This is a genomic window from Paraburkholderia sp. GAS82 (genome assembly GCF_050436285.1).
In the GTDB taxonomy this organism is placed as follows: domain Bacteria; phylum Pseudomonadota; class Gammaproteobacteria; order Burkholderiales; family Burkholderiaceae; genus Paraburkholderia; species Paraburkholderia phenazinium_B.
This window is the reverse complement of sequence record NZ_JBNDLX010000001.1, coordinates 1319393-1377063: the sequence shown is the minus strand read 5'-3', so window position 1 is coordinate 1377063 and position 57671 is coordinate 1319393. Positions and strand designations below refer to the sequence as shown.

The 57671-nt window shown below is 62.1% G+C and carries 50 protein-coding genes and 2 tRNA genes (2 of these 52 running past the window's edge); 32 read left to right on the top strand and 20 right to left on the bottom strand.

What is annotated here, in order from left to right:
• The 6 genes from clpX to P3T17_RS06020 form a co-directional block, all read left to right on the top strand.
• Positions 1-1131, top strand: partial view of an ATP-dependent Clp protease ATP-binding subunit ClpX gene (gene clpX / locus P3T17_RS06045; protein WP_074264768.1) — the 3' portion only. The gene continues 141 nt to the left of window position 1, outside the view; 1131 of the gene's 1272 nt are visible here — the last part of the coding sequence; its start codon lies beyond the left edge, outside the window; the stop codon is at positions 1129-1131.
• Positions 1132-1316: 185 nt separating this feature from the next.
• The gene (lon, locus tag P3T17_RS06040; protein WP_074264767.1) at positions 1317-3737 is read left to right on the top strand and encodes an endopeptidase La; all 2421 of its coding nucleotides are present in this window, start codon (positions 1317-1319) and stop codon (positions 3735-3737) included.
• A 341-nt stretch (positions 3738-4078) separates the two neighbouring features.
• The gene (locus P3T17_RS06035; RefSeq protein ID WP_007585907.1) at positions 4079-4351 is read left to right on the top strand and encodes an HU family DNA-binding protein; all 273 of its coding nucleotides are present in this window, start codon (positions 4079-4081) and stop codon (positions 4349-4351) included.
• A gap of 101 nt (positions 4352-4452) precedes the next feature.
• Positions 4453-4528: transfer RNA gene (locus tag P3T17_RS06030), tRNA-Val, on the top strand.
• A 36-nt stretch (positions 4529-4564) separates the two neighbouring features.
• Positions 4565-4641 (top strand) — tRNA-Asp (locus P3T17_RS06025).
• An 86-nt stretch (positions 4642-4727) separates the two neighbouring features.
• Positions 4728-6659 (top strand): SurA N-terminal domain-containing protein, encoded by a 1932-nt coding sequence (locus P3T17_RS06020; protein ID WP_429405303.1) that lies wholly within the window; start codon positions 4728-4730, stop codon positions 6657-6659.
• A gap of 131 nt (positions 6660-6790) precedes the next feature.
• Here P3T17_RS06020 and P3T17_RS06015 read toward each other — a convergent pair whose 3' ends face one another.
• The gene (locus P3T17_RS06015) at positions 6791-7132 is read right to left on the bottom strand and encodes a hypothetical protein (RefSeq protein ID WP_074264765.1); all 342 of its coding nucleotides are present in this window, start codon (positions 7130-7132) and stop codon (positions 6791-6793) included.
• A 118-nt stretch (positions 7133-7250) separates the two neighbouring features.
• Positions 7251-7958, bottom strand: a complete 708-nt coding sequence (locus P3T17_RS06010) for an arylesterase (protein ID WP_429405301.1) — start codon at positions 7956-7958, stop codon at positions 7251-7253.
• Here P3T17_RS06010 and P3T17_RS06005 point away from each other — a divergent pair.
• Positions 7957-8643 (top strand): ABC transporter ATP-binding protein, encoded by a 687-nt coding sequence (locus P3T17_RS06005; RefSeq protein WP_074264763.1) that lies wholly within the window; start codon positions 7957-7959, stop codon positions 8641-8643. The two genes, P3T17_RS06010 and P3T17_RS06005, sit on opposite strands and share 2 nt — an antisense overlap.
• 34 nt (positions 8644-8677) lie before the next feature.
• Here P3T17_RS06005 and pgi read toward each other — a convergent pair whose 3' ends face one another.
• From pgi to P3T17_RS05990, 3 genes are all read right to left on the bottom strand, one after another.
• Complete coding sequence (gene pgi, locus P3T17_RS06000; protein ID WP_429405300.1) at positions 8678-10300, bottom strand: glucose-6-phosphate isomerase; 1623 nt, start codon at positions 10298-10300, stop codon at positions 8678-8680.
• Positions 10301-10558: 258 nt separating this feature from the next.
• Positions 10559-12154 carry an NAD(P)H-hydrate dehydratase gene (locus P3T17_RS05995; protein WP_429405298.1) on the bottom strand — a complete coding sequence of 532 codons (1596 nt, stop codon included), beginning with the start codon at positions 12152-12154 and terminating at the stop codon, positions 10559-10561.
• Positions 12155-12295: 141 nt separating this feature from the next.
• Positions 12296-13597, bottom strand: a complete 1302-nt coding sequence (locus P3T17_RS05990) for an FAD-dependent oxidoreductase (protein ID WP_429405297.1) — start codon at positions 13595-13597, stop codon at positions 12296-12298.
• 314 nt (positions 13598-13911) lie between these two features.
• Between P3T17_RS05990 and purL the strand changes: the two genes are divergently transcribed.
• A complete protein-coding gene (gene purL, locus P3T17_RS05985) occupies positions 13912-17982 on the top strand; it encodes a phosphoribosylformylglycinamidine synthase (protein ID WP_429405295.1) in 4071 nt (1356 codons plus the stop codon).
• A gap of 291 nt (positions 17983-18273) precedes the next feature.
• Here the strand turns inward: purL and P3T17_RS05980 are convergent, their stop codons facing one another.
• The 5 genes from P3T17_RS05980 to P3T17_RS05960 all read right to left on the bottom strand — a co-directional run bounded on the left by P3T17_RS05980 (position 18274) and on the right by P3T17_RS05960 (position 22207).
• On the bottom strand, positions 18274-19053 hold the full coding sequence (locus tag P3T17_RS05980) for a peptidylprolyl isomerase (protein ID WP_074264758.1): 780 nt from the start codon (positions 19051-19053) through the stop codon (positions 18274-18276).
• A 10-nt stretch (positions 19054-19063) separates the two neighbouring features.
• Entirely contained in the window at positions 19064-19378 is a 315-nt protein-coding gene (locus tag P3T17_RS05975) for a BolA family protein (protein WP_429405292.1), read from the bottom strand.
• A gap of 1 nt (position 19379) precedes the next feature.
• Entirely contained in the window at positions 19380-19913 is a 534-nt protein-coding gene (locus P3T17_RS05970; RefSeq protein ID WP_074264756.1) for a septation protein A, read from the bottom strand.
• Positions 19914-20101: 188 nt separating this feature from the next.
• Positions 20102-20521: a peptide-methionine (R)-S-oxide reductase MsrB gene (gene msrB / locus P3T17_RS05965; RefSeq protein ID WP_074264755.1), complete on the bottom strand. Its 420-nt coding sequence runs from the start codon at positions 20519-20521 to the stop codon at positions 20102-20104.
• 129 nt (positions 20522-20650) lie between these two features.
• Complete coding sequence (locus P3T17_RS05960) at positions 20651-22207, bottom strand: protein adenylyltransferase SelO (RefSeq protein WP_429405290.1); 1557 nt, start codon at positions 22205-22207, stop codon at positions 20651-20653.
• A 155-nt stretch (positions 22208-22362) separates the two neighbouring features.
• Between P3T17_RS05960 and P3T17_RS05955 the strand changes: the two genes are divergently transcribed.
• The 4 genes from P3T17_RS05955 to P3T17_RS05940 all read left to right on the top strand — a co-directional run bounded on the left by P3T17_RS05955 (position 22363) and on the right by P3T17_RS05940 (position 28270).
• Positions 22363-24009, top strand: a complete 1647-nt coding sequence (locus tag P3T17_RS05955) for a 3-(methylthio)propionyl-CoA ligase (RefSeq protein ID WP_074264753.1) — start codon at positions 22363-22365, stop codon at positions 24007-24009.
• A gap of 152 nt (positions 24010-24161) precedes the next feature.
• Entirely contained in the window at positions 24162-26246 is a 2085-nt protein-coding gene (locus P3T17_RS05950) for a 3-hydroxyacyl-CoA dehydrogenase NAD-binding domain-containing protein (RefSeq protein WP_429405288.1), read from the top strand.
• 92 nt (positions 26247-26338) lie between these two features.
• On the top strand, positions 26339-26968 hold the full coding sequence (gene pncA / locus P3T17_RS05945; RefSeq protein ID WP_429288507.1) for a bifunctional nicotinamidase/pyrazinamidase: 630 nt from the start codon (positions 26339-26341) through the stop codon (positions 26966-26968).
• 123 nt (positions 26969-27091) lie between these two features.
• Positions 27092-28270 (top strand): acetyl-CoA C-acyltransferase, encoded by a 1179-nt coding sequence (locus P3T17_RS05940; protein ID WP_429405286.1) that lies wholly within the window; start codon positions 27092-27094, stop codon positions 28268-28270.
• Positions 28271-28368: 98 nt separating this feature from the next.
• Here P3T17_RS05940 and P3T17_RS05935 read toward each other — a convergent pair whose 3' ends face one another.
• The gene (locus tag P3T17_RS05935) at positions 28369-28887 is read right to left on the bottom strand and encodes an LEA type 2 family protein (protein WP_074264750.1); all 519 of its coding nucleotides are present in this window, start codon (positions 28885-28887) and stop codon (positions 28369-28371) included.
• A gap of 261 nt (positions 28888-29148) precedes the next feature.
• On the opposite strand from P3T17_RS05935, the gene P3T17_RS05930 reads away from it, so the two are divergent.
• Positions 29149-29739, top strand: a complete 591-nt coding sequence (locus tag P3T17_RS05930; protein WP_074264749.1) for a BPSL1445 family SYLF domain-containing lipoprotein — start codon at positions 29149-29151, stop codon at positions 29737-29739.
• Positions 29740-29796: 57 nt separating this feature from the next.
• Here the strand turns inward: P3T17_RS05930 and P3T17_RS05925 are convergent, their stop codons facing one another.
• A complete protein-coding gene (locus P3T17_RS05925; protein ID WP_429405283.1) occupies positions 29797-30783 on the bottom strand; it encodes a zinc-dependent alcohol dehydrogenase family protein in 987 nt (328 codons plus the stop codon).
• A 100-nt stretch (positions 30784-30883) separates the two neighbouring features.
• On the opposite strand from P3T17_RS05925, the gene P3T17_RS05920 reads away from it, so the two are divergent.
• The 5 genes from P3T17_RS05920 to P3T17_RS05900 all read left to right on the top strand — a co-directional run bounded on the left by P3T17_RS05920 (position 30884) and on the right by P3T17_RS05900 (position 35416).
• On the top strand, positions 30884-31762 hold the full coding sequence (locus P3T17_RS05920; protein WP_429405281.1) for a LysR family transcriptional regulator: 879 nt from the start codon (positions 30884-30886) through the stop codon (positions 31760-31762).
• A 198-nt stretch (positions 31763-31960) separates the two neighbouring features.
• Entirely contained in the window at positions 31961-32302 is a 342-nt protein-coding gene (locus P3T17_RS05915; RefSeq protein ID WP_074264746.1) for a PadR family transcriptional regulator, read from the top strand.
• On the top strand, positions 32299-33462 hold the full coding sequence (locus P3T17_RS05910) for a DUF1700 domain-containing protein (RefSeq protein ID WP_429405279.1): 1164 nt from the start codon (positions 32299-32301) through the stop codon (positions 33460-33462). Before P3T17_RS05915 ends, P3T17_RS05910 begins: the two co-directional genes overlap by 4 nt.
• A 95-nt stretch (positions 33463-33557) precedes the next feature.
• Positions 33558-34355 (top strand): BPSS1780 family membrane protein, encoded by a 798-nt coding sequence (locus P3T17_RS05905; protein ID WP_429405277.1) that lies wholly within the window; start codon positions 33558-33560, stop codon positions 34353-34355.
• Positions 34356-34435: 80 nt separating this feature from the next.
• Positions 34436-35416, top strand: a complete 981-nt coding sequence (locus tag P3T17_RS05900; protein ID WP_429405275.1) for an NAD-dependent epimerase/dehydratase family protein — start codon at positions 34436-34438, stop codon at positions 35414-35416.
• 31 nt (positions 35417-35447) lie between these two features.
• Here P3T17_RS05900 and P3T17_RS05895 read toward each other — a convergent pair whose 3' ends face one another.
• The gene (locus P3T17_RS05895; protein WP_429405273.1) at positions 35448-35915 is read right to left on the bottom strand and encodes a GNAT family N-acetyltransferase; all 468 of its coding nucleotides are present in this window, start codon (positions 35913-35915) and stop codon (positions 35448-35450) included.
• Positions 35916-36542: 627 nt separating this feature from the next.
• Entirely contained in the window at positions 36543-37457 is a 915-nt protein-coding gene (locus tag P3T17_RS05890; protein ID WP_429405271.1) for a TrmB family transcriptional regulator, read from the bottom strand.
• A 90-nt stretch (positions 37458-37547) separates the two neighbouring features.
• On the opposite strand from P3T17_RS05890, the gene P3T17_RS05885 reads away from it, so the two are divergent.
• The 13 genes from P3T17_RS05885 to P3T17_RS05825 all read left to right on the top strand — a co-directional run bounded on the left by P3T17_RS05885 (position 37548) and on the right by P3T17_RS05825 (position 50144).
• Complete coding sequence (locus P3T17_RS05885; protein ID WP_074264740.1) at positions 37548-37940, top strand: RidA family protein; 393 nt, start codon at positions 37548-37550, stop codon at positions 37938-37940.
• Between the two features lie 6 nt (positions 37941-37946).
• Positions 37947-39170, top strand: coding sequence for an MFS transporter (locus P3T17_RS05880; RefSeq protein WP_429405269.1), 1224 nt, complete (start codon positions 37947-37949; stop codon positions 39168-39170).
• 483 nt (positions 39171-39653) lie between these two features.
• A complete protein-coding gene (locus P3T17_RS05875; RefSeq protein ID WP_429405268.1) occupies positions 39654-40370 on the top strand; it encodes an autoinducer binding domain-containing protein in 717 nt (238 codons plus the stop codon).
• 122 nt (positions 40371-40492) lie between these two features.
• Positions 40493-41737 carry a cation:proton antiporter gene (locus P3T17_RS05870; protein ID WP_429405266.1) on the top strand — a complete coding sequence of 415 codons (1245 nt, stop codon included), beginning with the start codon at positions 40493-40495 and terminating at the stop codon, positions 41735-41737.
• 45 nt (positions 41738-41782) lie between these two features.
• Complete coding sequence (locus P3T17_RS05865) at positions 41783-42049, top strand: acyl carrier protein (protein WP_074264738.1); 267 nt, start codon at positions 41783-41785, stop codon at positions 42047-42049.
• 40 nt (positions 42050-42089) lie between these two features.
• A complete protein-coding gene (locus P3T17_RS05860; RefSeq protein WP_429405264.1) occupies positions 42090-43496 on the top strand; it encodes a class I adenylate-forming enzyme family protein in 1407 nt (468 codons plus the stop codon).
• A gap of 11 nt (positions 43497-43507) precedes the next feature.
• Positions 43508-44269: a hypothetical protein gene (locus P3T17_RS05855; RefSeq protein WP_429405263.1), complete on the top strand. Its 762-nt coding sequence runs from the start codon at positions 43508-43510 to the stop codon at positions 44267-44269.
• Positions 44266-45378 carry a beta-ketoacyl synthase N-terminal-like domain-containing protein gene (locus P3T17_RS05850; protein WP_429405261.1) on the top strand — a complete coding sequence of 371 codons (1113 nt, stop codon included), beginning with the start codon at positions 44266-44268 and terminating at the stop codon, positions 45376-45378. Before P3T17_RS05855 ends, P3T17_RS05850 begins: the two co-directional genes overlap by 4 nt.
• Positions 45375-45911: a hypothetical protein gene (locus P3T17_RS05845; protein WP_429405260.1), complete on the top strand. Its 537-nt coding sequence runs from the start codon at positions 45375-45377 to the stop codon at positions 45909-45911. Before P3T17_RS05850 ends, P3T17_RS05845 begins: the two co-directional genes overlap by 4 nt.
• Before the next feature lie 65 nt (positions 45912-45976).
• Positions 45977-47674: an NAD(P)/FAD-dependent oxidoreductase gene (locus tag P3T17_RS05840; RefSeq protein ID WP_429405258.1), complete on the top strand. Its 1698-nt coding sequence runs from the start codon at positions 45977-45979 to the stop codon at positions 47672-47674.
• Entirely contained in the window at positions 47671-48969 is a 1299-nt protein-coding gene (gene gabT, locus P3T17_RS05835; RefSeq protein ID WP_429405256.1) for a 4-aminobutyrate--2-oxoglutarate transaminase, read from the top strand. The genes P3T17_RS05840 and gabT overlap by 4 nt, the downstream gene beginning before the upstream one ends.
• A complete protein-coding gene (locus P3T17_RS05830) occupies positions 48962-49744 on the top strand; it encodes a nitroreductase family protein (RefSeq protein WP_429405254.1) in 783 nt (260 codons plus the stop codon). Before gabT ends, P3T17_RS05830 begins: the two co-directional genes overlap by 8 nt.
• A 94-nt stretch (positions 49745-49838) precedes the next feature.
• Entirely contained in the window at positions 49839-50144 is a 306-nt protein-coding gene (locus P3T17_RS05825; RefSeq protein WP_429288433.1) for a hypothetical protein, read from the top strand.
• Between the two features lie 352 nt (positions 50145-50496).
• Here the strand turns inward: P3T17_RS05825 and P3T17_RS05820 are convergent, their stop codons facing one another.
• The 3 genes from P3T17_RS05820 to P3T17_RS05810 all read right to left on the bottom strand — a co-directional run bounded on the left by P3T17_RS05820 (position 50497) and on the right by P3T17_RS05810 (position 53242).
• Positions 50497-51138, bottom strand: coding sequence for an MgtC/SapB family protein (locus P3T17_RS05820; RefSeq protein WP_254368905.1), 642 nt, complete (start codon positions 51136-51138; stop codon positions 50497-50499).
• A gap of 102 nt (positions 51139-51240) precedes the next feature.
• The gene (locus P3T17_RS05815; RefSeq protein ID WP_429405535.1) at positions 51241-51660 is read right to left on the bottom strand and encodes an NUDIX hydrolase; all 420 of its coding nucleotides are present in this window, start codon (positions 51658-51660) and stop codon (positions 51241-51243) included.
• 607 nt (positions 51661-52267) lie between these two features.
• Positions 52268-53242, bottom strand: a complete 975-nt coding sequence (locus P3T17_RS05810; RefSeq protein ID WP_429405252.1) for a LysR substrate-binding domain-containing protein — start codon at positions 53240-53242, stop codon at positions 52268-52270.
• A gap of 118 nt (positions 53243-53360) precedes the next feature.
• Between P3T17_RS05810 and P3T17_RS05805 the strand changes: the two genes are divergently transcribed.
• Positions 53361-54584 (top strand): MFS transporter, encoded by a 1224-nt coding sequence (locus P3T17_RS05805; RefSeq protein ID WP_429405250.1) that lies wholly within the window; start codon positions 53361-53363, stop codon positions 54582-54584.
• A 67-nt stretch (positions 54585-54651) separates the two neighbouring features.
• Here the strand turns inward: P3T17_RS05805 and P3T17_RS05800 are convergent, their stop codons facing one another.
• The 3 genes in view from P3T17_RS05800 to P3T17_RS05790 are tightly spaced (each overlapping or abutting the next) and all read right to left on the bottom strand, a layout consistent with a single transcriptional unit that may run on beyond the window.
• The gene (locus P3T17_RS05800; RefSeq protein ID WP_429405249.1) at positions 54652-55638 is read right to left on the bottom strand and encodes an ABC transporter permease; all 987 of its coding nucleotides are present in this window, start codon (positions 55636-55638) and stop codon (positions 54652-54654) included.
• Positions 55635-56615 carry an ABC transporter permease gene (locus P3T17_RS05795; protein ID WP_429405247.1) on the bottom strand — a complete coding sequence of 327 codons (981 nt, stop codon included), beginning with the start codon at positions 56613-56615 and terminating at the stop codon, positions 55635-55637. Before P3T17_RS05795 ends, P3T17_RS05800 begins: the two co-directional genes overlap by 4 nt.
• Positions 56612-57671: the 3' portion of a sugar ABC transporter ATP-binding protein gene (locus tag P3T17_RS05790; RefSeq protein ID WP_429405245.1), read on the bottom strand. 503 nt of this gene lie beyond the right edge of the window; the window shows 1060 of its 1563 coding nt (coding positions 504-1563); the start codon falls outside the window, past its right edge; its stop codon occupies positions 56612-56614. Before P3T17_RS05790 ends, P3T17_RS05795 begins: the two co-directional genes overlap by 4 nt.

Below are 57671 nucleotides of genomic sequence, written 5' to 3'. Positions count from 1 at the left end.
ATTCGTGACGAAGCAGCAGGCGCGGGCATTGAAGCGGGCCTGTCCAAGTCCGATCTGCCGAGTCCGCAGGAAATCCGCGAAATTCTCGATCAGTACGTAATCGGGCAGGAACGCGCGAAGAAGATTCTTGCAGTGGCCGTTTACAACCACTACAAGCGCCTCAAGCATCTCGACAAGAAGGACGAAATCGAGCTGTCGAAGAGCAACATCTTGCTGATCGGCCCGACCGGCTCCGGTAAGACTTTGCTCGCGCAGACGCTCGCCCGCCTTCTGAATGTCCCGTTCGTCATTGCCGACGCAACGACGCTGACGGAAGCCGGCTATGTCGGTGAAGACGTCGAGAACATCATCCAGAAGCTCCTGCAGAACTGCAACTACGAAGTCGACAAGGCCCAGCGCGGCATTGTCTACATCGACGAAATCGACAAGATCAGCCGCAAGTCGGACAACCCTTCGATTACCCGCGACGTATCGGGCGAGGGCGTTCAGCAGGCGTTGCTGAAGCTGGTCGAAGGGACGATGGCGTCGGTGCCGCCGCAAGGTGGTCGTAAGCATCCGAACCAGGACTTCATCCAGGTCGACACCACTAATATTCTGTTCATCTGCGGCGGCGCGTTCGACGGCCTTGAAAAGGTCATCGTCGACCGTACGGAAAAGACGGGTATCGGTTTTGGGGCCAGCGTCAAGAGCAAGCAGGACCGCGACGCGGGCGAAGTGCTGCGCGAAGTGGAGCCGGAAGATCTGATCAAGTTCGGGCTGATTCCTGAACTGATCGGCCGTCTGCCGGTGGTTGCCACGCTCGGCAAGCTCGACGAAGTTGCTCTGATGAAGATTCTCGTCGAACCGAAAAACGCGCTCGTGAAGCAGTATCACAAGCTGTTCAGCATGGAACGCGTGGAACTCGAGATCCGTCCTGGTGCATTGCAGGCGGTTGCACGCAAGGCGATCCGTCGGAAGACGGGTGCGCGTGGTCTGCGCTCCATTCTGGAACAGGCGTTGCTGGACGTGATGTATGAGTTGCCGACGATGAAAGGGGTTAGCAAGGTCATCATCGACGACAACGTCATCGACGGCGACGGTAAACCTCTACTGATCTACGAAGACGCACCCAAGGTTGCGGGTTCGAATTGATCGGCTTTAAAGGTTTTGCAAAAAAAGCCGTTCATGGCAACGTGAACGGCTTTTTTGTTTATCTTGGGTTAGGATGGTTGTGTTTCCTTTGGAGTCACTGAACTTTTCCCACACGCGGAGGCCTTGTAATCGTTTTTGCAGGCCTCACCTATCGAACGAACTGATACCACTCATGGGGAAATGAAATGTCAGGAACCCAACTCCTCCCGCCGGAACGCACTACGCTCCCGCTGCTCCCGCTGCGTGATGTAGTCGTTTTCCCGCACATGGTGATTCCGCTCTTCGTAGGCCGCCCGAAGTCGATCAAGGCTCTCGAAGCAGCAATGGAAGGCGGCAAGCACATCATGCTCGTCGCCCAAAAGACGGCTGCCAAAGATGAGCCGACCGAAAAGGACATGTACGAAGTAGGATGTATTGCCAACATCCTGCAAATGCTGAAGCTGCCTGACGGTACCGTGAAGGTGCTCGTCGAAGGCTTGCAGCGTGCGAAGACGCTCTCGATCGAAGAGCAGGAAACCCAGTTTTCGTGCGAAGTCATGCCGCTCGAACCCGACCACGCCGACAGCGCTGAAACTGAAGCGCTGCGCCGCGCGATCGTGTCGCAGTTCGACCAATACGTGAAGCTGAACAAGAAGATCCCGCCGGAAATTCTGACTTCGCTTTCGGGCATCGACGAAGCCGGCCGTCTGGCCGATACGATCGCGGCGCATCTGCCGCTCAAGCTCGACCAGAAGCAACACATCCTCGAGATGTTCCCGGTCATCGAGCGCCTCGAGCACCTGCTCGCGCAACTCGAAGCCGAGATCGACATCCTGCAGGTGGAAAAGCGCATCCGTGGGCGTGTGAAACGCCAGATGGAAAAGAGTCAGCGCGAGTACTACCTGAACGAACAGGTCAAGGCAATCCAGAAGGAACTGGGCGAAGGCGAAGAAGGTGCGGATCTCGAAGAACTCGAGAAGCGCATCACCGCTGCGCGCATGCCGAAGGAAGCCAAAAAGAAGGCTGACGCCGAGCTGAAGAAGCTCAAGCTGATGTCGCCGATGTCGGCTGAAGCTACCGTCGTGCGCAACTACATCGACACGCTGATCGGCTTGCCGTGGCGCAAGAAGAGCAAGGTCAACAACGACCTCTCGAATGCGGAACGCGTGCTCGACGAAGACCACTTCGGTCTCGAGAAAGTCAAAGAACGTATTCTCGAATATCTTGCTGTCCAACAACGTGTGGACAAGGTCAAGGCGCCGATTCTTTGCCTCGTTGGGCCTCCGGGTGTCGGTAAGACGTCGCTGGGTCAATCGATTGCACGCGCAACGAATCGCAAGTTCGTGCGTATGGCACTCGGTGGCGTGCGCGACGAGGCCGAGATTCGCGGCCACCGTCGGACCTACATTGGTTCGATGCCTGGCAAGATCCTGCAAAGCCTGACCAAGGTTGGCGTGCGCAATCCGCTCTTCCTGCTCGACGAAGTCGACAAGATGGGCCAGGACTTCCGCGGCGACCCGTCCTCGGCGCTGCTGGAAGTGCTCGATCCGGAACAGAACCATACGTTCGCCGATCACTACGTCGAAGTCGATTTCGATCTGTCGGACGTGATGTTCGTTGCGACGTCGAACTCGCTGAACATTCCGCCGCCGTTGCTCGACCGGATGGAAGTGATCCGTCTGTCAGGTTACACGGAAGACGAGAAGGTCAGCATTGCGCAACGTTACCTGTTGCCCAAGCAGAAGAAGAATAACGGCCTGAAGGAAGGCGAGGTCGAAGTCACGGAAACTGCAATCCGCGACATCATTCGTTACTACACGCGTGAAGCGGGTGTACGTTCGCTCGAGCGTGAAATTTCGAAGATCTGCCGCAAGGTCGTGAAGATGCTTCTGCTGAAGAAGGCAGAGGGTGCGGTGACGGTCGACGGCAGCAATATCGACACGTTCCTTGGTGTGCGCAAATACGACTTCGGTCTGGCCGCGAAGGAAAATCAGGTTGGCCAGGTCACGGGTCTCGCGTGGACGGAAGTGGGCGGCGATCTGCTGACCATTGAAGCCGCGGTGATGCCGGGTAAGGGCAACGTGACTCGCACGGGTTCGCTGGGCGACGTGATGAAGGAATCCGTCGAGGCAGCACGCACGGTGGTCCGCTCGCGTTCGCGCCGTTTGGGTGTTAAGGACGAAGCGTTCGAGAAGCAGGACATTCACATTCACGTGCCGGAAGGTGCGACGCCGAAGGACGGTCCGTCCGCCGGTATCGCGATGACGACCGCGCTGGTGTCGGTGTTGACCGGTATTCCGGTGCGTGCCGACGTCGCGATGACGGGCGAAATCACGTTGCGTGGTGAAGTGCTGCCGATCGGTGGCCTGAAAGAGAAGCTGCTCGCAGCGCATCGTGGCGGCATCAAGCTGGTGCTGATCCCGGAAGAAAACACCAAGGATCTCACGGAGATTCCGGACAACGTGAAGAATGCGATCGAAATCGTGCCGGTCCGCTGGATCGACAAGGTGCTCGAACTCGCACTCGAACGTGTCCCGCAACCGTTGCCGGAAGAAGAGCCGAAGCCTGCTGCGCCTGTCGCAGCGGAGGCCGGTAAAGACGCCGCAACGGAAGTGGTGAAGCACTAAGCCAATTCGTAGCAGAGTCTGCGCATCAACAGAAACCCGCGGCATTGTCCGCGGGTTTTTGCTATCTGCAGGTCGCACAAGGCGTTGCATTTGCCTTCGTTGTCCCACTCTTTGGATTAATGGCGCCGCATGCAACCCGTCGTTTTGCGCCGCAGCGCCCGGTCGCAAGATTTCGTCATAAAAGCGGATAGCAAAGTCCCCTCGAATCCGGCGCAACCCCGCTTGACATAAGGCTTTCGGCCAATTCTAATTGGTTGGCTCGGCGTCCTTGCCGTGCTGCGTTATTACCCGGCGCTATAAAGCGCCATTACGATTGCCCAAAAACATTCTCGGGGGTTGGAATGAATAAAACGGAATTGATCGATCACATTGCACAACAGGCCGATATTTCGAAGGCGGCGGCGGGGCGTGCATTGGATGCTGTGATCGGCGGCGTCAAAGGCACGTTGAAGAAGGGTGGTTCGGTGACGCTGGTCGGATTCGGCACGTTTGCAGTTGGCAAGCGCACGGCACGCACGGGACGTAATCCGCGCACGGGCGCTGCGATCAAGATCAAGGCAGCCAAGGTGCCCAAATTTAGGCCTGGCAAAGCACTAAAAGATGCGCTAAACTAATCGACTTGCTGCATAAGGGTGGTGCGTTTCGGAAGGCTCAGAATGCTGAAGAGCGCGGCGCGACTTAGGTAGTAAACAGGTATCACGCAGAATCGCGGAGCGGGTGCTTAGCTCAGTTGGTAGAGCGGCGCCCTTACAAGGCGTAGGTCGGGAGTTCGAGCCTCTCAGCACCCACCAGTTCCCGGTTCAGCATGCAGTGCATACGCAGTATAAGGAGTGGTAGTTCAGTCGGTTAGAATACCGGCCTGTCACGCCGGGGGTCGCGGGTTCGAGTCCCGTCCACTCCGCCAGTATCCTTGAAAGGCGAACTCCGGTTCGCCTTTTTTATTGCCCGCTGTTGTAATATCGGGCGTTCTGTTTTTGGCATCCTTAACGCATGCTCGATTTTTTTCGCAATCACAAACGCCTGATGATGTTCATGCTCATCCTCGTCATCGTGCCGGGGCTGGGTTTTGTGGGTATTCAAGGCTTCCGTGGCTTCTTTGACGAGAGCGCCAACGTCGCCAGCGTCAACGGGCACAAGATCACCCGTGCCGAGTATGACGACGCGATGCGTCAACAACTCGACCGCGCACGTCAGATGCTCGGCGCGAATTTCGACATGAAAATGTTCGACACGCCCGAGCGTCGCAAGCAACTGCTCGACGGGTTGATCGAACAGCGCGTGCTGAACGATGAGACGCAACGTCTTCATCTGACGGCATCCGACGACGCAGTGCGTCGCGTGTTGCTGAACGACCCGGTGATTTCGTCGCTCAAGAATCCTGACGGTTCGATCGACGTGAACCGCTACAAGGAACTGCTCGCCATGCAGGGCATGACGCCCGATCAGTATGACGAGCGCGTGCGCTATACGCTGGCCACGCAGCAGTTGCCGGCCAGCATCGAGGGCAGCGCCTTCACGTCGAAGACACTGGCGCAGAACCTCACGACGCTTGCCGAACAGCAGCGTGAAGTACAGAGTCTCGCGTTCAATCCGCACGACTATCTCGCCAAAATCCAGCCGACCGACGCGCAGTTGCAGGCGTACTACGACGCGCATCGCAATGAATTTGCGACACCCGCCACCGCGACCATCCAATACCTCGTGATGTCGCCGGACGCGCTGGCCGCTGGTCTGCAACCCTCGGACGCGGATCTGAAAAAGTTCTACGACGACAACATCGCGCATTACCAGACTGCCGCGCAGATGCGCGCGAGCCTGATCCTGGTGTCCGTAGCGCCGAACGCGAGCGCGGACGACAAGGCCAAGGCAAAGCAGAAGGCCGATGCCTTGCTGGCGCAAGTCAAGGCGCATCCGGACGACTTCGCGAAGATTGCCCAGGAGAGCTCGCAGGATCCTGCTTCGGCTTCGAAGGGTGGCGATCTTGGCTACTTCGGACGCGGCATGATGGCCGGTGGCCAGGCGTTCGACGACGCTGCATTCAAGCTGAAGAAGGACGAGATCAGCGATGTCGTGCCGACCGACGTGGGCCTGCTGATCCTGAAGGCGACGGATGTAAAGCCGTCTGTCACGCAGCCCTTCGACACGGTCAAGGATTCGATCGCCAAAGACCTGAAGGCTCAACTCGCGGCCAAGGCATTCAGCGATGATTCAGATGGCTTTACGTCGTTGGTGTACGAGAAGGCCAAGAGCCTGCAGCCGGCAGCCGACAAGTACAAGCTGCAGATCCAGACTGCAACGGTGACGCCGCAGCCTAACCCTGCGTTGCCGCTCACGAGCCCGCTGAACAACGCGAAGTTCCTCGCCGCGGTATTTGCGAACGACTCGGTGCAGTCGCATAACAACACGCAGGCTATCGACGCCGGCAGCAACACGCTGATCGCTGCGCACGTCACTGCCTACAAGCCGGCGGCCGTGCCTCCGCTCGACACCGTCAAGGACGCTGTGCGTCAGAAGGTCATCGCCGTACAGGCCGATGAGGCGGCACATAAGGACGGCATCGCCAAGCTTGCCGAGTTGCAGAAGTCGAATGCGACTACCGGTTTTGCGGCGCCACTGAAGGTCTCGCGCAATGACGCCCAGGGCTTGCCAGTCGCCGCATTGAGCGCAATCTACAAGGCCGACCCGCAGAAATTGCCGGCCTACGTGGGTGTCGACCTGGGTGATGCGGGCTATGCGGTGTATCGCGTGAATGCGGTGTTGCCTGGTGCACCGGTCGATCCACGCCGTCTCGTCGCCGCGCAGCAGGAGATCGCGCAGTCGGAAGCGCAATCCGAAGTGGAAGCTTATGTCGAAGCACTGCGCGCGCGTTCGAAGATCAAGTTCTACGGCTCGCTGGATAGCGCTCAAGCGGGTGGCGACTGATTGAGTTGAAGTCCACGCGCGGTGCCAGCAGCAAGCCGCACGCACTTTTCAAGGAATCACAAAAAAACCCCGCATTTGCGGGGTTTTTTCTTATCTGGCGAACTTCACCAGAGGCATTGTTGAGGGGAGCCTTAGAGGCAAGCGCTGATGGAGCTGGTTGCGTCGCTGCTCGCACCGCCACCACCGCTGCGGAAGCCGACCCACGAGCCGGTGCCATTACCCGGGCGCACCACAGCGGCCGCGCCGTTAGGCGGTTGCTGGCCCGGCACATACACGTCGACAGCCTGATTGTTTGCCAAGGTAGCTTGCGAGACGACCTGCTGTTGAGTGCCGTCTGCCCACTTGTGCGCAATACATTGCGCGACGGCTGCTGGAGGTTGCTGGCTTTGTCCCACGGACTGGACGCCAACCGGCGGTTGAGCGGCGCAGGCAGAGATTGCCACGGTCAAAGCGATAAGCGGTAAGTATTTCACGTCATCTCCTCACAAAAGCGCTCAAAAACGAGCCGGATTTCGCGGTTAGCGAAAGTGTCTGATCGACCTTCCCCTGTGCGCGTTCCTCGCTCGTTCGCAACAAGTTGTAAGAAGCTTGTCAGTGTGAGGAACCCGTGCGCAACAACGGCTTGACGGTCGGCCACACGTTGTCAAGTAGCACGGGCTGTGCCTGCTGGGTCGGATGCATCTGATCCGCCTGGAACATGTCTGGTTTATCCGCGATGCCGGCAAGCAGAAACGGCACGAGCGAAACATGCAGGTCCTTCGAGATCTGCTCGTAGACTCCGTGGAACTTTTGCGTGTAGTCGGGGCCGTAATTGGGTGGCACGTACATGCCGATCAGCACGACCTTTGCATGCGCCTGTTGTGCCTGTTCGACGATCGTGCGCAAGTTGTCCTCGGTGGTCGGCAAGGGGACGCCGCGAAGCGCGTCGTTGGCGCCCAGTTCGACGATTACGATGCTCGGTTTGAGGCGCTGTATCAGTTCGGGCATGCGGGCACGCCCGCCGCTTGTCGTGTCGCCGCTGATGCTTGCGTTTGCAACGCTATAATCGATCCGCTCATTGGCAAGACGCTGGCGCATCAATGCAACCCAGCCCGTATCGCGGGGCAAGCCATACTCGGCTGAAATGCTGTCGCCGAGAACCATGATGACCGGCCGGGCCGTAACGGGTGCGTTGGGTGGATTGGCGGCACGGGCCACAAGCGGTATTGCCGAAAAGGCCATCATGAAGAGGCCGGCGGCTGTGTTCAAAGCGGCGGCGCGCGGCGCAGCCAGGCGCACTTTCAATCTACGCCTCACCATGCAAAAGAAAACTGATCCAGTCATCGAAGTGCGGGGATTGTGCAAGAGGGTTAAGGATGCGACGGGTGAACTGACGATTCTCGATGATATCGATCTTTCCATCGAAGGCGGCAGCAGTGTGGCGATTGTCGGCGCATCCGGGTCCGGCAAGTCTACGCTGCTCGGTCTGCTTGCAGGTTTGGACAGCGCCACCTCGGGGTCGGTTCGGCTTCTCGGTCAGGAACTCACCGAGTTGAGCGAAGACGAGCGCGCCGCATTGCGCAACGGCTCGGTCGGGTTTGTCTTCCAGTCTTTCCAGTTGATGCCGCATCTGACGGCGCTCGAGAACGTGACCTTGCCGCTCGAGTTGCAAGGCGGTATCAGTTCGCGCGATGCGGCAGCGAGAGCGCGCGGCTTGCTCGAACAGGTGGGGTTGGGGCAGCGTACGCGTCACTATCCCAAGCTGCTGTCGGGAGGCGAGCAGCAACGCGTTGCGTTAGCGCGCGCGTTTGTCACGCATCCGGCCATTCTCTTTGCCGATGAGCCGACAGGCAGCCTCGACGCGGCCACAGGCCATGCGGTGATCGATCTGATGTTCGAGATGAACCGGGCCAACGGTGCGACGTTGATTCTCGTCACGCATGACATTGAACTCGCGCGCCGTTGCGATACCACGGTGACGATCGAGGCAGGGCGTCTCGCCTGAGACGCTGCCTGCCCCGACACCGGGGTTCACATACTCAACGCTTCAATGCTGCCCGTGCGCGTGCGATCAATGCCGAGGTCGACGAATCGTGCTTCGCCGGATCGACGCTCGCTGAGGTCAGATCGGCCTCGACCACCTTGCCGAGAATCTTGCCCAGCTCGACGCCCCATTGATCGAACGAGTTGATGTCCCACACCGTGCCCTGCACGAGTACCTTGTGCTCGTAAAGCGCGATCAGTGCGCCGAGCGAACGCGCGGTGAGCGCCTCCAGGATAATCGTGCTCGACGGACGGTTGCCGGGGAACATCAGATGCGGCGCGAGTTCCGGCTTGTCCGGGCCCGCTACCTTCTTCGCTTCCTCGAGCGTGCGGCCGAGCATCAGCGCTTCGCTTTGCGCGAAGCAGTTGGCCAGCAGCTTCGGATGATGGCTCACGAGCGGATGCTCGGGAGTGAGCACAGCGATGAAATCGATCGGTACGAGTGTCGGGCCCTGGTGCAGCATCTGGAAAAACGCATGCTGGCCGTTCGTGCCCGGCTCGCCCCACGTGACGGCTGAAGTCGGATAGTCGACCATCGCGCCATCGAGGCGTGCGGACTTGCCGTTACTCTCCATCTCCAGCTGCTGAAGATACGACGGCAGGTAATGCATCGCCTCGGAGTACGGCGCGACCAGGTAGCTTTGCGAGCCGAAGAAGTTGCGATACCAGATGCCGATCATCCCGAGCAGCACGGGCAGGTTGCGCTCGAGCGGGGCCTCGCGGAAGTGCTTGTCCATGTCGTCCGCGCCGGCGAGCAGTTCGTCGAACTGCTTCGGTCCGATCGCGATCATGATCGAGAGGCCGACGGCCGACCACAGCGAATAGCGGCCGCCCACCCAGTCCCACATCTGGAAGACGTTCTCTTTGGCGATACCGAACTTGACGACTTCGGCCGTGTTGGCCGACACGCCGACGAAGTGTTTCGCGAGCGCGTTTTCCGGGCACCCCTTCTCGATGAACCAGTCGCGCAGCGAGCGCGCATTGGTCATGGTTTCGAGCGTGGTGAAAGTCTTCGAGACGATGATGGCGAGCGTCTCTTCCGGGTCGATCTTCTGCATGACGCGGTAGAGATCGGCGCCGTCGACGTTTGACACGAAGTGGCTGGTGATCTCCGGCGAGGCGAGGTGATGCAACGCATTCGTCACCATCTTCGGACCGAGATCCGAGCCGCCAATACCGATATTGACGACATAGCGAATCCGCTTGCCGGTATAACCGGTCCACTCGCCGCTGCGAATCTTGTCGGCAAACGCCGCCATCTTGGCGCGTTCGGCCGTAACTTCAGCGTGGAACGGGGCTTTCGGATCGGAGGCGCGCAGCGCGGTATGCAGCACCGCGCGGCCTTCCGTCGGGTTGACGATCTCGCCCGCGAACATGGCGTCACGGCGTTTCTCGACACCCGCTTCGCGGGCCACCTGCACGAGCAGCTTGAGAGTTTCGTCCTTGATGCGGTGTTTGGAGAAATCGGCCGCGAGTCCACCGCCAGCGTACGCAAAGCGTTCGGCACGGGTGGGAGCGGGATCGTTCGCGGGGGCGAACCAGTCGCGCATATGCTCATTGCGAATCTTGTCGTAATGGGCTTGCAGCGAGGACCAGGCGGGGAGCGTGTTCAACGTCATGAGATCGTCCGTCTAACGAAGGGGCACGAAAGAAAGGCAGTGCGCGCGAGGCGCAGCCGGTGGGATGCTCGGGCGCGCTATCGGGGCTTCGGGTTCGCAACGGTTCCCGGCCGGACAGCGCAGTACTTCAGTATAGCGGCCTTGACGCGAAGCGGGCAGGCAGTTGGACGCCGGATTCAGATAGCGGGATTGAGCGGGACAAGCCTCGCCCGCTACGCGGGTCCGGCAACGCCGACTCCGGTTTGCACCTCGAGCTGTTCAGGCTGGATAGAACATCCGGTTCAGCAGTTTGCGTACCATCGGCGCCAGTTCGCCTGCTGTCAAGCCTGCGGGGCCGTCGCCCTGGGCTGTTAGCGTATCGGCAGCGAGGCCGTGCAGATACACGCCCGCGAGCGCCGCTTCGTACGGTGGCAGGCGCTGGGCCAGCAACGCGCCGATGATACCGCCGAGCACGTCGCCAGTACCGCCTGTCGCCAGCGCGGCGTTACCGGTCGGATTGACAGCGAGCCGGCCGTCCGGCGCGCCAACCACCGTGCCGGTGCCTTTCAGCACGATGACGCAGGCGAAGCGCGCGGTTAGCGCGCGTGCGGCGGCGAGCCGGTCGCGCTGCACGGTGGGGACATCGCAGCCGAGCAGCCGCGCCGCTTCGAGCGGGTGCGGCGTCAGCACGCACGGATCGCTCTTTGCTCCGCGGGCGGCGACCTTTGCGGCAAGCGCAGGATCCTTCGAGACCTGGTTCAATGCGTCGGCGTCCAGCAGCTTAGGAACGTCGAGCGGCAGCACATCGTGCAGCGCCTGGGTCGCGCGGTCGCGATGACCCATGCCGCAGCCGATGGCCAGTGCGTCCATCTTGTCGAGCGGCAGATCGTCGATGGCGTGCAGCATCAGCTCGGGATGGGGCGGATCGTAGGGCGGGGCGCCTGCGCCAAGCAGCGCCACGTGGATTTTCCCGGCGCCGCAATGAAGCGCCGCGCGCGCTGCGAGAATCGGCGCGCCGCACATACCGGAGTCGCCGCCGACCACGGCGAGGCTGCCGAACGAGCCCTTGTTGGTCGAGAAATCGCGCGAAGGGAGGTACGGTGCGAACAGTGCCGGGGCATTGAGTTGCACACCGCCGGTACGGGCGACCGTGGCCGTCGTGTCCAGACCGATTGGCGCGACGGTCACCGCGCCGGCCAGATCGCGCCCGGAAGCCATGAAGAGTCCTGGCTTGGCGCCGATGAATGTCACCGTGTGCGTGGCTCGCACTCCTGTGCCGGACCCAACCACATTGCCCGTGTCGCTATCGAGCCCGCTCGGCACGTCGAGCGCCAATACGCGGCCTTGCCGCTTCGCACGTTGTGACAACTGTTGAGCAAGCGTGGCGAACACGCCTTCGAGCGGCCGGGTCAGGCCGATCCCGAACATGCCGTCGACCAGCCAGCCATAGTGCTCGAAAGAATCCGGCGCTGACGTGCTGATCGGAACGCCTGCCGCGCGCGCCTCGCCGAGCGCCCAGCGGGCGTCCTCCGGTTTGACTTCGACGGGCATACAGACTTCGACCGCGACGCCGGCGATATGCAACTCGATCGCGACCACCAGCGCATCGCCGCCATTATTGCCGGGACCGGCGACGATCCAGACTGTCGCGGCAGAACCGCTGGAGCGCTCCGACGCGATCTGCCCAGTCAGGAACAGCGCAGCGGCGCGGCCGGCACGCGCCATCAGTTCGTGCGGCGGCAGCGTAGCCGCGGCGCTGACTTCGAGCGCACGCAGATCGGCGACGCTCAGAAGCGCGAGCGGTCGGTCGTGCGTGTCGATCAGGCCGGAGAGGTCGGAAGGATTGTTGGGACTGACAGATGCGGCTTCGTTCATGGCGGCGTCAAGCGATGGCCCGGGCGGGCACGGAACCGTCATGGTAGTGCGAATGCACGTAAGGGGTGGAACTGTTCGGCCAGGTTTCGTCGCACGACGGCGCCCGAGGACTCTCAGGGCGCCTCAGCCTCAGTTTCAGTTTCAGTATCGAAACCGCTCCGGCCGCAACGCAGCAAGCGTATCCGCCGGCAATTCGGGCGCGCTGCCGCCGATCAGATCCGCCACCAGTTTCGCGGCGCCGCAGGCGAGTCCCCAGCCAGCAGGTCCGTGCCCCACGTTGACGAACAGGCGCGGATGCAACGCGTTGCCGACCATCGGCAGGCCATCCGGCGAGAGCAGCTTGAGGCCATCCCACGACAGCGCCGCCGAGATCTTGGCCGCGCCCGGAATCCAGTCGTGCGTGGCCTGACCGAGCAGGGCCAAAGCATCCTTGGTGACCGCTTCGGACAGCGGCTTGTCGGTCTGTCCGGCGCCTTGCAGCACCGCGCCGCCGGCGATGCGCAGCCGGTGATTCATCCGCGTGATGGTGATGCGTTTCACGGCGTCGACGATCGCCACATGCGGCACGCATTCTTCGTGAGCGATCGGCGCGGACAGCGTATGCAGCCGCAGCGGATGCAAGGGCACCCGCAGACCGAGCCGCTCGAGCAGCGGCACCGAGCCGGTGCCGGCCGCGACCACGATAGCGTCGGCGTTGATCACGTCGACTTCGCGCGACGAAGTGACTTCGCCGAGCCGCGGCGCCAGTTCGACCGCTGCGCGCTCCCCATCGAGCCGGATGGCATCGACCTCCCGGTTCAGCATGAACTGCACGCCGCCTTCGGTATCGAGCGTCTGCTTGATGAGCTTGGTGAAGAGGGGGCAGTTCGCGGTGCGTTCCTGGTCGAACAGCACGCCGCCTGCAAACTCAGGGTCGGTCGGCACCGAATGTTCGAACGCCGCGCACTCGGCAGGCGTCATCACGTGGTGCGGCACTTCATACTGGCGCAGCAATTCGAGCGCCGGCTGGGTCAGCTCCCATTCCTGCGCGGAGCGCGTGAGGTAGAGCACGCCCTCCGTCTGTTCATATTCGAGCCCGAAGCGCGCTTCCATATCGGCCATCGCCTCGCGCGATGCTTCGATCAGCGGACGCAGGAGCCCGTATTGCCGGCTGAAGGCCTGCGGCTCCTGCCATGTTGCCAGTTGCCGCTCGAACAGGCGGGCGCCGCCGTTGAAGCCGGTCTTGCGGATGACGCCGTTTTTGGCGGCCTGGCGGCTCTGCATGAAGGTCGGCCCGAACCAGACGTCGAGCGGCGTCGGCAGGACGGTGCCGCCATGGCCATAGGTCGCACCCTGCGCGACGGTCGCAAAGCGTTCGACTACGCAGACCCGGTGACCGGCGGCGCGCAACTGATAAGCGGTGGCGACGCCCACAATTCCGCCGCCAATGACGATGACATCCATGTTTGCTTCGATTTTCCGGTGGAACGCGGACTGACGGGCGTTCCCCGTATGCGTGACATGCGGCGCGTGCAGAGGACCGCTGCGCCGATCTGGTGAAACGCCGAATGATAGCAGTCAATCGGCCCAGACGCGCAGGCGTCCGAGGATCGGGAATTCGGCTGGCCGCGCGTGCCAACGCATGCCAAAACCGCACGCATACGCCGCCCGGACGCTTGCGGCAGGGCCGCTCGCGGGTCTTCCCGGGGTATAATCTTGGACTTCTCTTTCGCTTCACGTCGCCTGCACGCGCGACTCATCGACGCAACGTCAAGTCCATGGCCCACTTCTCGTGTTTCCCCGGCGCTTCGGCCCTCTCCGATTTCCGTCAAACCCGCCTGCTCGAGACGCTTACGCGTATCGACGCCAACATCACCGGCGTGCACGGCCAGTATCTGCACTTCGTCAACGCGCAGGCGCCGCTCACGGCTGAAGACAGTGCGAAGATCGAAGCGTTGATGTACTACGGCGACCCGTTCGTCGAGGTCAAAGAGCGCGGCAACAGCGAGACCTTTCTCGTGGTGCCCCGTTTCGGCACGGTGTCGCCGTGGGCCAGCAAGGCAACGGACATTGCGCACCACTGCGGCTTGACGCAACTGCGCCGTATCGAGCGCGGCGTCGAATACACGGTGACGCTCAAGAGCGGCCTGCTTGGCAAGAAGACGTTGTCCGACGAAGCGCGCGAAGCTGTCGCCGCCGCGCTGCACGACCGCATGACCGAGAGCGTGGCGCCGTCGCGCGATCACGCCATGCATCTGTTCGACGAACTGCCGGCCAAGCCGCTGCAAACGGTCGATGTGCTGGGCCACGGCCGCGGCGCGCTGGAAACGGCCAACCGGGAACTGGGCCTCGCGCTCGCCGAAGACGAAATCGACTACCTCGTCGACGCCTTCACGAAGCTCGGCCGCAACCCGACCGACGTCGAACTGATGATGTTCGCGCAGGCCAATAGCGAGCACTGCCGCCACAAGATTTTCAATGCGGAGTGGACCATCGACGGCGAGAAGCAGGACATCTCGCTGTTCAACATGATCCGCAATACCGAGAAGCTCAATCCGCAGGGCACCATCGTCGCGTACTCGGACAACTCGGCAATCATGGCCGGCGGCCAGGCCGAGCGGTGGTTCCCGCGCAAGCCGGCGGCTGAAGGCGAACTGGCTGAGCACTACGGGCGCCACGTCGAACTGACGCACACGCTGATGAAGGTGGAAACGCACAACCACCCAACCGCGATCTCGCCGTTCCCGGGTGCTGCGACCGGTGCGGGCGGTGAAATCCGCGACGAAGGCGCAACCGGCCGCGGCGCGCGTCCGAAGGCTGGCCTCGCGGGCTTCACCGTATCGAACCTCGACTTGCCGGATGCGCGCGAAGCATGGGAAAACGCCCGCGATGCCGTGCAGCCGGTCGGCCACCGCAATCCGGCTGACGAGCAGCAAATCTATGGCCGCCCGGACCGCATCGCATCGCCGCTGCAGATCATGATCGACGGTCCGCTCGGCGGCGCCGCGTTCAACAACGAATTCGGCCGCCCGAACCTGGGTGGCTACTTCCGCACTTACGAGCAGAACGTCGCGGGCACCGTGCGCGGCTATCACAAGCCGATCATGATCGCGGGCGGCATCGGCAATATCTCCGATCAGCACACCCACAAGCACGACTTGCCGGAAGGCTCGCTGCTGATCCAGATCGGCGGCCCGGGCATGCGCATCGGCATGGGTGGCGGCGCCGCCAGCTCGATGGCAACCGGCACCAATACTGCTGAGCTCGACTTCGACTCGGTGCAGCGCGGCAACCCGGAAATCGAGCGGCGCGCGCAGGAAGTCATCAACGCCTGCTGGCAGCTCGGCGAGAAGAACCCGATTCTGAGCATTCACGACGTGGGTGCGGGCGGGCTGTCGAACGCGTTCCCGGAAGTGGTGGACGGCGCGAGCAAAGGCGCGATTTTCGAGCTGCGCAAGATCCAGCTCGAAGAGAGTGGCCTGTCGCCGCGCGAGATCTGGTCGAACGAAGCGCAAGAGCGCTATGTGCTGGCGATTGCGCCGGCCGATCTGCCGGAATTCCAGGCAATCTGCGAGCGCGAGCGCTGCCCGTTCGCGGTGATCGGCACGGCGACCAACGAACGTCAGTTGAAGCTGATCGACGCCGAAGAGAAAAACGACGATGCGCACCAGCCGGTCGATATGCCGATGGAAGTGCTGCTCGGCAAGGCACCGCGTATGCATCGCGACGTCAAGCACGTCGAGACCACGCTGCTGCCGGTGGATGTCACCGGTATCAACCTGTCGGAAGTGGCGGTGAGCGTGCTGCGTCACCCAACGGTGGCGAGCAAGTCGTTCCTGATTACGATCGGCGACCGCTCGGTGGGTGGCACGACCGCGCGCGACCAGATGGTCGGCCCGTGGCAGGTGCCGGTTGCCGACGTGGCGATCACTACCATGGACTATGCCGGCTATCGCGGCGAAGCCATGACGATGGCCGAGCGCACGCCACTCGCCGTGATCAATCCGCCGGCGTCGGGCCGTATGGCAGTCGGCGAGGCCGTCACGAACATTGCGGCGGCGCCGATCGCGTCGCTGGACAAGCTGAAGCTGTCCGCGAACTGGATGGCCGCTTGCGGCGCGCCGGGTGAAGACGCGGCGCTGTACGACACGGTCAAGGCGATCGGCATGGAACTGTGCCCGGCGCTCGGCATCAGTATTCCGGTGGGCAAAGACTCGCTGTCGATGCGTACCAAGTGGGACGACCAGGGCGTGGCGAAGGAAGTGGTCGCGCCGGTCTCGCTGATCATCTCGGCGTTCGCGCCGGTCGAAGACGTACGTGGTCATCTGACGCCGCAACTGCGTCGCGTCGACGAAGCGGGCGACTCCGTGCTGATCGCGATCGACCTGGGACGCGCCAAGCATCGCCTCGGCGGCAGTATCCTCGCGCAGGTTACGCAGCAGGTGGGCGATACGACACCGGATGTCGACGACGCCGAAGACCTGAAGCGTTTCTTCGCCGCGATCCAGGCGCTGAATAGCGACGGCAAGCTGCTCGCGTACCATGACCGCTCGGACGGCGGCCTGTGGGCGACGGTCTGCGAAATGGCGTTTGCGGGTCACGTTGGCGTGTCGCTGAACGTCGACATGTTGACGCTCGATCCGAATCACGAATTCGACTACGGCGACGCTAAAGACTGGGCCAAGCAGACCAGCGGCCGCCGTGAAGACCGCACGATCCGCGCGCTCTTCAACGAGGAGCTGGGCGCGGTGATTCAGGTGCGTGCTCAGGATCGCGATGCGGTGCTGGCATCGCTGCGAGAACATGGCCTGTCGGCATGCTCGCACGTGATCGGTAAACTCAACGAACGCGACGCGATCGAAATCTATCGCGACGCGAAGAAGATCTACGAAGCGCCGCGCACGGAACTGCATCGTGCGTGGAGCGAAGTGAGCTGGCGCATTTCGCGTCTGCGCGACAACCCGGCTTGTGCCGATGCCGAATACGACGCGCTGCTCGATGCCGCCGATCCGGGTATCACGCCGCAGCTGAGCTTTGATCCAGCGGAAGACGTGGCCGCACCGTTCGTTGCCAAGGGCGCTCGCCCGCGTGTGGCGATCCTGCGCGAGCAGGGCGTCAACTCGCACCTCGAAACCGCGTATGCATTCGACCGCGCCGGTTTCGACGCCTACGACGTGCACATGAGCGACCTGCTGGCTGGCCGCGCAACGCTCGCCGATTTCGCGGGCGCCGTAGCGTGCGGCGGCTTCTCTTACGGCGACGTGCTGGGTGCAGGCGAGGGCTGGGCGAAGACGATTCGCTTTAACGCGCAACTGGCCGATATGTTCGCCGCCTTCTTCGCCCGCAAGGACACGTTTGCACTCGGCATCTGCAATGGCTGCCAGATGATGAGCAGCCTTGCATCGATGATCCCGGGCGCCGAGGCATGGCCGAAGTTCACGCGCAACAAGTCGGAGAAATTCGAAGCGCGCTTCTCGCTGGTCGAAGTGCAGCAGTCGCCGTCGCTGTTCTTTAGCGGCATGGAAGGCTCGCGCATTCCGGTGGCCGTCGCGCACGGCGAAGGTTTCGCGGACTTCTCGCAGCAAGGCGATGCGTCGAAGGTGGCGGTGGCGATGCGCTTTGTCGATCACCGCGGCCAGGCCACCGAGCAGTATCCGTTCAACCCGAACGGCTCGCCGGATGGCATCACTTCGGTGACGACGCCTGATGGCCGCTTCACGGTACTGATGCCGCACACCGAGCGCGTGCATCGCACGGTGCAGATGAGCTGGCATCCGCAAGGCTGGAACGCGAACGACGGTAGCCCGTGGCTGCGCGTGTTCCAGAACGCGCGTCGCTGGCTGGGTTGAGGCGCGTACGCTGCTGAAGGGAAGGGGCCGCGGCAAGGAAGCCGCGGTGGGTGTGGCAGTGGCCGTGGGTGTCGCAGCGGCGACGGTGAAAATCTGCCGCCGCATCGAGCCAGACGGCGCCGTGATGCCGAGAATCAGGCTCGCAGAAATCTGAAGCCGCCGTCAAAAACAACAAAGCCGCCCAAGGGCGGCTTTGTTGTTTGCGGGCCAAGCTAAACGTGTGGCCCGGCCAGTAAGCGGTTGGCGGGTGACACCCCAGGACAAAAGCCCATCAGCGCAACCCCCTACCCGTTACTGCACCTTCGCGTTCTTCCGCAGACTCTCTTCAAACGCCTGCAGTTTTTCCTGCTGGATCTGCTGAACGATCTGCTGACGCACCTGTTCGAGCGGCGGCGGCGCGGTATCGCGCGTGTCGTCCAGACGAATGATGTGCCAGCCAAACTGCGTGTGCACCGGCGCGTCGGTCATCTGGCCTTTCTGCAGCTTCTCGGCCGCAGCGGCGAATTCCGGCACGTAGGCCTTCGGATCCGACCAGTCGAGGTCGCCGCCGTTCTTGCCCGATCCCGGGTCCTTCGAGTATTGCTTGGCGAGATCTTCGAAGCTCGCACCGGCCTTGATCTTGGCGATCAGGTCTTTGGCCTGAGCCTCGTTATCCACGAGGATGTGGTGCAGGTGATATTCCTTGCCGCCAGCATCCTTCACGAGCGCGTCGTAACGTGCTTTGACTTCTGCGTCGCTCGGCTGGTTGTTTTTCACGAAGTCTTCGATCAACGCGCGCAGCACGACGGTCTGCTGGGCGACCGCGACTTGCGCCTTGACGTCCGGGCGGTTCGGGATGCCGCGGCGAGCTGCTTCCTGCATCAGGATTTCGCGGTTGATCAGTTCTTCGCGCACGGCTGTCTGCAATTGCGGCGAGTCCTGCTGACCCTGTTGAACGAGTTGAGCGACGAGCGCATCGACGCGTGCTTTGGGAATCGGCGTGCCGTTCACGACGGCGATGTTCTGTGCAAACACAGGCGCAGCCGCAAAAGCGGCCAGCAATACCCAGAGGCGGGTTTTCTTCAAGGTCATCGGAAGTTTCCTAACGGGACAGCAAATCGAATTCTTCGGGCGTGTAGGCCGTGATTGCGAGCGCGTGAATGCCTCGCTGCATGGCATCGGCCAGCGCATCATACACCAAGCGGTGCCGTGCCACGCGGGGCTTTCCGGCGAATGCAACCGCAACAATCGTGACACTGAAATGACCGCCTGCGGAGGCGCCCGCATGCCCCGCATGTTGGGCACTGTCATCGCGCACGGTGATCGAGGTAACCGGCGCGAGCGCCGCGGCGAGGCGTGTTTCGATCAGCGCGACGCGTTCGGTGGTCGTGGCATGCAGGAAGGTGTCGTCGCTCATATCACTCTTCTTCTTTCATGTACTTCGACAGCCATAGGCTCTGGCCGACAATGAACACCACTAGGCACCCGGTCGCGCCGAACAGCTTGAAGTTGACCCAGGCGTTGGTTGAGAAGTGGTAGGCCACGAACAGGTTCAGGATGCCGAGCAGCACGAAGAAGACCGCCCAGATCACGCTCAACTGGCTCCACGTGCGGTGCGGCAGCGTGATCTGCTTGCCCATCATCGCTTCGATCAGGTTCTTGTTGAACGCCAGTTGCGACACGATCAGCGCCACCGAGAAGGCCCAGTAGAGCACGGTCGGCTTCCACTTGATGAACGTATCGTTGTGCAATACAAGCGTTGCGCCGCCGAACACCGTGACGACGCCGAGGCTGACCCACAGCATCGGGTCAACCTTGCGGTGACGGAATGCCACCCAGGCAATCTGCACCAGCGTCGCGACGATCGCCACCGCCGTTGCCGTGAAAATGCCCCACAGCTTGAATGCGACGAAAAACAGGATGATCGGGAACAGATCGAACAGGAATTTCATTATCTGGGCGGGGACGAGGAGGAATGAGGAAAAATAGGCGCGGAGTGAAGGGCGCCTTGCGCCCATATTATGCGTGCAGTGTGTACCCGTCTCGGCAGCCGGCTGGCGGCCGGCGCCAGGTGGCCGGTTCGCAAGCTGGCTGAAGGGTCTATCGCGTCTGTCCCGGGGCTGGCGTTGCCTGCGTTGCGTTACTTGGGCTCGAATTGTAGCGCAGCCGAGTTAATGCAGTAGCGAAGCCCGGTCGGCGCCGGACCGTCCTCGAACACATGGCCCAGATGGGCGCCGCAATTCTTGCACTGCACTTCGATGCGCAGCATGCCATGCGAGCGGTCGGTTTTCTCGGCGATCACTTCGCCGTTGATCGGCTTGAAGTAGCTCGGCCAGCCGCAGCCGGCGTCGAACTTGGTGTCCGATTCGAATAGCGGTGTGCCGCAGCAGACGCAGTCGTAAATGCCCCGATCCCAGTGATCGTGGTAACGGCCGGTAAAGGGGCGCTCGGTAGCGGCGTGGCGGGTGACCTGATACTCGATGTCGGAGAGCTGGTTGCGCCATTCGGCATCGTCTTTCTGCACCGCAGCGGGGGAGGTCTTGGTGTCGTCGGAGTTCATGGTCGGTTCCTGTCTCGGGTTGTCTCTATCTGGGTCTGATTCTGGGTCGGGTCTGCCAGGGAGCTGGCTCATCCACGCTACGCGTGCTGCGAAGAAACGGTACCAGGCAGCAGCACGCCAACGCGAGCTTTACGACGAGCAACTGACTTCCAGCGAACTGGCCCAGTCGGGTGGCAGCGCGGCGTAAGCTTCGTGTTCCGGTTGGTCGTCGAAAGGACGGCGCAGCACTTGCGCCAGCCGCTCGACTTCCGAAAAGTCCTTCTCCCTGGCGCGGCGAATCGCCGTTTCAGCCAGATGATTGCGGAGAATGAATTTAGGGTTCACGCGGTTCATTGCAATGGCGCGCTCAGCATCATCGAGTGTTTCTTCGGACAGCCGCGCGCGGTAGTCGTTCACCCAGACATCGAAGGCCGGGCGGTCGAGAAACAGGTCGCGAACCGGCGCGTCGCCGCTCGCGTCGTGCTTCGAAACGCGGGCCAGATTGCGGAAGGTGAGGGTGAAATCGGCGCGGTTCGCCTGCATGACTTCGAAGAGGCGGTTGGCCAGGGCGTCATCGCCCGGACATTCGGTTTGCAGGCCGAGTTTGGCGCGCATGCGGCGCTCCAATGCGGGTGCAAAACGGTCCTTGAAGCCTTCGAGTACTCGCTGCGCGTCTTTGACCGCTTCCTCGCTGCGCACGCTTTCATCGTGCTGCTGACCCAGCAGCGGCAGCAGGCCTTGCGCCAGACAGAAGAGATTCCAGTAGGCGATCTGCGGCTGCATCCGGTACGCATAACGGCCTTGCGAATCGGAGTGATTGCAGATATAGCCGGCATCGAAACCATCCAGAAAGCCGAACGGACCGTAGTCGATCGTGAGACCGAGGATCGACATGTTGTCCGTGTTCATCACGCCGTGACAGAAGCCAACTGCCTGCCATTGCGCGAGCAGATCAGCCGTGGACAACACCGCTTCGTTCAGCAGTGCCAGATACGGATCGTCCGCTTCCTTGCAGTGCGGATAAAAGCGTTCGATGACGTGGTCGGCGAGCGACTGCAAGGCGTCGACCCGATCGTTCGCATAGAAATGCTCGAAGTGGCCAAAGCGCACGAAGCTCGGCGCGACCCGCGTGACGACCGCGGCCGTTTCCATTTCCTCGCGGCGCACCGGCTGGTCGGAGCCGATCACACACAGCGCGCGCGTGGTCGGAATACCAAGGTGGTGCATCGCTTCCGAGCACAGATACTCGCGGATCGACGAGCGCAACACCGCGCGGCCGTCGCCCATGCGCGAATAAGGCGTGCGTCCAGCGCCCTTGAGTTGCAACTCATAGCGGGCACCGTCGTGCTCGACTTCGCCGAGGCCAAGTGCGCGGCCGTCGCCGAGTTGTCCGGCCCACACGCCAAACTGATGTCCCGAGTACACCGACGCATAAGGCATCGCCTCTGCGGGCCAGTCACGGGTGGTATTGCCGGAGAAGAACTCGGCGAAGGCGGGATCGCGCACCGCTTCGGGCTCGAGGCCGAGCAACGCGGCCGTATCGGCGGCAAACCCGACCACATAGGGGGCGCTGAGCGGCGCAGCCGGCAAGCGGGTCATAAAGACGCCGCCGAGTTGGGCAAATGCGCCTTCGCGCGAGGTGCCGAGGGCCTCGGCGAACGCCGCCATCGGCCCGGACAGGCCGGCAATGCTTGGGGAAAACGACATGTTGAGCGCCTCTGGATTAACCGATATTGTAAGTCGGCGCCCGCGGCGCTGCTGGCCGGCCGGTTGTTCGCTCCGCCAGTGGGCGAACCAGCCAGTCGCCGCGAGCCAGCCGACCTGAGAGAGATGACACAAATACCGCGAGGAGACCGCTGCTTATGACGACGCCGTTGCTGGGCCAGATGATGGACACGCCGCTCAACGTGTCGTCGCTGCTGGCGCATGCCGCGCGGCATTTCGGCAACACGGAGATCGTCTCGCGGCGGCTCGAAGGCGATATGCATCGCTACACCTACCGCGACTGCGAAAAGCGCGCCAAACAACTGGCCCAGGCGCTGATCGCGCTCGGCGTGCAGCCGGGCGAGCGGATCGGCACCTTGGCCTGGTGCGGCTACCGGCATCTGGAGGCGTACTACGGCACGACCGGCTTCGGCTCGGTGTGCCATACGATTAACCCGCGCCTCTTTCCCGAGCAGATCGCCTACATCGTCAATCATGCCGACGACAGCTACGTGCTGTTCGATATCAGCTTCGCCGATCTGATCGACACGTTGGCGCCGCAGTGTCCCAAGGTACGTGGCTGGATCGCGCTGACGGACGAGGCGCACCTGCCCGATATGCAGACGCCCGTGTTGAGCTACGAGACCCTGCTCGCCGCACAGGATGGCCTCTACGAATGGCCGCTGATCGACGAGCGCGCGGCCTCGTATCTTTGCTACACCTCGGGCACGACCGGCAATCCGAAGGGTGCGCTGTACTCGCATCGCACGACGGTCTTGCATGCGTACGGTGCTTCGCTGCCGGATGCGATGAGCCTGTCCGCGCGAGACTCGGTGCTGCCTGTTGTGCCGATGTTCCATGTGAACGCATGGGGCATTCCGCACGCAGCGCCGCTGACGGGCGCGAAACTCGTGTTCCCCGGCAAGGACCTCGACGGCAAGTCGCTCTACGAATTGATGGAAGCGGAACGCGTCACGTATTCCGCGGGTGTGCCGACCGTCTGGCTCGGCTTGCTCACGTATATGAAGCAGGCCGGTGTGCGCTTTTCGTCGCTCAACCGCACGGTGATCGGCGGCTCGGCCTGTCCGCCGGCGATGCTGCGCACCTTCCAGGACGAGTACGGCGTCGAAGTGATTCACGCGTGGGGCATGACCGAGATGTCGCCGCTCGGCACTCTGGCGAAGCTCACGTGGGAACAGTCGCAGCGCTCGCCTGACGAGCAGCGCGAACTGCTCGAGAAGCAGGGCCACGTGATCTACGGCGTCGATATGAAGATCGTCGACCCGGACGGCAATGAGTTGCCGTGGGACGGCGTCGCGTTCGGCAATCTGCATGTGCGCGGACACTGGGTGATCGACCGGTATTTCCGCAATGACGATTCGCCACTCGTCGACGGCTGGTTTCCGACCGGCGATGTCGCCACCATCGATCCGGACAGCTTCCTGCATATCACCGACCGCAGCAAGGACGTGATCAAGTCAGGCGGCGAATGGATCAGCTCGATCGACGTTGAGAACGTCGCAATCGCTCACCCCGCAGTGGCGGAGGCCGCGTGCATCGCGTGCGCGCATCCGAAGTGGACCGAGCGGCCTTTGCTGGTGGTGGTCAAGCGTAAGGGCGTCGAGGTGACTCGCGACGAGCTGATTGCGTTCTATCAGGGTAAGGTCGCGAAATGGTGGATCCCCGACGACGTGGTGTTCGTCGACGAGTTGCCGCATACGGCCACCGGCAAGTTGCAGAAGCTGAAGTTACGCGAGATCTTCCGCGATCACGTGCTGCCGTCGGCGCTTGAAGGTGCGACCTGACGCATTGCGTCAATGACCCAGGGGAAACCCTTTCCGCAATAAATTGAACGAGCGTGCTTTTTTGTGTATTCTGCTTGCTGACCCGGAATGTCGGACAATGAACCGGCACAGGCAGTGCGTAATGCGCGGCCTTACCGCATGGAGGCAGGCAGATGGCAGTGGACTATACGACTCATGACGGCGTTGCCGTCATTACGCTAAACAATCCCCCGGTCAATGGGCTCGGTCTGTCGACGCGAGCCGGAATCGTCGAAGGGCTCGAGCGCGCGCAGAACGATCCGGCCATCAAGGCCATCGTGCTGACGGGCGCCGGCAAGGCCTTTTCGGGCGGCGCCGACATCACCGAATTCAATACTCCCAAAGCGACCCAGGAACCGACGCTGCACACGGTCATCAAGGCCGTCGAAGGCAGCACGAAGCCGGTGGTCGCCGCGATTCACAGCGTCGCGATGGGCGGCGGTCTGGAACTCGCGCTTGGCGCGCATTACCGGATCGCGGCGCATGGCGCGCAGATCGCGCTGCCGGAAGTGAAACTCGGCATCCTGCCGGGCGCTGGCGGCACGCAGCGTCTGCCGCGCGCAATCGGCCTGGAAGCCGCGCTCAACATGATCGTTTCGGGCACGCCGGTGATGTCGGAGAAACTCGCCGGCTCGGGACTGTTCGACGAGGTGGTGGAAGGCAATCTGGCTGAAGCCGCGCTGGCTTTCGCACGCAAGGTCGGTGCGCAGGCCGGAGCGCATCCGAAGGTGGGCGATCGCAAGATCGAGCACGCCAACGCGGAAGGTTTCATTCAGTTCACGCGCAACACCGTCGCCGCGATGGCGAAGAATTTTCCCGCGCCGCTCAAGTGTATCGACGCAGTCGAAGCGGGCGTGAAGAACGGCTTCGACAAGGGCCTCGCGTTCGAACGTGAGTGCTTTATTGCGTTGGTGCAAACGCCGGAAAGTCGTGCGCTGCGTCATGCGTTCTTCGGTGAGCGTGCGGCCAGCAAGATTCCTGATGTGCCTTCGGATACGCCGGTTCGCGAGATCAAACAGGTGGCTGTGATCGGTGCCGGCACGATGGGTGGCGGCATCGCGATGAACTTCATCAACGCGGGTCTGCCGGTCACGCTGCTCGAAACGAAGCAGGAAGCACTGGACCGCGGCCTCGCGACGATCCGCAAGAACTACGAAGCCACCGTCAAGAAGGGCAAGCTGAAGCCCGAGGCAGTGGAACAGCGCATGGGGCTGATCACGCCCACGCTCTCCTACGACGATCTCAAGCACGCCGACCTGATCGTGGAAGCGGTCTTCGAAGAACTGGGCGTCAAGGAACAGGTGTTCAAGCGCCTCGATGAAGTGGCGAAGCCCGGCGCGATCCTCGCCTCGAACACCTCCACGCTCGATGTCGACAAGATCGCTGCTTTCACGAAGCGTCCGCAGGACGTGGTCGGCATGCACTTCTTCAGCCCGGCCAACGTGATGAAGCTGCTCGAAGTCGTGCGCGGCAAGGAAACGGCGAAAGACGTGCTCGCCACCGTCATGCAACTGGCCAAAAAGATCAGGAAGACGGCAGTGGTGTCGGGCGTGTGCGACGGCTTCATCGGCAACCGCATGATCGAGCAGTACATCCGCCAGGCGCTCTTCATGCTCGAAGAAGGCACGCTGCCGGCGCAGGTCGACAAGGCCATCGAGAAGTTTGGCTTTGCGATGGGCCCGTTCCGCATGAGCGATCTCGCCGGCAACGATATCGGCTGGGCGATCCGCAAGCGCCGTTATCAGGAACATCCGGACATGCATTACTCGAAGATCGCCGACCGTCTGTGCGAGACGGGCCGCTTCGGGCAGAAGACCGGCAGCGGCTGGTACGACTACAAGGCGGGCGACCGTACGGCGTATCCGTCGAAGCTGGTCGACGAGATGATTGTGTCGTACTCCCAGGAGACGGGCGCACAGCGCCGCAAGATCAGCGACGCGGAAATCGTCGAGCGTCTGGTGTTCGCGTTGACCAACGAAGGCGCGAAGATTCTCGAAGAAGGCATCGCCTCGAAGGCGTCGGATATCGACATGGTGTACCTCACCGGCTACGGTTTCCCGCTCTATCGCGGCGGCCCGATGCTGTATGCGGACACCGTGGGCCTCTACAACGTCGAGCGGGCGATTCGCGGTTATGCGGCGCGTGCGAACGGCGATGCGTGGCAGCTGGCGCCGAGCATCGCGGAACTCGCCGGGCAGGGTCGCGGGTTCAACGGCTAGACGCATCTGTTCGGCAGAGGCTGCCCAGCTGTCCAACGGTGAGCGGACTGAGTGAAGTGAGCAAGGTGAACGAGATGGCGCGAGGTGCCGCGATGAAAGATGCCGAGGACGTACTGCTGGTCATCGACGTGCAGAACGATTTCATGCCGGGCGGTGCGCTAGCCGTTGCGCATGGCGATGAAGTCGTGCCGGTCATCAACCGGCTCGCGCGCGGCTTCAGTCACGTGGTGTTGACGCAGGACTGGCACCCGGCTTCGCACGTCTCGTTTGCCGCTAACCACGCGGGCCGCTCGCCGTTCGAGATGCTCGCGCTGCCGTATGGCGAGCAGGTGCTTTGGCCCGTCCACTGCGTGCAGGACACGCCTGGGGCCGCTTTGCATCGCGACCTCGACATTGCCCATGCGCGCGCGGTGATCCGCAAGGGGCACCATGCCAGCGTCGACAGTTACTCGGCCTTTCTCGAGGCCGACCGCACGACGCCCACCGGCCTCGCGGGTTATCTGCGTGAAGTGGGCGTGAAACGCGTCTGGTGCTGCGGCCTTGCGACGGATTACTGCGTCGGCTGGTCCGCGCTCGATGCCCGGACAGCGGGATTTGAAGTTGCGCTGATCGAGGACGCTTCGCGCGCCATCGATCTCAACGGTTCGCTCGACGCCGCCTGGCGCGATCTGCATGCCGCAGGTGTCAGGCGCGTGCAGTCCGCGGAGCTGCTGGGTCAATGAAGGCCCGCGGGTTGGCAGGCTGAAGCATAGGGTAAGGCGTGGTGCGCCGGTTTACCGGTCAGCCGGTTCAGCGGTTCACCGCTGCGAGCGAACCACACTCAACATTTGAAGCAGGAGACTTGCATGACTGACGCCGTAATCGTATCGACCGCCCGCACGGGTCTTGCCAAATCGTGGCGTGGCGCTTTCAACATGACGCACGGCGCGACGCTGGGCGGCCATGTGACGCAAGCCGCGGTCGAACGCGCCAAACTCGACCCGGCCCGCGTCGAAGACGTGATCATGGGCTGCGCGAATCCGGAAGGCGCAACGGGCGGCAATATCGCGCGGCAGATTGCCTTGCGCGCCGGTCTGCCGGTCAGCGTGCCGGGGATGACGGTCAACCGTTTCTGCTCGTCGGGCCTGCAGACGATTGCGCTCGCCGCACAGCGCGTGATCGCCGGCGAAGGCGACGTGTTCGTGGCGGGCGGGGTCGAGTCGATCTCGTGCGTGCAGAACGAGATGAACCGGCACATGATGTTCGAGGGCTGGCTGAACCAGAACAAGCCCGAGATCTATTGGTCGATGTTGCAGACCGCCGAAAACGTCGCCAAGCGCTATTCGATTTCGAAAGAGCGCCAGGACGAATACGGCGTGCGTTCGCAGCAGCGCGCGGCGGCCGCTCAGGAGGCCGGCAAGTTCAACGACGAGATCGTGCCGCTGACGGTGCTGGCAGGGGTCGCCGACAAGGCGAGCGGGCGTCTGTTCACCAGGGAAGTGACGATAGCCGCTGACGAAGGCATCCGCGCGGATACCACGCTCGAAGGCGTGTCGAAGATTCGTACGGCGATGCCGGGCGGCGTGATCACGGCCGGCAATGCAAGCCAGTTTTCCGACGGTGCGTCGGCCGCTGTGGTGATGAACGCGAAGGTCGCCGAGTGCGAAGGCCTGCAGCCGCTAGGCATTTTCCGCGGCTTTGCGGTGGCCGGCTGCGAGCCGGACGAGATGGGCATTGGTCCGGTGTTCGCCGTGCCGAAGCTGCTCAAGCAGGCTGGGCTGAAGGTCGAGGATATCGACCTGTGGGAATTGAACGAAGCGTTCGCCGTGCAGGTGCTGTATTGCGCCGACAAGCTCGGCATCCCGCAGGACAGGCTCAACGTGAACGGTGGTGCGATTGCGGTTGGCCATCCGTACGGCGTATCGGGTGCGCGTCTGACCGGACACGCGCTGATCGAAGGCAAGCGGCGCGGCGCGAAACTGGTGGTCGTGACGATGTGTATCGGCGGCGGGCAGGGCGCAGCGGGTCTGTTCGAAGTGGTGTAAGCGGCGGCGCCTCAGGCTAGCCGCTAAGGCTTGAAGAGGAGGCGCCGCTTGGATGCGCTGCACGGTCAGGCGATGCTCCTCACTCGCCTGATTCTGTTTCACTGGCCGGCCAGGCCCGGCCCGGATCTTGGCAGCGACAGCACGCCCTGATCGAGAAAGCGCGTCCCACCGCCCGTCAGGCCGCCTGCGAGCCTGCCGTGCAAGATGTAGGGGTACTCGCCCGGCGGCGTATCGCTGCCCGCGACCGAATAGGCCTTGTTCACCACCGCAAAGGCCGGCGCGGTCACCGGCACGTTGACAACCGTCTCGCCATAGCCCGGCGCCTCGCCGGGCTGATTGCTGACGCCGCTGGCAAAGTCGGCACCGTTCAGCTGCAGATCGATGGAGACGCCGCTGAAGCTAAGCGAGCCGCTGTTTGGGTTCTGGATACGCAGCTTTACGTTGTAGCGCATCTCGGCCCCCTGGCTGGCGATCGGCTCGAGCCCGGCGATACTGACGTGCAGCGGATCGTTGTTGCCAAACCACCCGGCGCAGCCGCCGAGTGCGAACGCTGCAAACAGCCCCGCCGTCAGCAGACGGGCAGAGCGGCCAGACAACAGCAAACGAAGAAAGCGCATAGCCGGAACCTCGAGTCGAACTGGATTGGGCGCTATTGTAGCGGGCAAACGTAGTGCGTATCGCAGTGTGGATTCGAACTTGGCGCATCGACAACGGTCCCATCTCCAACCGCGTGACTTCGCTCCTGACATTCGTCATCGGGCACACCCGTATGTCATTCCAATGAAACGCTTGCAGAGGGACGCAAAAGCGACTTCAATGCCGTACTAACGTGGTTTGCGCTGGCGGTCGATCAACTCTCTCTTCATAGGAAAGCCACGATGCACAGACGTCAATTCATTACCGGCACCGGTGTGCTCCTCGCCTCAAGCGGCCTGACACTGGCAGGTTGCACCACCACACCGCTCGGCTCGGGTGAGACCGCCGAGGACTATACGCAAAAGCGCAACACTATCAACGCCGGTATTGATTCGACACTCGCGCGTCTGCAGAGCACCGTGAATGGTTCGCAGGAGATCATCGGCAAAGCGCGTGGGGTGCTGGTGTTTCCGTCTGTGTTTGCGGCGGGCTTCTGGTTCGGTGGGCAGTACGGGCAGGGCGGCTTGCGCGTCGATGGCCAGACCACCGGCTACTACAGCACCGTCGCCGGTTCGTTTGGGTTGCAGATTGGCGCGCAATCCAAGGCGATCATCTTCGCCTTCCTGACGCAGGAAGCGCTCGACCGTTTCACGCAAAGCCAGGGCTGGGCAGCTGGTGCCGATGCAACCGTCGCGCTGGCGAAGATCGGGGCTAACGGCAATCTGGATACGTCGACGGCGATGAGCCCGGTGGTGGCCTTCGTGCTGACCAACGCAGGGTTGATGGCCGGCATTTCGCTGGAAGGGACCAAGGTTTCGCGGCTGGTTATCTAGGTTCGTGAGCCGCCGGGCATTTTCCTGCTTCATGGAAGCAGGCTGGGCGCCGCTCGCTCATGCCACCTCCACCACAATTTTTCCGCGCGCTGTGCCGCTTGTGATGGCTTCGTAAGCCAGTTCTGCTGAAGCCAGATCGAAGCGGCGCGCATCGAGTCTCGGCTGGAGTTTGCCGGCTTCCGCGAGACGCGTGGCTTCGCGAAGCATGGCGCTATGATGCGCGCGATGCTCGCCGCTCAGAAGCGGATACAGGGTGAACACGCCCGAGTAGCTGGCTTCGCGAAACGAGAGCGGCGCGAGTGCATGCGTTCCCCATCCCAAGGCGCTCACCACGTGCCCGAAATGTTTGACGGCCGCGAACGAGGCATCCAGTGTCGGGCCGCCAACGGTGTCGACCACCACGTCGAAGCCGCGTCCCTCGGTTAAGGCTGCTACATACTGCTCGACGCTTTGCGTGCGATGGTCGATTGGTGTCGCCCCGAGACTCGCGACGAAGTCGTGATCGCGAGCGCTGGCCGTGGCAAACACCTGGGCGCCAAGCGCGACTGCGAGCTGAACCGCGATGTGCCCGACGCCACCCGCGCCACCCTGGACCAGTACCGTTTGGCCGGCCTGCAACCGCGCCCGGTCGACGATACCCGCGTAGGCCGTGATGAAGGCGAGCGGCAGGGCGGCGGCTTCGCGCATCGACAGATTCGCCGGTTTGAGCGCGAGCAGGTTGACGTCCACGGCTGCGTACTGGGCGAGCGAGCCCTGAATGCCGCCGACGCCGCCGGTCATGCCGTACACCTCGTCGCCCACCTTGAAGGCGTCGACGCCGGGGCCGACCGCTTCGACTACCCCTGCCATATCGATGCCCAGAACCAGCGGCAATGGATGCTTTGCATGCTCGCCGCTGCCGGCGCGGATTTTTGTATCGAGCGGATTCAGGCCGCTCGCTGCGATACGCACCAGCACCTGACCGTGCGCCGGATTCGGCCGTGCCAGTTCGGTGAGTTCGAGGGGGCCGTGATAGCGGTTGAGAACGAGGGCGTGCATCGACATGATGATTTCCTTTCCGGTTGAGTCAGCGCTTCGATACCTTCATACTCTGTCATGCGAAATGGTATGTAAATCAACATTTTTGAACGGACAACAAACAAAAATGACTGCCCGGGAGTTGGAATGGAGTGACGTCCGCGTGTTCCTGGCGATTGCCCGCAACGGCACGCTCGGCGCAGCGGCGAGACAAACGGGCCAGACCCAGCCCACTATGGGTCGGCGTCTGCGTGCGTTGGAGGAGACCGTGGGGCACGCGCTGTTCCAGCGCACCCGCGACGGTTTCGTGCTGACCGACGAAGGCGCCGCGGTTCTCGCCCATGCCGAACGCATGGAAGAAGAGGCGCTTGGTTTCACACGAGCGCTGGCCGGTAAGGACGCGCATCTGACCGGCTTGCTGCGCGTATCGTCATCGGACTGGTTTGGCGTCCATGTGCTGACGCCCGTGTTTGCGCGGTTTCTGGCCCAACACCGGGGCGTCTCGCTCGAACTGGTGACGGATTCGCGCCGTTACAACCTGGCCCGCCGCGAGACCGATCTGGCGTTTCGCATCACGCCGTTCGAGGAGGCCGATGTCATCCAGCGCAAACTGATGCATATGGAATACGCCTTGTATGGGCGCATCGACCTTGTCGCGCCGCGGGCCGGCGACGGGGAAGGGCACACGCTCGTCAGCATGGATAGCGCGTTCGGCACGCTGCCCGATGTGGAGTGGGTCAGGCGCATGCTGCCGAAGGCGCGGATCGCCTTTGGCAGCAATAATCGGGGCGCGCAGGCGCGGATGTGTGCGGAAGGGGGCGGTTTTGCGGTGCTGCCGTGTCCGCTGGGCGATTCGACCCCTGGATTGCGGCGGATCGATCTGGGCGAAGCGCCGCCTGGCCGGGACGTCTGGCTCGGGTACCATCGTGACTTGCGGCGGGTGGCGCGCCTGCGGGCCCTGCTGGATGTGACGATAGAGGCGCTCGGCAAAGAGGCGCTCGGCTAGAGGCGCTCGGCAAAGAGGCGCTCGGCTAGAGGCGCTCGCCACCCCCAAATCCCCACCTCAGAGATATGTATAAAACGGTACCTTGCATAAAACAGTAGAGCCTGCTACATTTCAGCCATGGTCACCGAGGCCAGCAGTCCGTCCGGTGACAGTGCATAGCACGGTACCTTGCACCACACACTACACCCGTGGAATTTGATGAAAACGCAGTTAAAAAAGGGAACGCTCGATATGTGCGTATTAGCCGTCCTGGCCCGTGGGGACAGCTACGCGTACGAACTGGTGTCGACGCTCGCGGAAACAATGGAAATCAGCGAAGGTACGATTTATCCGTTGATGCGCCGCCTGCAAGCCGAAGCCTGGGTGTCGACCTACCTCGTCGAGTCGAGTTCGGGGCCGCCACGCAAATACTACTCGCTGACGGGGACAGGTCGCCGCAGTCTGCTGGAGATGGAAGAGGAATGGCGCAGTTTCGTGGATGAAGTCAACGGCGTATTGTTGCAACCCGCTACAAAAACGAACACAGGGGATACCCCATGAAGCAGGAAGTATTCATTGAAGCACTACGGCAGGAATTGAGCAGTCTGCCGAAGCCTGCGGTCGATGAAATCATTGCGGATTATCGCGAGTACATTGGCGACGCGCTGGCCGCTGGGCGCCGCGAGGAAGAAGTGATCGCAGCACTGGGCGACCCGGTCAAGCTCGCCCGCGAACTGAAGGCACAGGCAAGCTACCGGCAGTGGCAGGACCGCCGTTCGTTCGGCAACCTGATTCGCGTGATCATGTCGATCTCCGCGCTGGGCCTGCTGAATGTCCTGCTGCTGATCCCGTTCATGGTGTACCTGGCTTTGCTGACGGCGGGCTACGCGGTGTCGGTGGGACTCACGATTGCTGGGCTGGTCGGCGTGATTGCGTTGAGCGGCCATCACTTCTTCGGCAAGAACGCCCACGACGTGCTGCCGTTCAGTTTTAGCAGCAGCGAGCACGCCAAGGGGGCGCACGATTTCAGCGCGAGCGCCGCCCTTGCACTGGGCGCGTCCGACGCATCGGGCACGCAGGAAACGAACAGCAACGCTAGCGATAGCGACACTCCAGGCAACCTGAAGGGCCTGAAAATCGTCGGCGATCGCTTTGTGATCGATCTGCAGGACGACAGCAAGCTTTCGCTCGTGACTCGCGCCGGCGCTATCGAAATCAAGAAGGATGACGACAATTTCAAGTTCGAAGCGACCTCCGACGCTGCCCGGCAATTGCTGACTAAAGAGAAGGACGGCACATGGAGCATTGCCCGCGACGACGTGGTCGACCTCGATCTGAAAGACGACGACGAGCATGTGTCGCTCGCCCGCACCGGCAAGGATGCCAAGTCGATGGTCTGGGACATCTCCACCGACGACGGCGACCACGTCACGCTGCAGGAAGACCAGCAGGGCAAGCCGAATCATGTGACGGCACAGAGCGGCTCGGATTCCGTGGATATCGGCGACGGCAAGGTTGCCATCGACGATGGCCATCACAAGATCCGCGTGGCGGCATCGGAAAGCGAATACACCTATGCGATCGTGATGCTGCCCATCGGTCTCATCGGCCTTGCGTTGTGCATCTGGTTGACACGAATTACCTGGCGCGCCGTATCGCGCTACGTAAAGCGACAACTCGACGTCGTCTCGGCGAGTCTCGATCGCCAGCAGCCGTCCTGAATAAAAAGTAGCTGAAATACCCGAACACCGAAGTACCGAATTGCCGAACCCTTAGTAGTACGTATAAACATTTCGCTATAACTGAGGAAACTGTCATGAACATCGATTATCCGAGCGACGTTTCTAAGCAAACCCGTCTCCATCGTGCGCCGGCACTGCCTTTTTCCGGTGGAAGAGAAGTCAATCCCCTGCATATCGCCGACTGGCTGGTGAGCGGCGTACGCGCCCTGAGCATGCAGCCGGTGCTGTGGCTGAGCGTTCTGTTGATCTGCGCCGATTTCGCGACGCTGCTGGGTTTTCTGCCGCTGCTGCGCCCGCTGGCGGTGCTGCTGGCGCCGCTCGCGGTCGGCGGCCTGATGTTCGTGCAGGACGGCGCCAGCAAGGGCGAACCCGTATCGGTGCGTGAGATGTTCACGGCGCTGGCGCGGCGCAGCAACTCGCTGTGCGTGATCGGGCTGTACGGCGCAGCAATTGTCGCCGTGGGCTATCTGATCCTGCTGGCAACGTTCCATGTCTCGCTGAACATGTCGGTCACGGCAGCCGGCGTGCACACCTTTTCAATGAGCTACGGCGGCGACCATGGCGTGCGCGGTGCGCTCGAATCGCTGCTCGGCGCGTCGATCTTCGCTGTCGCGATCGCCTCGGCCTGCTTCGCACCGGCTCTGGTGATGCTGCACGACATGACCCCGCATGACGCCATGATCGCAAGCCTCAGCGGCGCCGCACGCAACTGGCCCGTGACGCTGATGTACTTTGCTGCGATGACCGTGGCCGTACTGTTCGCACCGATGGTCCCGCTGGCCCTGCGCGCCCTGGTGCTCACGCCGGTGTTGACCGCCGTGCCGCTGCTGTCGATCTACGGCGCTTATCGCGACGTGTTTATCGGCCGGTAAGCCGGAGGTGGATGTGCGCAGCACGCATCTGCGATGATGTTGCATGAGCGTAGTGATCCTGATGTGGCGATGGAGCGAGCATGAGAGTGCTGATCATGGGGGGAACCTTGTTTCTTGGCCGCCATATTGCCGAGGCGGCCTTGGAGCGGGGGCACGAGGTGACGCTGTTCAATCGCGGTCTTCGGAATCCCACGTTGTTCCCGGCAGCCGAAAAGCTGACTGGCGACCGGAACACGAATCTGACTGCGTTGGCGGGCCGCCGGTTCGACGCGGTCATCGACCCGTCGGCTTACGGTCCCGAGCAGATCGATCTGCTGCTCTCGACGCTTGGTGAGCCGCCCGCACACTACACGTTCGTGTCGACCATTTCCGTGTACGGCACGTATCCGCCGAAGCGCCGCTACGATGAAAGCACGGACGTGGTTGCGGGTCATGAGGGCTACGGCGCACTGAAAGCGCGCGCGGAGGAAGCGCTTCTGGCGGCCATCCCGGGCCGGGCCGCGGTGGTGCGGCCGGGGCTGATTGTCGGTCCATACGACCCCACCGGGCGTTTTACCTATTGGCCGTGCCGGGTCGCGGCGGGTGGACAGGTCCTGGCGCCTGGGCGTCGCGAGCGGCCGGTTCAGTTTATCGATGCGCGAGATCTTGCCGAGTGGTCGGTCCGCCTTGCGGAGGATCGCGTTGCCGGCGTCTATCACGCGGTGGGTCCACAGGCCGCGCTGACGATGGGACAGTTCCTCGACGAGTGCGTGCGGATAGCCGGAAACGACGCCGAACTCGTATGGACTCCGGACGACGAGGTTCGCGCAGCGGAGATCGAAGGCTGGACCGAACTGCCGCTATGGATCGCTGAAGACGATGCCGAAGCCGGCGGGATCTTCGAGGCGGACAATCGGCGCGCGCTCGGGCAGGGGCTTACGTTCCGCCCGGTGGCGCAAACTATTGGGGACACGCTTCAATGGTGCTGGGAATCCGGCGCCGCAGCGGATTCGCCGCTGGGTGTCCAGACCTTGAGCGCGGAGAAAGAGCGCGCAACGCTCGCTCGTCTGCTGGTGCGCTAAAGTCTGCGCGGCAGTTCGGCCGCGCGTGCTGTTACACCGTCGTCTTCAGGGACAAATCCTTTTCCATGAACACACTTAACGGATCGGGACGGTAATCCGCAAACGGCTCGCGAGTGACAAAGCCCGCACGTCGGTAGAGGCCGAGGGCCGAATGACTGTCGACTCCGGTTTCAAGGCGCAGCCAGCGAACCCCGTGCGCACGGGCTTTGAGCTCAAGTGTCGCGAGCATGGTCTTTGAGAGTCCCTGGCCACGTGCCTGTGGCTCCACCCACATGCGTTTGACTTCCGCCCAGTCGCCTTTCAGGACCACCGCGCCGGTCGCCAGCGCGGTGCCGGCTGCGTCGCGCGCCACGTGAAAGAGCACGCTGGGTTCGCGCAACGCGTCGATCGGCAACAGATGGTTACTCTCTGCCGGGTACAGGCTCGCGGCTTCGGCGTCGCCATGTTCGAGCAGGGCAATGATGTCGGCTTGGGCGGGATCTTCGATGGCGATGTTCATTGAGGAGAAAGTCTTTCGTCTACGGATTCGATCGTCGCAATGATAGCGGTCAGCGAAGTCTTGCTGCGTAAGATTCCGAAATGCAGCCTGAGCCAATACCGCGCGGGGATTATCCTTATCGGGTTCCGGCACTATGATAATCTGCCGGGCACGCCCGGATTAGCGAGGCAAACGAGAAGCGGCCGGGTTGTGACAAGACACTCATTGTGTCCAGTCACAACCCGGCCGCTTCGCGGCGGGTAAATAAAAGATTTACCCGCAAATGACGCCGTGTAATGCGATACTACCAGTCTCTCAGGTTCTGGCCCGGCCCTCGAAATAGGCCAGAATCTTTCCACCGACCCTTTATGGGTCGGTTTTTTTTTTGTGACTCACTTTTAACTACACTACTGAAGTAGGGTATATGCCCTACTTCAGTAGTGTAATGGTCTTCGGCGCCTTTTACTAGGTGGTTATCTCGTTTTTCAGAGGACCTTACCTGGGCCGGCAGCAGGGAAAGTACCGTCAGCGGGCCCAGAGTCGCGGGCGATCAGACGAGCCAGGTTTGCTGCCGACAATCAGTGGTGGCGCAGGCAGGTCTGATGAAACGCACCCTCATGGCAAAGACCTTGAGAACACCACGACCGCCTACGTCTTGTCGGTCCGGTTTCCCGACGCTCGCGCCGGACTTTTCCGTCTGACTGTGGATGCAGGCGCGGCGGTTTTGTTTTTCTGTTTGGGTAACTGAACGGTCCTGGCTGCCAGGAGCGCCTGCATCAAATCGCTGTTGAGGGCTTTCTCGAAGGCCCGTGGGCCCATCGAGTTAATCAGGATGCGGCCCATGACGTCGGCCTTGACGTACTCAATGGCGAGGAGGCTGATGACCTGATTAGTAGTGAGTACCGCTTCTTCAGTAGCGGACGGCCCGAACTCCGCGGTGATGGCGTCCTGCTCATCCGCCACGGCAACGGCCAACCGGCGGCCTTCGAGCCTGGCCCGGGCGCTTGCGCCGCATTCGCGCAGGTCGTAGAACCGAGGGCCATTGAGCGTTGCAGTCCCATAGATCGCCACATGAACATCGACGCCACGCGCCGAGGCCGCCTCGATCGCATCGCGCAACGGCTCCATTTCCTCGTCCCAGATCGCCGCGAACAGGGTTTGCCGCGCACTGTCTATGGTGGTCTGAAATGCTCTGATGATTGCGTTTCTATCGCGCAGCGACCAGACAAGTCCGAGCTCACGCGCCGCAGGTAGCGACGACAGTCCCTCGTTGACAAGTTCGATATCGCCCTCGAAGCGCTCCCGCAGTCGCGCCAGCACCTCGGCATACGGAACCGCCGCATACCGGACAGGTTCCGACCGATGCATGAGAACCGCACCCTTGGTATCCAGACGTTGAAGCGTCTCGTAGATTTTCGACGGCGGCACGCTGGAGAGCTTGCCGACCTCGTGGCCATTCATCGGCGAACGTTGCAGAAGGGCGCAATAAGCTTGCGCTTCGTATTGTGAGAAGCCGAGGCGAATCAGCGCGGATATCAGCTCGGCGGGAATCTGTGTAGTCATATCGCGTGAGACTAGCACATGTCATATTGGCCTTGTACACTACCGAGGTAGTGTAGCCATTTACTCGAGGTGCAATACAAGGAGCGCAGCATGAAAAAACGGTATTCGTCGGGTTCGAGCTGGGAAGCGTCCATCGGATATTCCCGCGCCATCCAGTCAGACAACACGCTGTACGTGTCGGCAACGGCGGCGAGCGGACCGGATGGTTCAATCGTCGGCGACGATCTGTATACGCAGACCAAAACCATTCTCGACAAGCTCGGCACCGTGTTGACCGATGCCGGCTTTGGGTACCAGGACGTCGTGCAAAGCCGCGTGTACGTCACTGACATTGCTCATTGGCAGGACGCGGGCCGCGCTCATGGAGAAGTGTTCGGCGATGTTCGTCCGGCATTGACGCTGCTGCACGTGCTGCCTTTCGTCGATCCGAAGATTCTGGTCGAGATCGAAATCACGGCAGTCAAAAGCGATTCGGCCTGGTAAGCGGCCATGAATCGCGTCCCGCGCGGGAGCGCCAGGGGCGGACGGGAAACGCCGCATCGGTGGCTGACCGCCTTCATCGCGATGGCCGCGGGCGTGGCCATCGCGAATAACTACGCGCTCCAGCCGGCTCTTCCCGCTGTCGCACAGAGTTTCCACCTCCCGCTCACGGCCATGGGCATCGTCGCCGGCAGCATGCAGGCCGGCTACATGGCGGGTATCGTCCTGCTGGTTCCGCTTGGCGACAAGGTTTCTCCCGCGCGAATCGTCTCCTGGCAATTCGCGGTGCTGGCCATGGCGTTGATCGCGGCGGGGTACGCGCCGACATTGCCTGCGCTGACCATCGCGGGCTGCGTGATCGGCGCGATGGCAACCAACGCGGTTCACCTGGCCACAGTCGCGTTTCGCGCCTCGAAGCCGGAGTCGCGTGGCCGCGCGGTGGGAACGGTGGGGATGGGGATATCCGCGGGCATCCTGCTGAGCCGGTTTGTAGGCGGCCTGCTATCGCAGGCCACAAGCTGGCGCACGATGCTGATGCTGTTCGGGGTTGCATCGTTTCTGCTCGCTTGCCTCACGCATCGCCTGCTGTCCAGAGACGTGCAGCGCAGTGAACACGGTTACCTCGGTTTGCTCAGGTCGCTACCCTCGGTGCTATTCCGCTATCGGCTATTGCAGGAAGGCGTGATCGTTGGAGCATGCTGGTTTTTCGTTTTCAGCATGCTGTGGGTCACCCTCGTATTGGCCGTAGCCTGCGCGCCGCTCAATCTGAATACCGCTCAGGCGGGTATGTTCAGCTTTGCCGGCGTGCTGGGATTGTTTGCCACCCGCGCGGCAGGGCGTGCGGCGGACCGGTTCGGGTACCGGCCGGTCATAGCGTGCGGCTTCGCGTCGGTGCTCGCGGGCGTGGCGATATTGCTCGTCGCCCGTTCATCCATAGCGGGAACGGCAATCGGCCTGGTGCTCTTCGATGTCGGCTGCTTTTCCGCACAGGTGGCCAATCAGACCCGCTTGCTGGCGATCGATGTCAATGCACGCAGTCGCATCTATAGCGTGTACATGTTTTTCTATTACGCCGCTGGCGCGCTGGGCTCAGTGCTCGGGCCGTTGCTGTTCGCCCGTTACGGATGGGACCTGGTGTGCACGGTAGGCATCGCAATGTCAGCACTGGGTCTCGCGATCACCTGTGCTCATCATCTCGGCGGACGGCGACGCGGTGAACCGGCGCTCGAATAGCACGCTGCAGCGGCATGGCAGGGGCGAATCCGAAGCACAAATGACGTGGCCGCGCTACGCTCTGACTCGCTGGGCGTCAAAGCCGCCCTCCAATGATTTCATAAGCAGGTAAATCAGGCCAATGACGGGGAAGGGTGTGTCACGACTTGCGTTGCTCCGCTCGCCGGGTTTGTGTTTGTGTGGAGGCCCGGCAATGGGGCGAAGCCATGCCTGATTTCCAGCCTTGCGTAAGTGAGGAAAGGGAATCTCCAGGGCTGAAGTCGGCATCCTCCTGATCTGCGCATGGCTAATCACGCTCAATTCAAGGCATAGGAATGGGTTCGGCTATCGATGCTGACCTGACTAACTATTTGCATGCGCGCTGAACAGGCATTTCTTGCGCAAAAACGTTTCATTGTTTTACTGCGCCTTCTCCCTCTGTAAGCCCGACCCGCCCCGGTTGCCGCGCTCTCTCCGGATTTCATGTTTTCGGAGAGGATTCCCATGCGTAAGTGGTACGAGGAACAGCTACAACGTGTCGCCGGCCACGATATTTCCGACGAAGAGCTGGACAGAGAAATTACCGATAGCGCCAAGGCGCTCAGTTTCGACTTCTGGATGTTCGGGGTTCGCTTGCCGGTCCCCGTGTCGCGCCCGGCCATCGAGGTCCGCGGTAACTATCCGCCGTCGTGGCAATCGCGATACCGCACGCCTGGCTATGTCGAGATAGATCCGATATTGCGCCATTGCAAGGTGTCGTCGGTTCCGCTGATATGGACGGCTGAAGCGCCTTCGTCCGAGCGGCAATACTGGGACGAGGCCAAGGCGCACGGTATCCGCTACGGATGGTCGATGTCGCTGCGCAGTCAGTTCGGCGCCATCACGTGGTTCACGCTGGCGCGGGACACCCATCCGATTTACCCGGATGAACTGGCCGTCACGGAGTGTCCGATGATCTGGCTCGCGCACTTCGTCCACGCAAGCCTGGGCGCAAGGTTGTTGCCGGCCATGTTCACGGACGGCATGCCGCACCTTTCGTCCCGCGAGCGCGAGGTCATGGGTTGGACCGCCGAAGGAAAAACCGCGTCGGAAATCGGAGTGATTCTGGGCATCGCGGAGTCCACCTGCATTTTTCATATCACCAATGCCACGCGCAAGCTGGGTGCGGTCAGCAAGACGCATGCGGCCGTAAGAGCTGCTGTTCTCGGGCTCATCGGCTAGGCGCGGAGCGCCGGATCGCGTGGCATTGCGCTGCACCCCTCCCATTTCCTGGAGCTGCCGGGCTACGTGCGTTCGCGCTACTTTCTGCCTTGGGCTTCACTCGTCTCCGACACCAGATCGCAATGTACTTTCTCCAGCTCGCAATCATCATCCTGGCGTGTCATGCGTGCGGCTATCTGGCTGAGCGCGTCGGCCAATGCCGGGTGGTTGGCGAAATCACGGCGGGGCTTCTACTGGGACCTTCTGTCCTCGGGGCGCTCGACCCGGGTATCCATGACCTCATCTTCCCGGTGAGTTCGGCATCGAGCATGTCGCAGCTAGGCGAAGTGGGCATTGTCCTGCTCATGTTCGAGATCGGCATGCACCTTCACGCTCCGGAGCGGCGCGGCGCTGCCCGGTTGGGTGCCGGATTGCGCCTGCCCGGACTGATCGCGGCCCTGGGACTCGTGATGCCGTTTGTTCTCGGCGTGGCAGTGGCGCTCTGGTCGAAGGACGTCCTGGCGCCAGGCTTTCCGACCGTTCCGTATGTGCTGTTTTGCGGCGTTGCGCTGGGGGTGTCCGCGGTGCCGGTGATGGTGCGTATCGTTGTCGATCTTGGGCTCAATACGAATCCGCTGGCGAAGACGGCGCTCTCGGCCGCCATGCTGACCGATGTGGCGGGCTGGATGCTGCTGGCCGTGGTTGCGTCAATAGCACATGTGCACAACGGCGTGGGCGAGCTGACGCTTGCCCTCGGTGGCATTGCGCTGTACTCGATCGGGTGCGTGGTCATTACGCGTTACGCGGTTCAACCCATGCTGCTACGGGCGGCGCAACGCAACGATATGCAGGCCGTGTTCACCATCGTCACGTGCTTTGTCATGGTATCGGCCGGCATCACTGCCAGTCTGGGCTTTCACAGCGCCTTCGGCGCGCTGCTTCCCGGGATGCTCCTGCGCGACGTCCCAGCCGTGCGGGAACAATGGGACAGATGGTTCGGCGGCTTCCTTCGCACCATTCTGATGCCGGTCTTTTTCTCGTACGCGGGACTGCACACATCGATCTCCCTGATCGAAGGGGGCAACGCCTGGTTCTGGCTCTGCGTGTTCCTGGGGGCAGGATTTGCCGGGAAGTTCGGCGGCTCCTATCTTGCCGCGCGGATCTGCGGCCTCGCGCCGGGCGACGCGGCTTTCATCGGTTCGCTCATGAATGCGAGAGGCTTGATGGAACTCATCGTGCTCTCGATTGGACTGCAACTGGGAATTCTTCCGCCCAGGGTCTACACGATGCTGGTTCTGTTCGCTCTCGTCACCACTGCAATGACGACGCCCCTCGTGCGCCGACACATGCGGGCGGGAAATCAACCGTTGGCGGATCCGCAACTCTAGACGGTTGCGTGTCTTCAATCCAGTCTTCCTTTCCTGAAGGTAACCATGAACGTAAGCAGGCAAGAGATTGTCGAGCGTCTTCGCAACATCGTCGCAACCCGCCTTGACGTGGATATTTCCCCGGATCGGATCGGCCTGACCGATGGCTTTCTGTCCGTAGTCGGGATCGACTCCGTTGGCTTTATCGAACTTCGCTACCAGTGTGAGGAGGAGTTCGGAATCAGGATCGACGAGAACGATTTCGTGCCGGACAACTTCCTGAACTGTGACGTGCTGTCCGGATTTCTTCTGACGAAGCTGAGCGCGCTCTAGTCTCAAGCCGGAGACTCCAGTCTTAACAATTTGGATACCTATGCATATAGCGGACTTCGATCATCTGATTACCGAAACTTCGAGCGTCGCGTTGCCGGCAAGCGATGCGGCAGCCCCTGGCCAGCTAATTGCCGGATTGCGGGCACGTGCTCTGCCGGAAGGGGCCGCGGTGCTGATTTGCATGCCTAACGGCCGCAACCTGCTGAAGCTCTTCTTCGCGCTGGTGGCAGCAGGCTATGTGCCCGCGATGTTGCCGCCGGCCACACCCGTTCTGCGTCTGCGTCAGATGGCGGAAGACTTTGGCGCCGTTGCTGTCGTCAGGCCGCGGCTGGGTGAGGAGTTGTGCAAGGAACTGCACATTGAAGCGGTCAACCGGCAGGCGGGTTGGGAAGTCGGCTTCTTCCGCACGCTTGCGAAACCGGTCACCGAGCCGGGCGAAGTGATCCTGACCACCTCGGGCACCTCCTCGCACTTCAGCAGCGGTTGCGTGCACTCCTTCGACTCGCTCAGGGCCAATGCACGCAAACATGCGGCTGAGATCAACCTGGGTGCGACGGACACGATGCTGATCAATCTGCCGCTCTATTACTCGTTCGCGCTGGTTGCCCAGGCAATCGCGAGCATCGAGTGTGGTGCGAGGCTGGTTATCAGCGGGCCGCCGTTCATCGGTTCGCAGTACGTCGCGGATCTGGCGCGCCATCGGGTCACGGTGAGTTCCGTAACGCCGGTCCTGATGCGGACCTTGCTCGCGCATTCCGCTGCCGCGCTGCCGGAGACCGTCCGCGCGCTCACAGTGGGGGGCGACTTCCTTGCACCCGAGCAGGCGGCGGCCTTCGTCCAGCGTTATCCGGGCAAAGAACTTTACCTGACCTACGGCGTCACCGAAGCGGGGCCGCGCGTCTCGACCGGGCGCGCTCACGAGGCGAACGCAAAGCGGTTCGCTTCCGTCGGCCGTCCGATGCCCGGCACCCTCGTGCGCCTGCTCGACGTGGACGGACCGGCGCAGGAGGGCGAACTTCTCGTCCATTCGGACACGCTTCTGAAGCGGAAGATTGGCCGCAACGCCCTGAGTCCGCTGGTCGAAATGGATGGACAGACGTGGCTGAAAACCGGCGACATTTTCGAAATCGACGAGGACGGTCATCTCTTCTTCAAGCACCGGAAATCGGACTTCATCGTGCTGAACGACGAGAAGGTGAACCTGGCTGCGATCAAGCAGTTTTGCCGTGCGCTGCCAGGCGTGTTGACCTGCAAGACGCGATCGATCCGGCGTGCCGATACCGTCGACGGATATTTTCTTGAGATCACGGTGGACGATCTGCTGGTCGGGCCGGCCGAGGCCGATGCGATGAAGGCGGAGATCATGAAGGGGTTAAAGCATATCGAACGCCCAAGCAGTCTGACGCTGACACCGGTGAACCGCCAGCAGTACGAATTTTACAAATGAGGATGTGTACCGTGAACCGGGACATTGACGAGCTGACTCGCGCAATCATCGCGAGGTACGAGTTGAAAACCATCGAGGACGTGCTGCAGATTATTCCCCTGCACATGTGCCATATCACCCAGGAGCCGGAGGTTTTCAAAACCTGGCCGGCCAATCTTGTACGCCTGACCTATCCTCGCGTGGAATGGCCCGCGCATGAAGCGGTCTACGCGCGCTATCGGGACGAGGTGATTCCGTCGCTCTCCCTCGGTGACTATCTGAGCGCATTTATCGAACCGGACCGTCCGCGCCTGCCGTGTTTCTGCACCGAGATGAGCGATGTAGCGGGCACGCTCGTCAGCGCACTGCTCGCGCAACCGGTCTATGCGATCCGCAAGATCTACGTCAATTACCTGTATCTGCCACAACCCTGGCACTCCTTGAATGCGCTGGTGACTGGCGGACGGATTCGCTACTTCGATTCCTCCGCGTACCGGCAGGTCTTTGACAAGTCGCGCCGCAAATTCGTGCGGCCTGACCAACTTCCTGGCTTCGATAAAGCGGACGTGGAACCGCGCTTTCTGGTTAGCGATAACTGGCTGCAAAGCGAACCCTTCGCGCGGACGATTTCGCTGATGGGGGAGGCGATAAACGACAGTTTCTACCCGAACCCCATCGACAGCGACAAGCCGGACGAGTATCTACGCATCTACGGTCAGGCGAGGCGCACAGAACACGTGCCGCGTAATGATGCGAGCCTTGCCTGCATGCCGGCGCAAGGAGATGCGCCATGACCGAACTCGCGATCACAGGTGTGGCCTGGCACACCGCGTTGGGCCGCACGCTATCAGGCGTGTGGCAGCGGCTGCTCGACGGTGAGACTGGGATTGCGCCGTCCCCCTCGCCGCATGAACTGAAGAACGACCGGGTGGCGAAGATTGCGCTGGCAGACCGCGCCGACGCACGCGACACCCTCGAGCACCTCACCCGGCAAACCGTTGCTGCCGCGGCGGAGCATGCGCAACTGGATCTACCGCGTCAGGCGGCGCGCACATGGTTGATTGTAGGGACGAGCTTCGGCGCGCGGCTTGACGACCCGCTTGCCGCCGCTGAACCGCTCGAGCGCTGGGTGCAGGAGATCGCCGACGGATTCGGACTCGAAGCGGTTGCGTTGTCCACTGCCTGCTCCTCCGGATCGGATGCTCTTCTGCTTGGCGCCGAGCTGATCCGCGCTGGACTTGCCGACCGCTGCATTTGCGGTGGCGCAGACGTGCTGGGAGACTCCAAGCGCCTCGCGCATTCTGCGTTGGGCACCATGTCGTCGACCACGTTGCGCAGCTTCGATCACCGTCACGATGGCACGATTCTCGGCGAGGGCGTTGGCTTTCTGGTCCTCGAACGGCGCGGCGATCGTCCGGTGCGGCCGCTCGCGATCCTGCGCGGCGCAGGCTCATCCAACGATGCAGCGGGTTTGACCGCGCCCGACAAAGACGGCAACGGCATCAGGCTCGCCATCGAGCGGTCGCTGAAAAACGCCGGGCTACGCTACGAGGATATTGGTGTGTTGAATGCGCATGGCTCAGGAACCCTGACCAACGACCGGATCGAGAGCGCCGCATATCTCGCGTTGTTTGGCCACTCGCGGCCCGCGATTTTTGCAACGAAGGGAGCGTTTGGCCATTCGCTCGGGGCAACTGGCGCGCTCGAGGCGATCGCGTTGATTCTCGCCCTGCAGCAACAGGTGATACCCCCCATACACGGACTGGAAGAACCCATCGCGGGTTTCTCGCTGCCCATGCCGATGGGCCGTCCTGGATCGATCAGCACGGCCTATGGACTCAGTCTTACGATCGGCTTTGGCGGCTTCAACACCAGTCTGATTTTTCAGGGGGCAGCGGCATGACAGGCGAGACCCTGGCATGGGCGCGCGGTTACACCATCGTCGACAGCTGCGAACGTAGGAGCATGGCTTACGAGCAACTCGATCCTGAAATCGGGAACGGTCTCAGGAACGCTGATCCGACGGTATGGCCCGTGCTCGACTCGGTCGCAGCGCTGTACCGCGCGAACCGTGCCAGGCTTGAGCCGCATAGGGACCACGTCGGCATGATCCACTGCGGCAGCGCCTATCCGAAAACCACCGCGCAGCGCGTGATAGCCGATATGAGCCGCAACGGCCGGGTGTCGCCCGCGGCGTTCATCAACGCGAACGCTGGCGCCGCGCTTTCGATCTGTTGCACCCGCTTCGGCTTTCGCGGACCCACCATGAACCTTACGATGCCGGCCGCCAGCGCACGGCCGCTAGTCGACGTGCTCGCCGCGCGATGGCTGGGGCAGGGCAACGCACGCTATCTGATCCTTGTCGCAGCCGATTTCGGGGCGGCAGCGGACATCCAGGTGACCGGCATGTTGATCAGAAGGCTTGACCTCGGCTGAAGCGAGGGGGCGAACATACTTTTCCACATTACCAGATTTAAAGCCTATATATAGGAATGCAAACTATGGATTACGATCATGACGTTGCCATCATCGGTTCTGGCATTTCGGGTTCGATGCTTGCCGCGATTCTCGCCAAAAACGGCGTGAACGTCGTCGTGCTGGACGCGGGTACGCATCCGCGCTTCGCGGTCGGCGAGTCGATGGTGCCGGAAAGCGCCGTGCTGCTTGAACTGATGGCGGAGCGTTTTGGCATTCCCGAGCTGGCCTATCCGGGCAACATTGCCGAGATCAACCGGCATATCGGCTCCTCGGCGGCGGGTGTCAAACTGGCCTTCAGCTTCGCATGGAACGGCTTTCGCAAGGAACACGATATCGCCGATGTGGTGTCGACTCCGGTGCTCGCGCCGGAAGCCCACCTGTTTCGTCAGGATATCGATGCGTACTATGTCGCGCTTGCGGCCCGTCTCGGCGCGGTTATCAGGCAGCAGGCACGTATCCAGTCCATTGACGTCGCAGGGGAGGGCGTCACGCTGACACTTGCCGACGGTCAGCGCCTGCACACACGCTTCGTAGTCGACGCGGCGGGTTTCCGCGCGCCGCTCGCCGATGCGTTGCAACTGCGCGAAGGCGCCCGGCCGATGCAGGCAAACACGCGCTCGCTGTTCACGCATATGGTCAACGTCGACCTTTACGAGGATGTGATCGCACCGATCGAGACACACGGTTCGCCGACTGCGTTGTCACAGACTACGCTGCATCACATGTTCGACTGCGGCTGGCTGTGGATCATCCCATTCAACAATCAGCCGTTCAGCACCAATCCGCTGTGCAGTGTCGGACTGCAGTTCGATATCGACAGGCACGGCCCCGCGAGCCGCGATCCGGAACGCGAATTCCAGCAATTTCTGGCCGACCATCCATCGGTGGCCAAACACTTCAAGAATGCATCAAGGGTTCGGGAATGGACCGTTGCACCGCGCCTGAACTACACGAGTCGCGAGACGGTGGGCGACCGGTATTGCCTGCTCGGACATGCCGTGGGATTCGTCGATCCGCTGTTCTCGCGAGGACTGGTCAACACATTCGAATCGATCGCGCGACTGGCACCGACTCTGCTGAAATCGCTCCAGGCGGACCGCTGGCAGCGCGAAGACCTGTTGCCGCTCGAACGCTACAGCCTCGAAGTCGTACGCATCAACGACCGCCTCGTTGCCAACTCGTACACCGCGTTCCGGACGTTTCCGCTATGGAATGCATGGTTCCGCCTCTGGCTGAGCGGCAGCTATATCGGCGTGCTGCGTTTGCGCCGGATTCTTGCCGACTATCTGGCTGATCGGGATAACGAAGCATTGGACGCGGCGTTTGATAACGCGACCTATCCGGGTCACCTGTCGATTGAAAGCCACCGCTACGAGCGGATGTTCGACGCCGCGTGCTCGGCGATGGAACGCTTCAAGCGCGGCGAGACCGGTGAAGCGCAAACGATAGCCACGTTACACCGTTTGTATGTGGAGAACCGCGAGCACCTGCCGCTCGACTTCTCGGACTTTGCCAACCGTTACGTCTCGCGACCGACGGCTGAATTTGCGAAGTCGCTACTGGACTGGGCCAACCACGCACCCGACGGCCTCGCGGCGAAGCTCGCGCGTGGTCCGAACGCGCGGCCGTTCGAGTTCCTCGACCGCTATCGCTACGGCGACCGGTTAGCGCTTGCCGCGCGTGCCGACGAACGTCTCGCAGAAATCCGGGCGAGCCTATGAGCGTCACCAACGAAACGCTGCTCAGCCGCCGGCAGGCTGCGGTTGCGCGCGGCGTCAACCAGGCACATCCCATTTTCGCGGCGCGGGCGTTAAATGACCGCATCTGGGATATCGACGGTAACGAGTACATCGATTTTACGAGCGGCATTGCCGTGCTCAATACGGGGCATCTTCACCCGGATGTGGTCGAAGCGGTCCAGCGGCAATTGGGCCATTTCGTTCACACCTGTTTCGCTGTGCTGCCGTACGAGTCCTATGTTGCGGTATGTGAGCGGATCAATGCGCTGGCTCCGGGCGATGGCCTTAAAAAGACTGCCTTGTTCAGCACGGGTTCCGAAGCCGTTGAAAGTGCGGTCAAGATCGCCCGCGCACATACGAGGCGCAGCGGTGTGATTGCCTTTACCGGCGCCTATCATGGCCGCACGCTAATGGCCCTGGCAATGACCGGCAAGGTGGCACCCTACGCGTCAGGAATGGGCCTCATGCCGGGCCATGTCTACCGCGCGCTGTATCCGGACGCGCTGAACAACATCGACGTCGACGCGGCGCTTGGCAGTATTGAACGCATCTTCAGAAACGACGCTGCCCCCGAAGACATTGCCGCGATCATCTTCGAACCGGTGCAGGGCGAGGGCGGAATACAGGTGGCCCCGCCTGGATTCGTCGCGAAGTTGCGTGCGTTGTGCGACCGTGAAGGGATTGTGCTCATTGCCGACGAGGTGCAAAGCGGTGCCGGCCGCACGGGTACCTTTTTCGCGGTTGAGCAGATGGGAGCGACGCCGGACCTTTTGGTGTTCGGTAAATCGGTGGCCGGCGGATTACCGCTCGCGGGCGTGACGGGCCACGCCAGTGTGATGGACACCGTGGGGCCCGGTGGCCTGGGCGGGACCTACGCCGGTAACCCGCTGGCCTGTGCGGCCGCGCTGGCGGTACTCGACGTCATGGAGCGGGAGCACATCCTGGCGCGCGCCCGTCAGGTTGGCGAGATCACGCGCACGGAGCTGCTGGCGATGCAGCAACGCTATCCGTCGATTGCAGACGTGCGAGGACTCGGGGCGCTGATCGGCGTCGAGTTGCGCACGCCCGACGGGCAGCCGGCAAAAGACCTCACCAGCAAGCTTGTGATGTCGGCGCGCGATGAGGGACTGCTGTTGCTCGCGGGCGGGACACACGGCAACGTCCTGCGTATGCTGGCACCGCTGACGGTCGAGCTGCGGACGCTGGAAGCGGGGCTGCGCATTCTCGACCGGTGCTTTTCGACGCTGTGCCGACCGGAGCCTGGACGCCATGACTGACCTCTCCAGACTCCTCAACGGCCATCGCTCGATCCGGCGTTACAAGCAGGACCCGATTGCGCGTGAACTGATCGACGCGGTATGTGCCGACGCAATGGCTGGGGCTTCGTCGTCCGGGAATCTGAACAACGTCTCGCTGGTTTTGACACAGGATGCACAGCGCAGACAGCAGTTATACGAGCTGCATGCACGACAGCCGATGATCCTGCAGGCTCCCTTGCTGGTGACCTTTGTTGCGGACTGCTACAGGACGCGGCGCTGGCTCGCGCGAGGTGCGGCACGCGACAATTTCAACAACCTGATGGGCTATCACATTGCGCTATGCGACGCGATGATCGTGGCGCAGAACGTCTGTCTGGGATTCGAGGCTCGCGGCCTGGGTGTCTGCTACATGGGCTCGACGCTATCCGCGATGAGCGGCATCGCGGCGGCCCTGAATCTCCCGGATACCTGCGTGCCGGCGGCGACGATTGTCGCCGGGTATCCGGACGAAAATCCCGACAAACGTGACCGGTTGCCGATGTCCGCGCTGGTTCACGAAGAGTTTTACCGCGACCCGAGCGACGCGGAAATCGATGCGAGCTATGCCGAACGCGAGCAGCGCGCCTGGCCGCGGCACATGTCCAGTGCGGTCGCGCGGTCGAAGCTCGAACTGCATGGGATCACGTCGATGGCGCAGTTGTACTCAAGTCCACTGAAATACGACCCGGAGGTCTTCCACTCCGATTCGCGACGGTTGCGGGAATTTCTGGAGTCGAAGCATTTCATCACCTGAAAGCCGTTGCGTTTTGCGTTGCAGGCGCTGGGTACGCAAGGCGGGCGAGTGATAAAGTCAATGCCCTCAAGACTGCAAGATGGGAGCAAGACCGATGAAAGTTCTATGCACTGCGCTGCTCGCCACTGTGGCGCTAACGGCGCACGCCGCCGAGCCCGCACCTAACCAGCAATGGCGCGCGATCCCGGCGTCGCTCCATGACGTCATCATGAACGGCTATAAGCTCGTCTCGGCGTTCGACACGCCCGCACAACAGTCATCGAGGACCGTGCGCACCTACGTGCTGCAGAAGGACGACAGCCTCGTCCAATGCACCGAATCCCACGACGGCGCCGTTGGCGAATTCAGATGCTCCGAAATCGTCCAGCCCTATCTGGCATCCCTGCAGGGCAAGAAGTAGGATTTGCCGGCCCAGGAGCGGATGGTCGGAACGGGAACGTGAGGGAAAAACACATTGTCACGAGATCAGTGAACTTCACGTCCAAACAGGTCATCCACGATTTTCCGCGCAGCGCTATAGCCTCCCATAAGGGCGCTGACTTCGGTATCAAACGGGCGTCCGCCAGCCTCACCGAATCGGAGAGGCGAAAAAATCGCAACTGCCGTTCCTGCCTGAAAGACCCTGACTACCGCGACGTACCCAGAACGCCCTGCCAGTCGTGTGATCGGCGGTAAGCTGAATTGCGACTCGACAGATACCTGAAGAGTGAACCCTTGATATTCATACGTTCGCATCATGAACCGTTCCGCCATTACTTTTCGTGACGACACTCGCGCACGCCTGGCATCGCTCCCAGCCGCGTACAGATCGCAGTGAACTCGGGCGATGACGCGCGAGACAGGGCAATCTGCACATCGTCGAGCTCCGGGTCGTCTTCGGACTGCTGAACAATGAACTGCTTGACCCGGACGCTTCCAGTTCCAAGTGCGCGATGCAGACTGTCCAGAGAAACGCTTCCGCGCTCGGCCAGTAGCTGGATGTTGCGCTGTTGCCGCACGGAGATAAAGCGACGCTCCAGCGGCTTCATCCCGGCAAGGATGATCAGGATAATGACTGTCGCGCCGATAGCTGCGGTGTACATGCCTCCGCCCACGGCGAGTCCGATTCCTGCAACCGACCAGAGACTGGCCGCGGTTGTGAGACCGCGCACAACCTCGCCGCGCAGCAGGATCGATCCGGCGCCGAGAAAACCGATGCCTGATACCACCTGGGCTGCGACCCGCGAAGGATCCAGTACAACGTTCTTTTGAGTCAGCGCGTCTGCGAAGCCGAACGCGGACACGAGCATCATCAACGACGCGCCGACGCATACCAGCATGTGTGTACGCAAACCCGCGGCCCAGTTCAGCCTTTCTCGCTCAAAACCAATGACACTGCCCAGCAGGGCCGCCATAAGCAGGCGAGACAGGATTTCGAAATTGCCTATCACAATGAAGTCCGCAAAACGTTAAGTCGCGCCGAATGGTTGCCGCGGAGCGGCTGGACAGCCTCGCAGCTACGCGCTAGCGGCAGCTTTGCTATCGAGGTCGACGGCGGGGACCGATATTGTGACATTTTTGTGACTGACGAGCAGCCGGACAATTTCTCTGGTCGGCACGCTAGTGACGACGTTGGACACCTGTTTGGGCCGAATCCAGCGGCACCGGGAGATCTCATTGCTCGCTGCGGGCGTGAGGTTCGTCGGCAGGTCCACGAGGAACACGTGATGTCTTTTGGTTAGACCGCCAAACTGGAACAGAAACGAGAAGTCATCGATCCCGAGGGCGGTCTCTTCCAATAGCTCTCTTCGCGCCGCCTCGACTGGCGACTCGGAGCGCCGGATCGTGCCACCCGGCAGCGACCAGCGCGACCGGCCGCGAGTCACGAGGAGGATTTTGTCGTGTTGCCTGCACACCACGGTCGCTCTTTCTTTCATCGTCACCTGATCTTCGTTCCGGTGCTATCTTTGAAGCGGATGGCGCGGCATTCCGCTCCATGGGGTTCGACGGCTGCCACGTTGACTCGATATGAAAGTGAAGTTGCCGGAACCAGAAGGCTGACGTGAAGTTCATCCTTCAGGAGCCAGCCTGCCTTCTGTTCCCGACGTTATTGTGACGGGGAGAAAATTCAATGAAAACCCGCTCGTCATTCGAGATCTGCCTGCCGCTGGTTGTGTTTGGAGTGGCATGCCTTGCGTCCCTCCCGACGCTGATTCTTTCGCTGCTCTGGCTAACACTTGGCGCCTGCTCGGTCGGCCACCGCTCGCTGGAAGAATTTCCTGCTGACGGAATCCCACGACATTGGCTTCACGGGCCCCGCAGCATAATCCTCTGGCTCTACCACCTGGCATGGTGGCCGTGGTACATGCGATCGGAATTGCAACAACTCGGCGGTTCCATTGCGAATGCACTCAGCAAGATGCGACACCATGGGCGTAACGGCACGACGGAGACGTCCTCAAAACGACGGACTCACGACGAAGAAGGATAACGGCCCGCGGCACCACCCGTAGGGGCGTCCTCGCCAAAGCCCATGAGTCACTCTCACAGACCGGCCTGCCCGGATTGCCCGGAACTCTGCCCAGCCATCGATGTGATCCATTCTTCAAAGGCTACGACTGCGCCGTCCGTGGCGCGATCGGCGTTGATCACAAGCGCGTAGTCGGCGGCGCGCCATGTTGGCGCTGCAATCGGGCACACGAGGCGCCCCGCTGCAATCTCGCGTCCGATCAGCGGCAGCGATGCCAGTGTGACACCCAGACCCTCCACGGCTGCGGCAAGCTGGAGGTGTACGTGCTCGAATTCGACATGACGGGCCGTCCGCAGGTCGGGCGCGCTTGCCTCCCGAAGCCAGTGCGACCAGGCTGTGCGCGTACTGGCGGAATGCAGCAGGGTGTGATGGCGCAGATCGGTCACGTCCACTATGGGGTGCTGGCGCAGCAGTGCAGGGCTGCAGGCGGGCAGACGCAAGTCGGCCATCAGCGTGCGCGACACGACGCCAGCGCCTTGTTCGGGTCCGGAGCGAACGCCGATGTCGAAGGCGTCGCCGATATAGCGCAACTTGCGCGATGTGGTGGACACGCGCACATCAATGTCGGGGTAACGTGCCTGGAAGCCGGCCAGACGCGGCAGCAGCCAGCACAGTGCGAAACTCGCCGGCACGTTCACACGCACGATGCCCGATACCCGGCGCGCAAATTCTTCGTGGCGCAACCGCGCCGCCACGGTGCCCAGGCGCTCGAACGCGGTGCTCACTTCGCTCAGCAGCGCGGCGCCTTCATCGGTAAGCACAACGCCGCGTGGACGGCGCTCGAACAGCGGCAAGCCGAACCAGTCTTCCAGCAGCCTGATCTGCTTTCCGACGGCCCAGTGCGTGACATGCAAATCGGCTGCGGCGCCGGCGAAGCTGCCGTGCCGGGCTACCGCTTCGAAATTGCGCAACGCGTTAAGTGGCGGCAGGTTGTCCCAGCCCTTCGCAGTGGCGCTGTCTCTACCCATGACGTGACTTTTTCTCTCCATTGACGCGATATTAGCTCAATTGAAGTACATCGTCGCCCCGTCATAAAATTGCCACATGGAGCCTGAACACCCAACGGCGACGGGCCTTTCCGGTTCGCCTTGTGACAAGAGGATTGATATGCGCCTGCCCGATTTTTCCCCGTCGCTTACACAGCAGACCGACTCAGCGGGTCGACAGGTCGCCCCGTCACGCTCGCGCGTGCTGTGGCTCTCCTGCGTCGCGCACGCGATGCACGATGGCTACACAGACATGATCTATGCGTTGCTGCCCGTGTGGCAGGCGGACTTTGGTCTTGATTTTGCCGCCCTGGCGATCCTGCGCGGTATTTATGCCGGCACCATGGCTACCCTCCAACTGCCTGCCGGGCGCCTCGCGCAGTGGCTGGGCAGCCGTGCCACGCTGGCCCTCGGTACTTTGCTGGCTGCGCTCGGCTATGCAGTCGCCGGGATGTCAGGCGGCCTGCTTGGTCTGTGCGTGGCTTTGGCGATTTCGGGCAGCGGTTCGAGCACGCAACACCCGATCGCTTCGGGCGCCGTCTCCCGTACCTACGGGCGCAACGCCCGAGGACCTCTGAGCATCTACAATTTTTCCGGAGACGTTGGTAAATCCGCACTGCCGGCCGCCATCTCGCTGCTCGTGACCATGATGCCGTGGCGTCACGCGTTGTGGATTGTGTCCGCATTGGGCTGCGTAATTGCCGCGGTCATCGCGCTATTTTTCCCGTCTGTCCCGCGCGCTGCGCCGGTGGACGTAGAGGCGCCCGATCACCGTCGCAGCACCGCGGGAAGCGGTTTTTCCCTGCTGTTCGCGATTGGTGTGCTCGATACGGCCGTGCGCATGGGGCTGCTCACCTTTTTGCCGTTCTTGCTCAAGGCAAAAGGCGTCTCGCTGCCGATGGTGGGGACTGCGCTAGCGCTGGTGTTTATTGGCGGTGCGGCCGGCAAGTTCGCTTGTGGCTGGCTTGGAGCACGCATGGGCGTGATAGGCACGGTGCTGGTCACCGAGGGCGGTACAGCAGCCTGCATCGTCGCCGTGATGTTTCTCCCACTGGCGCTCACCATGGTGCTGCTGCCGCTTCTGGGCGTGATGCTCAACGGCACTTCCTCGGTGCTCTATGGAACAGTTCCGGAAATGGCGGCCCCCGAACGTACTGAGCGTGCATTCGCGTTGTTTTACACGGGCACGATAGCGTCGGGTGCCATTTCGCCGGTTATCTACGGTTTTCTTGGCGACCGGATCGGCGTACACGGCGCCACTTTTGCCACGGCCCTGACCGCGTTGGCGATCTTTCCGCTGGCGCTCGCACTGCGCCCGCATCTGGCTGTCGAGGAAAGACGGTGAGTGCAGCTCGTGAAGCTGGCGACGCGTAAAGCCCGCGCCGCGAACAGCAATCGACCACCGCTTGCTCCTACGCCTCCCGCTTGCTGCGCCCATACAGGAGCAGCATTGCTGCGATCACCACGCCGTAGATAATCTGCCGTCCCGCCTCTGGCATCTGCGCGACCGAGAGGATCGACTGCAGCAGCGTGATGAGGATCGCGCCGGCGACCGTGCCGAGGTACGAACCGCGGCCGCCCAGAATCGACGTGCCTCCAAGCACGACCGCCGCGATCGCCGGCAACAGGTAAGCATCGCCCATCGACTGCGCCGCTTTCGATGCATAACCCGCGAGCAGCACGCCGCCGAACGCGGCAAATCCGCTGCACACGGCGAAAGCGGCCACTGTCACGAGCCGCGTATTGATGCCTGAAAGATACGCCGCGCGTTCCGTATTGCCGATCGCGTACAGCGTGCGGCCAAAGGTGGTGCGCGACAGCAGGAATATCGTGGCGGCGCCGATCAGCACCCACAGCGCCACGGCATTCGGCACGCCGGGCACAAGCCAGCCCGCCGCGAGCCATCGCATCGCGTGCGGCGCGGAATCCTGTGGCGACGATCCCCCCGTGTAGACGATCATGATGCCTTGCGCGACCGCATTGGTTGCGAGCGTCGCGATCATGGACGGAATGCGCAGCAGCGCGACAAGGATGCCGTTGACGATGCCGATCAGCACGCCGCAACCGATCCCAACCGGAATCGCGAGGATGCCCCCGAGTTGGCCATGTCCCGCGACGGCGCACGCCATCATCGCGCCGACCGTGATCGTCCAAGGCAGCGACAGGTCGATGTGGCCGAGAAGTATCACCATCATCAGGCCGGTCGCGATGATGCCGAGGAACGCGCCCACCTTCAGCTGCAGCAGAATGTATTCCGGCGACATGAAGCTGCGCGAATACATCCCGCCGACAAGCAGCAGCGCGACGATGCACGCGAACGCGATGACGATCGGACGATCGACTTTGCGCGTGAGCCTCGACAGGAACGTGGTCCGGCTGCTTGCGGAAACGTCGCTCATTGAAACCACTCCAGACGGTTGCGCACCCTGAATAGCCCGCATGCTCCGATCGCGACAGCGAGCAGCAGAATCACACCCTGAAAGAGCGGCTGCCAGAGCGCATCGACGTTGAACACGAACAGCAGGTCGCCGATGGAGCGGAATGCAAATGCGCCGAAGATCGCGCCGATCGCGCTGCCTTTGCCGCCGAGCAGCGACACGCCGCCGATGACCACGGCGGCGATCGAGAACAACGCATAGGAGTTGGCACTGCCGAGGCTCGCTTCTCCCGTGTCCGTGAAGAACGTCAGAAAGAGGCCGCCGATCGCGGCGAGGAGGCCAGCCAGCGTATAGCTCGCGAACTTCGCGCGCTGGATCGGCATGCCGGACAGAAAAGCCGCGGACTCGGACGAGCCGGTCGCGTACGCCGCGCGCCCGATTACCGAGCGTTTGAAAGGAATCCAGACGATCACCACAGTCGCGAGCAGAATCAGCAGGCTCGCCGGCACGCCGCCGGTGACCTTGCCGGTCAGTGCGTCGGCGAGGTCCTCGTTGATCGATCCGCCGGGAACCGGGCGCAGCAGTAGCGCCAGCCCATAATAGACGGCGCCCGTCGCGATCGTCGTCACGATCGGCTGCAGACGGCCGAAAATGATGATGATGCCGTTGAGCGCGCCGCACAGCGCGCCGACCGCAAGCACGCCGACGATGCCGAGCGCGCTGTGCAGCGCATCGCCGGTGACGATCCACGATCCGACGCAATTCGTCAGCACGAGTGTCATGCCGATCGACAGGTCGATGCCGGCGGTCAGCACGACCAGCGCCTGGCCCATCGACACCAGCGCCAGCAGTACCGCCTTGTTCGCTGCCGTCTGAAAGACATTGGACGACAACGTCGATGGATAGTTGAAGAGATAGATCGCGAACATCAGCACGAACAGGCCGAACGCGAACGTCGTCCCGCGATTTTCCGCATACCAGTAACGCAGCCCGCTCATAGCGCGACTCCCGTGGAAGGCGAAACCTGGCCGACGGGCAGGTCCAGTGCACTTGCAATCAGGTTCTGCTCCGTGATCTCCGGCCCGACAAGTTCCTTCTTGATCCTGCCTTCGTAGAGAACGAGCACGCGATCGCAGCAGCCGATCAGCTCGTCATAGTCGGTCGAATAGAAAACGATCGCGGCGCCTTCGTCGGCGAGACGCCTGAGCAATTGATAGATCTCCTGCTTGGTGCCGACGTCGATGCCGCGCGTCGGATCGCTGAGCAGCAGGATTCTTGGCTGCCGGATCAGCCACTTCGCGATGACTACCTTCTGCTGATTGCCGCCCGACAGCGAACCCACAGCCGCATCGACGCTGAACGACTTGATTGCGAGGAGCTCCATCATCCGGTCGACGAACGACTGCTGGCGATCGCGATCGATCACGCCTGCGGTGGACATGCGATCGAGCGCGGCAAACGACAGGTTCTCGCGCACCGACATCGGCAGCATTAGCCCTTCGGTTTTGCGGTCCTCCGGAATCAGCGCCATACCGATCTGGTTGGCGCGCGCGACCACGGGGCTCGTGATCGACACGGCGTCGCCGTCGATCTCGATCTTGCCCGTGCAGCCGCGCAACACGCCGAATAGGGCGAGCAGCAGTTCGCGCTGACCTTGTCCGTCGAGGCCGCCGAGCCCGAGAATTTCACCGGGCTTCAGCGAAAAGCTGATGCCTTGCAGCGTGTCGTTCCACGCGAGATCGCTACAGGCGAGAACCGGTTCGGCGGCGAGGCGCCGCCCGGGCTCGTCCGCGGGTTTATCCGGGAAGGCGTGCTGATATTTCCGGCCAATCATCATTTCGACAACGTCATTGTCGGTACGCGTGCCCGCCTCGAAGCTCATCACATGACGGCCGTTGCGATACACCGTGCATTCGTCCGCGAGGGCCTTCACCTCGTGCATCCGGTGCGAGATGAAGAGTATCGCGAGTCCCTCGTCGCGCAGACGTTTGAGCACTTCAATGACACGCGCCACGTCGGCCGCGGTCAGGGCCGACGTGGCCTCGTCGAGGATC

Excerpts from the sequence above, each read along its gene's own strand:
- lon (WP_074264767.1), top strand. The coding sequence starts at position 1,317 with ATGTCAGGAACCCAACTCCTCCCGCCGGAACGCACTACGCTCCCGCTG.
- P3T17_RS06035 (WP_007585907.1), top strand. The coding sequence starts at position 4,079 with ATGAATAAAACGGAATTGATCGATCACATTGCACAACAGGCCGATATT.
- P3T17_RS06020 (WP_429405303.1), top strand. The coding sequence starts at position 4,728 with ATGCTCGATTTTTTTCGCAATCACAAACGCCTGATGATGTTCATGCTC.
- P3T17_RS06005 (WP_074264763.1), top strand. The coding sequence starts at position 7,957 with ATGCAAAAGAAAACTGATCCAGTCATCGAAGTGCGGGGATTGTGCAAG.
- P3T17_RS06010 (WP_429405301.1), bottom strand. The coding sequence starts at position 7,958 with ATGGTGAGGCGTAGATTGAAAGTGCGCCTGGCTGCGCCGCGCGCCGCC.
- pgi (WP_429405300.1), bottom strand. The coding sequence starts at position 10,300 with ATGACGTTGAACACGCTCCCCGCCTGGTCCTCGCTGCAAGCCCATTAC.
- P3T17_RS05995 (WP_429405298.1), bottom strand. The coding sequence starts at position 12,154 with ATGAACGAAGCCGCATCTGTCAGTCCCAACAATCCTTCCGACCTCTCC.
- P3T17_RS05990 (WP_429405297.1), bottom strand. The coding sequence starts at position 13,597 with ATGGATGTCATCGTCATTGGCGGCGGAATTGTGGGCGTCGCCACCGCT.
- purL (WP_429405295.1), top strand. The coding sequence starts at position 13,912 with ATGGCCCACTTCTCGTGTTTCCCCGGCGCTTCGGCCCTCTCCGATTTC.
- P3T17_RS05980 (WP_074264758.1), bottom strand. The coding sequence starts at position 19,053 with ATGACCTTGAAGAAAACCCGCCTCTGGGTATTGCTGGCCGCTTTTGCG.
- P3T17_RS05975 (WP_429405292.1), bottom strand. The coding sequence starts at position 19,378 with ATGAGCGACGACACCTTCCTGCATGCCACGACCACCGAACGCGTCGCG.
- P3T17_RS05970 (WP_074264756.1), bottom strand. The coding sequence starts at position 19,913 with ATGAAATTCCTGTTCGATCTGTTCCCGATCATCCTGTTTTTCGTCGCA.
- msrB (WP_074264755.1), bottom strand. The coding sequence starts at position 20,521 with ATGAACTCCGACGACACCAAGACCTCCCCCGCTGCGGTGCAGAAAGAC.
- P3T17_RS05960 (WP_429405290.1), bottom strand. The coding sequence starts at position 22,207 with ATGTCGTTTTCCCCAAGCATTGCCGGCCTGTCCGGGCCGATGGCGGCG.
- P3T17_RS05955 (WP_074264753.1), top strand. The coding sequence starts at position 22,363 with ATGACGACGCCGTTGCTGGGCCAGATGATGGACACGCCGCTCAACGTG.
- P3T17_RS05950 (WP_429405288.1), top strand. The coding sequence starts at position 24,162 with ATGGCAGTGGACTATACGACTCATGACGGCGTTGCCGTCATTACGCTA.
- pncA (WP_429288507.1), top strand. The coding sequence starts at position 26,339 with ATGAAAGATGCCGAGGACGTACTGCTGGTCATCGACGTGCAGAACGAT.
- P3T17_RS05940 (WP_429405286.1), top strand. The coding sequence starts at position 27,092 with ATGACTGACGCCGTAATCGTATCGACCGCCCGCACGGGTCTTGCCAAA.
- P3T17_RS05935 (WP_074264750.1), bottom strand. The coding sequence starts at position 28,887 with ATGCGCTTTCTTCGTTTGCTGTTGTCTGGCCGCTCTGCCCGTCTGCTG.
- P3T17_RS05930 (WP_074264749.1), top strand. The coding sequence starts at position 29,149 with ATGCACAGACGTCAATTCATTACCGGCACCGGTGTGCTCCTCGCCTCA.
- P3T17_RS05925 (WP_429405283.1), bottom strand. The coding sequence starts at position 30,783 with ATGTCGATGCACGCCCTCGTTCTCAACCGCTATCACGGCCCCCTCGAA.
- P3T17_RS05920 (WP_429405281.1), top strand. The coding sequence starts at position 30,884 with ATGACTGCCCGGGAGTTGGAATGGAGTGACGTCCGCGTGTTCCTGGCG.
- P3T17_RS05915 (WP_074264746.1), top strand. The coding sequence starts at position 31,961 with ATGAAAACGCAGTTAAAAAAGGGAACGCTCGATATGTGCGTATTAGCC.
- P3T17_RS05910 (WP_429405279.1), top strand. The coding sequence starts at position 32,299 with ATGAAGCAGGAAGTATTCATTGAAGCACTACGGCAGGAATTGAGCAGT.
- P3T17_RS05905 (WP_429405277.1), top strand. The coding sequence starts at position 33,558 with ATGAACATCGATTATCCGAGCGACGTTTCTAAGCAAACCCGTCTCCAT.
- P3T17_RS05900 (WP_429405275.1), top strand. The coding sequence starts at position 34,436 with ATGAGAGTGCTGATCATGGGGGGAACCTTGTTTCTTGGCCGCCATATT.
- P3T17_RS05895 (WP_429405273.1), bottom strand. The coding sequence starts at position 35,915 with ATGAACATCGCCATCGAAGATCCCGCCCAAGCCGACATCATTGCCCTG.
- P3T17_RS05890 (WP_429405271.1), bottom strand. The coding sequence starts at position 37,457 with ATGACTACACAGATTCCCGCCGAGCTGATATCCGCGCTGATTCGCCTC.
- P3T17_RS05885 (WP_074264740.1), top strand. The coding sequence starts at position 37,548 with ATGAAAAAACGGTATTCGTCGGGTTCGAGCTGGGAAGCGTCCATCGGA.
- P3T17_RS05880 (WP_429405269.1), top strand. The coding sequence starts at position 37,947 with ATGAATCGCGTCCCGCGCGGGAGCGCCAGGGGCGGACGGGAAACGCCG.
- P3T17_RS05875 (WP_429405268.1), top strand. The coding sequence starts at position 39,654 with ATGCGTAAGTGGTACGAGGAACAGCTACAACGTGTCGCCGGCCACGAT.
- P3T17_RS05870 (WP_429405266.1), top strand. The coding sequence starts at position 40,493 with ATGTACTTTCTCCAGCTCGCAATCATCATCCTGGCGTGTCATGCGTGC.
- P3T17_RS05865 (WP_074264738.1), top strand. The coding sequence starts at position 41,783 with ATGAACGTAAGCAGGCAAGAGATTGTCGAGCGTCTTCGCAACATCGTC.
- P3T17_RS05860 (WP_429405264.1), top strand. The coding sequence starts at position 42,090 with ATGCATATAGCGGACTTCGATCATCTGATTACCGAAACTTCGAGCGTC.
- P3T17_RS05850 (WP_429405261.1), top strand. The coding sequence starts at position 44,266 with ATGACCGAACTCGCGATCACAGGTGTGGCCTGGCACACCGCGTTGGGC.
- P3T17_RS05845 (WP_429405260.1), top strand. The coding sequence starts at position 45,375 with ATGACAGGCGAGACCCTGGCATGGGCGCGCGGTTACACCATCGTCGAC.
- P3T17_RS05840 (WP_429405258.1), top strand. The coding sequence starts at position 45,977 with ATGGATTACGATCATGACGTTGCCATCATCGGTTCTGGCATTTCGGGT.
- gabT (WP_429405256.1), top strand. The coding sequence starts at position 47,671 with ATGAGCGTCACCAACGAAACGCTGCTCAGCCGCCGGCAGGCTGCGGTT.
- P3T17_RS05830 (WP_429405254.1), top strand. The coding sequence starts at position 48,962 with ATGACTGACCTCTCCAGACTCCTCAACGGCCATCGCTCGATCCGGCGT.
- P3T17_RS05825 (WP_429288433.1), top strand. The coding sequence starts at position 49,839 with ATGAAAGTTCTATGCACTGCGCTGCTCGCCACTGTGGCGCTAACGGCG.
- P3T17_RS05820 (WP_254368905.1), bottom strand. The coding sequence starts at position 51,138 with ATGGCGGCCCTGCTGGGCAGTGTCATTGGTTTTGAGCGAGAAAGGCTG.
- P3T17_RS05815 (WP_429405535.1), bottom strand. The coding sequence starts at position 51,660 with ATGAAAGAAAGAGCGACCGTGGTGTGCAGGCAACACGACAAAATCCTC.
- P3T17_RS05810 (WP_429405252.1), bottom strand. The coding sequence starts at position 53,242 with ATGGAGAGAAAAAGTCACGTCATGGGTAGAGACAGCGCCACTGCGAAG.
- P3T17_RS05805 (WP_429405250.1), top strand. The coding sequence starts at position 53,361 with ATGCGCCTGCCCGATTTTTCCCCGTCGCTTACACAGCAGACCGACTCA.
- P3T17_RS05800 (WP_429405249.1), bottom strand. The coding sequence starts at position 55,638 with ATGAGCGACGTTTCCGCAAGCAGCCGGACCACGTTCCTGTCGAGGCTC.
- P3T17_RS05795 (WP_429405247.1), bottom strand. The coding sequence starts at position 56,615 with ATGAGCGGGCTGCGTTACTGGTATGCGGAAAATCGCGGGACGACGTTC.